Origin of the sequence: Phenylobacterium sp. CCH9-H3, from assembly GCF_001557235.1 — a bacterium.
Lineage (GTDB): Bacteria > Pseudomonadota > Alphaproteobacteria > Caulobacterales > Caulobacteraceae > Phenylobacterium.
In genome coordinates this window covers 1-52,975 of the sequence record NZ_LSJI01000283.1, presented here as the reverse complement: position 1 = coordinate 52,975, position 52,975 = coordinate 1, and the positions used below count along the sequence as shown (strand labels likewise).

Below are 52,975 nucleotides of genomic sequence, written 5' to 3'. Positions count from 1 at the left end.
GCCTTGTGGCTCGCCAAGTTCAACCGCCACGACGACCGCTGGAACATGGCCCGCGTGGAGCATGCGACGCTCGAGCTCGCGCGCCGCTGCGGCCTGCAGGTGGCCGACTCACAGGTCGTCACCGTGGGTGGCCGCGACGTCCTGATGGTGAAGCGCTTCGACCGGACGCGCGTGCAGGACGGCTACGCCCGCGCCCGCATGGTGAGCGCCTTGACGCTTCTCGAAACCGACGAAACCCCGGATGGGCGGGCCCGCTGGTCATACATCCTCCTGGCTGAGACCCTGCGGCGGATCAGCGAACGCCCCGCGGACGACGCCCGCGAGCTGTTCGGGCGCATGGCGTTCAACGCCCTGATCTCCAACACCGACGACCATCCGCGCAACCACGCGGCGCTCGCGCCGGGCCCCGGCTGGCGGCTGTCGCCGGCCTATGACCTCACGCCGACGCCGGCCTTCGCCGAGGAGCGGCGCGACCTCGCCATGACCTGCGGCGCCCAGGGGCGCTTCGCCAGCGCCGGCAACCTCCTCAGCGAGTGCCGCCGGTTCCTTCTCGACCCGGACGCGGCTGCGGCGCTCGTCGACCAGCTGGAGGCCGCCGTTCAACAGCAGTGGTACGGCGTCGCCCGCAACTGCGGGGTCAGCGAGGCCGACTGCGAGGCCATCCGCCGGGCCTACGTCTATCCGGGGTTCCGCGCCTGAAGTCCGGCGCACTGTCGCCTGTTCTTGTGGCGACGCTGCCCAACGAAGCCATCGCTCCGCGCCAGCCCCGGCAGTGCATGATCAACCCCGACGGCGAGATCAGCCCTCACAAGATGGTTGTCTAGCTCTACACGCACGAAGGCGCGCCGCTGCTCGCTGTGGCGCGCATCTACCAGGGCCAGACGACGAACTTCCGCACACACCGGGTGGCGACTTCGCGCCGGTCTTTGTCCTGTCGCGCGCCGGTGCGGCGACAGCCTTCAGGCAGCCGCCTCGAGCAGATCGAGCACCGAGCAGGATGGCGCCATGGCCGTGTCGCGACCGCGCTCGCCCAGCCGTCGTACAGCGCCCGGCCTATGAACTTTGCGTCGCCGGTGATCAGGACCATACTGTCCGACACGACCCCCCCCGCGTGGCCGCAGGCGTCGCGTCCGCTTGGCGTGGCTGGTAGGGGTCCGGTGCGGCCGAGCCGATGGCGCGGTGATGCCTTAAGGTGTCTTCGGCTGTTCCATGCCCGGCATATTGGAATGATCCATACCGGGCATGTTGGCGTGGTCGGGTTCTGCCTTCGGACGCGCCGTCTCGGCAGCGCGCTTTGCGGACGCGGAGGTCCTGGGAGTGTGCTGGGTGGGCGCCGCCGGCCCCGCGGGGGGCGAAGCTGACGCCGTCGCCGGGCTAGCGGGATCTGAGGCCGTAGCGCTCATGGGCTCTTGCGCCGCGGTGGCCTCGGGGGGCGGCTGCGCCGCCTGCCGCTGGCAGCCGCCGGAACCCGCGATGAGGGTCAGGGCCAAGGCCGCGAGGAGGATCCGACTTATCATCACTCTTCTCCTTGGTTCCCCCTGAGGCGGCACGCGCCGCCTCCGGGGGATGCGGGGCGCCTCTGTGCCCAGAAGCGCCCGATGAACGTCGAGCGGCAATCAGCTGGGGAAGATCCACCAGGATCCGAAGTCGTTGATGCCGGCGACGAAGCCGGGCTCGTCCACGAACATGAAGTCGCTCTGACGCAGGTCGGCCTTGAACACCCCGCGCAGCAGGACCCCGCCCTCCGCCTCGGCATCGCGGTCGGTGTTCCACGAGACGAAGGCGCCCTCGCTCCGATCCACCACCGTGACCTGGTCCGGTCTGATGTCACGCAGCGCCAGATGGTCGAAGGCGCCTTGCGCCTCCCCCCTCACCTCCATGTCGAGGATCACGTCAAAGCCGCTACGCGGATCGACGATGAATGCGTCGGCGCCCGTGCCCCCTGTGATCGTGTCATTCCCCATGCCGCCCTCGATCATGTCGTGGCCGGCGCCGGCATCCAGCGAGTCGTTCCCGCCCATGCCCATGAGCTCGTCGGCCATGGCGGCTCCGAGCAGGGTGTCCGCGCCGTCGCCGCCGTCGAGCCGGTCGCGGCCATCCCCGCCGTCGAGCCGGTCGTCGCCGGCGTCCCCTTGCAGCACGTCGTCGCCGCCCGCGCCTGTGAGCGTATCGCGTCCGTCACGGCCGAACATGTTGTCCCAGGTGGCTCCGCCCACGAGGTTGTCACCGTCGAGCGTGCCAACCACCACTTGATAGGCCTCATCGCCCTGGAAGCCGAAGCGGACAGTCCCGTCGCGCAACTCGTCGTCAGCCGCCTTGTCGAACTTCTCGCCCTCCATCCGGCGCTCGTCGAGCGTGGGGCCTTCGCGACTCGGCGATGGACGCTCGGCGGTGGGCCCGGCGGGGTCGCGCGTTCCAGGCGGAAGGTCGGGCGCGTCGGCGAACATGAAGTCGTCCTGCGCGAGCTGAGCTTGCCGGACACCCTCCAGAACGACGGATCCACCCTGCCAGCTGATCTTCACGCCGGCGGCCGTGTCCTGGAAGCGAAGGTCCTCCCACCGCAAGCCGCGAAGCGCGAGGTGGTCGAACATGCCGGGCCCGGCCGTGAAGTCGCGGATCACGTCGTCGCCGCTCATCCGGTCCACGGCGAAGGCGTCGGGACCTTGACCGCCCACCAGGGTGTCGTTGCCCATCCCACCCTCAAGGTCGCCATGGCCGGCGCCCTCGTCAAGGTAGTCATCGCCGCCATCGCCGTGTAGCGAGTCCGCCTCCGCGCCGCCGAAGACCCGGTCGCCGGCCGAGCCGCCGTAGAGCCGATCGCTGCCGTCGCCGCCGCTCAAGGTGTCACGGCCCTGGTCCCCGTAGAGCACGTCGTCCTCGCCGTCGCCGGTGAGGAGGTCATCACCGCCAAGTCCCCAGAAGTGGTCGCGGTCCTCGTCGCCGGCGAGGGGCTCTCGCCCCGTGGACCCAACCGCCACCTTGTAGTCGTAAGGTGCATGACCGGCGTCAAAGTCGAAGACTAGGCCGCCCTGCCTAATATACTCGCTGGAGAGCTCCTGGATCGGACGATCCTTCCAATGATGGGTAGGCTTGTGTGACATGGTGACCCCTAGCGAACATTGCAGTCATGGGAATGTTATCGGCCCGCTCCACTTGGAATGTCCGATCAGTGCCGAACTGCTCTGGAAATCTGAGGGTTCCGTCAGAACAACAAAAGATCAGCGCCAACGACTCACTGGCGCCGCGAACGTGTCTGCCCCCGGGCGCCGACCTGCGGGTCGGGGCTTAGGCGCAGCGACCCGCCTCAGGCTGTGCAGAAGCCCGAGCGCTCGAGTTGGGGGTGTGCCGCGGGTGCTGGCGGGTGGACCGCCCAAGCTGCAGCGGAGTGGAGGCCAGGCCCGGGGCGGTTGATGAACCATAGGTTCCAGGAGGCGTTCCGAAGGCAGAGCAGGAGGCAGAGATGGCGGAAGAGCAACACCAAGGCATGAACATGGGGTGGGGCCGCTTCGCTGCGATGATCAGCGTGTCCACCCTCATCATGTTCTTCCTGATGTACCAGCTGGTTTACAGCTGGGACCACGTGCTTTTCAGCCTCACTCGCCTGGTGTCGTCCTTTGTCATGGCCTGCGTGATGACGGCCGTCATGCTCGTCTTCATGTGGAAGATGTACCGGCCGCACGCTGTAAAGATCGCGGTCCTGGCCGGCGCGGTGATCGGCGGCGTTGTCCTCCTTTTGGTCAACCGCAGCCAATCCCTGATCGGCGATGCCGCCTTCATGAAGGCGATGATTCCGCACCACTCGATCGCCATCAACAACGCGCGGAAAGCCGATATTCGCGATCCCCGCGTCCGCTATCTCGCCGATCGCATCATCCGCGACCAGGTCAAAGAGATCACCGAGATGAAGATGCTGCTCGCGGACATCGACAAGGACGGCCGAGAAGGCAACGTTCCGCTTGCCGCGGGGCCCACCGCCCTCAAGCCCGAGGGCGCCCAAGAAGCGAAGGAACTCCTGAGCGGCAAGTTGCTGAGGGACGAGCCACTGTAGGCGTCCCTCAAACCAGCGGCGTTCGCGACGCGCGATCTCAGTGGGCTCCCGCATCTCTTTGACTGTTCGCGCGGATCGCGTCTCTTCGGGGCTTTGGCACAGGCGCCCTGCGACGCTCCCGGCCCTGGGACGGACTCGAGGCGGCAGGGACTGTGCGCTGATCCACGCCAACCGGAAGCACGTCGTGGATCGGGACGCCCCAGGCTGGGGCTACCTCCGCTGGACGGAGGTCGGACGCTGCGCGGTCATCAGCCGCACCACGGCCTGGCGTCTGCAGCGGGCCGGTGACGTTCCGCGGTCCCATGTGATCACCCGGTGGGCTGGGCCATCTTGAGGCGGAGGTGGACACCTGGCGTGTTTCGCGCGGCGCTCGTGCGGCGGCCTGCGTGCGCCGGGGGGCGGCCCGCCGGCGCCCGGGCTGGACTAGCGTGCGAGCGTCCCACCGGCCGCAGCGCCCATCGCCTTGGCCGGCGAGCGCCGACCCGCACGCCACCGACGCGTCGGGCCGGAACGGGTCGCGGGAGCCTCTCCGGGCCCGCAGATGAACTGGACTTGTAGCCCTGAGGAGGGTCGCTGCCGGCTCCGACGCCGCGGCCGCGATGCCGATCCGCCGATGCGAGCCTGGCCAGCTCACCGGATGCTAGACGGCGCTCGAGGGTCAGCAAGGTCCGCCTGTTGTGGGAGGCTCCCGACGAGCGCGCGCTCCGGCTGGTCGGCCTCTGGGCCGGCGCGCCGTGCTGGGCGTCAGCCTTTTCCATGGATCATGGCCGGGCTTGCCGGCGTGTGCTGAGTGCCCATGCGTGGGGGAAACCACCGAGTGGCCCGGTCACTTTCCGTCATCGCCGCACTCGCCGTCGGGTCGACGCTTGCCGGCTCTGCGATAACAGCCGCCGAGCAGCTCGCCGCATGCGAGAGGATGATTGGCATTGGGGGAGGCCGCGCCGCCCGACGACGCCGCAGCCCGCAAGGCCTGGTCCGCGGCCTTGGCAAAGGCTGAACAACCTGCTTGGCAACGACAGCTCGTTCGGCCATGGACAATCGCCTTTCGATTGGGGCTTGAGTCCGTAGTCGCTCCAGATGGCGTCCTCGGCCGCATCGCGCCATGTCTGGACGGCCCCCGTAGGCAAGGTTGACCTGGTGAGTTCCGTGAGGCTGGTCGGCGCGGCCATGTCTTCGACCCGTTGGTGCGGCGCTTAGGTCCGCTGGCCATGATGCCCTCCGTGAAGCTGGGTCCCGACCAAGAGCACGGGCTCTGAGGCCCTCTGGCGCGTTGGGTTTTCCCGCCTCTCGGTTCGACCGGATCACATCACTCCTTCGCCGCCCTTCCTAAGCTTGTCCGGCACAGCGGCGCCTGATCTCTACGCAGCCAGCGGCAGCGGCTCCCGATAGGCCTCGCCGCTGGTCATGATCGCCCCAGATCATCCGGGCGGTCTTGTTGGCCAGCGCCACGACCGCGACCTTCGCGCTCCGGTGCGCCATCGGCTGCACGAGCCAGGGCCGCCTCGCTCGTGTCGCTCGGCGTAGCGGATCACCGCCAGCGCACCCAAGACCAGCAGTTGGCGCAAGTAGCGGTCGCCCTGCTTGGTGATCCCGCCCAGCCGCGCCTTACCACCGCTGGAATTCTGCTTCGGCACGAGCCCGATCCAGGCGGCGAGGTTGCGGCCGGTCTTGAAGGCATGCGGGTCAGGCACGCAGGCGACCATCGCGCTGGCCAGCGCCGGCCCGACGCCGGGCACGCCATCAGCCGACGGCCGACCTCGGTGGCCCGGGCGCTCGCCAGGATCAGTCGATCCGTCTCGAGCGCCTGGCGGTTGACCAGGCCGAGCTGGTCGGTCAGCAGCTTCAGGCAGATCCTGGCGCTCGGCGGTACGCGCTCGTCGGTCTCGTCGCGGAGGATCTCGATCAACTCCTGCAGCCCCATCAGCCCGATCAGGGCCGCCAAGTCAAACTCGGCCATGTGCGCCCAGATCGTGTTGGAGAGCTCGATCCGGTGGCGCATCAGGGTCATCCGCGTGCGGAGGGTCACCAGTTCGCTCTGCTGCTCCGGGCTCTTCACCTCCACGAAGCGCATGCTCGGCCTGGTCACCGCCTCGCAGATCGCTTCGGCATCGGCCGCGTCGTTCTTCTGCCCCTTCAGATACGGCTTCACGTACGAGGGCGGCATCAGCCTCACCTCGTGGCCGAGCTCGGTCAATCGGCGGCCCCAGTGATGCGCCGTGGCGCAGGCCTCGATCCCGACCCGGCAGCGCGGCAGCTTCTCGAAGCACGGGACCAGCTTCGCCCGCGTGAGCTTCCGCTGCACCGCCACGCGCCCTCAGCATCTACGCCGTGGACCCGAAACACCGACTTGGCGATGTCCAATCCCACCGTGACAACCTCTCCCATGGCGCTCCTCCACCTCCTGCCGCGCCTAAGCTGCGGCGGGAGATTGGGAGCCGTCCACGGCATCAGGAGGCGACGGCATGATGAGCAGCGGTCTTGGCCTGGGCCGCATGCTGCGTCCTGCCGATGTCGTTGGCCGCGGCTGGCCTTGGGCGGTTTGAGCTGGATCGCCGGCCAGCACACCTGGACCACGCTCGCGGCGGTGGCCGTGATCCGCGCGGGCTGGGGCTCACCTGGCGGCGGTCACGGAGATGCCGACTCGGCAGAGCCTGCGCCGCGCCATCAAGACTCGGGATCGGCCTGCTCGCGGCCGCCACCTTCCTCGTCCTCCTCGCCCCCATCTGGCAACCGCAAGGTCCAACCCATCATGGACGGCCACCTCTTCAAGCACGGCCGCAGATTGGCCACCCGATACGACAAGACCGTCGACAGCTACCTTGGCTTCATACTCGTCGCGTCCGCCCGCCTGTGGGTCCGGCGCTTCGTCAACAGAACCTAGACTTCTGGCGTCAAGCTAAATGGTGAAATGAACTGGGACATTCCAATAATGTCATAGTTTTCGCTCGGTAATTGCGAGGTGTTAAATCAGGAATTAACCATACCACTATTATCTCAACCCGACGCGGAGGCGACGGATGAGCAAAATAGCTGGAGATGGCGCGAGCGGCATCGCACTGTCGGCGCTCAGGGCCCAACAGGCCCGGATGCGCATCATCGCGGAGAACATGGCGAACTCCAGCTCCACCGCGGCAACGCCCGGGGGCGAGCCCTATCGGCGACAGGCCTCGGTGTTTGAAGTCGCCAGAATGGCCGATGGCGGGACAGGCGTTCGGATGAGGGGCGTGAAGCCGGACCCGTCACCCTTCAGCAAGGATTATGACCCCGGACATCCCGCCGCCGACGCGGCGGGCTACGTCCTGAAGCCGAATGTCAATGGGCTTATCGAAGCGCTCGATATGAAACAGGCGATGCGGGCCTATGAGGCTAATCTGAACGTCCTCGAGACCCAGGACGCCATGGAAAAAAGCACGCTGTCGCTGTTGCAGAAATAGGCCAGCGGGGGTTCATCCGATCAAAATGACCACGGCCAAGCCGAGCCCGAGCACCACGACCTAGCCATCCTGTTCACGCAGATGGTTGTGGATCGCCGTCGCCGCGATGGCGGCCTCGCCGACCGCGACGCTGATCTGATCCAACCCTCGGACCACATCGCCGGCGGCGTAGAGCCCAGGAATGGAAGTCTGCTGGTGGGCGTCGACCGCGACACACCCCGCAACGTCGAGGCTGACGCCCAAGCTCGCCAGCAACTGAGTCTGGGGTTCGACGCCGAGGGCGCCGTAGGCGATGGCGTAGGGTTGCAGGTCCTCGCCGGCCGGCCCGGCCGCGTGGATGAGGCCGCCCGCAAACCGCAACGAACCTGGCTTGAACGGGGTGACCATCACCCGCTCGGCGAGGAGGCGCGCGCGCATCGGGGGAGACAGCGCCTGGCCGTCGGTGAGGAGGCTGACCGACGCGCTGTACGCGCTCACGAACAAGGCTTCGCGGGCTGCGTGATCCCCGTCGCCGATGACTGCGACGCGCGCATCTCGAGCTTCGAAGCCATCACAGATGGGACAGAACCTGAGGGCGCCTTGCTCAATCGCCTGCTCCGCGCCAAGGAGCGATGGCCAGCGGTCGACGACGCCGGTGGCGAACAGCACCTGTCGCGCTGTAGCCACTTGATCATGCATCACCACGCGCCACGCGGGGCCGCGCTTTTCGAGGGCTAGCGCGGCCCCGCCCCGGGTGGGTGACCCGTAGTGTCGGATCTGCTGATGGAGCCTGGTGAGGAGACGTTTGCCGCTCACGCCTTCCGGGAAGCCTGGATAGTTGTGGCTCAATGGTATTAGCGCAGCGCGGCTCGACCCCTTGTCGGCGATCAGCACCGACCTCCGAAACCGCGACAGGTAGAGCGCCGCGACCAAGCCTGCAGGGCCGCCCCCAATAATGGCGCAGTCGAATGAGTCGGTCATGCAAACACCTGGGCAGGACGAATACGCTTCCGTAGAGCAGGCCCTGCAACTGATATACGCGCCTGATGGGGCACTTCCCCCACCCGATGGGATCGAGGGAATATCGCCACGATCCAAACGTCGCCTCAAGCGATCCGAGTAGGACCTCAACGCCACTTCGGCGTTGAGCAACAGGGCGCGCGTCTTGGATATCTCAGGCGCGCTCGCCCATGATTACGGGATGAGCCGAGTGGGCAGCGAAATGGCGAGGGGGCGACCTTCCCTTCCTCGGACCTACCCTACCATACGGTTCGTGGACCCCTCCGAGGGAGGGCCGCCCGCCTGGCGGGGCGCCGCTTGGCGCGGCGCAACGTCGGTCACCACTATGAGGCCGCCGCCGCCATTCATCTCTGCGTTGTTGTTCTTCATATGGTGCGGGATTGGCAGCGGATCAGACACTTGCTCGGGCGCCATGCGGTGGAGACGACGTCATACCGCTGCCTGGGCCTACGGCGGCCCGCTTTGTGGGGAGCGCTTCATGTCAGCTCGGGCGCCACGGTCGGCCGAGAGAACTGCGTAGCGCCTACTGCGCCCGCGACGAAAGGTGCAGCTGGACGATGCGCCAGGTTCCGCCGACCCGCTTGAGCACGACGGAGCTCACGCAGCGGCGCTGGATTTCACCCACCCGACCCTTGGCGCGGATCGCGTAGTCGTACTCTTCGCGCGCCCAGGCCACATCGCCGACCACCTGTACGTCGACCTTCCGGTTCTGGATCTGAAAGCTGTCAAACGCGGCAAGCTCCGGCCCCAGATGATGGGCGACATAGTCCCCGATAAGGCCCTCGTAGCGCCCGCTCTCCAGGACGGCGGCGTCGGTGGCGAATAGCGCGGCCAGTCTTTCCACGTCGCGGCGTGCCAAACTTTCGGTGAAGCGATCCACCACAGCTCGCGCCTCCCCCGCGGCGGTGTCGGCTGAGGGCTGCGCCACCGCCGGGGAGGCGATCGCCAGAGCCGTGAGGGCGGTGAGTTCATGGAGTTTCATGGATGATCCCTGCGAAGCGAAGCCCCCTCCGCCGGCGGCGGAGGGGGAGGGGCCTAGAACCGGCGCACGAGCTGCACGCCATACTGCCGCGGCTCTCCATAGACGGCGAGGGGCAGGGCCGGGTTCGAGACTCCCGTCGCGTCGGTCCCGACGGTCTTGTAGGTCGCGTAGCGCTCATCGGTCAGATTGCGGCCGAACACCGCCGCTTCCCACCGGTCGCCGGCCGAAGCGAACGTCGCGCGTGCGTTGACCAGGGTGTAAGGCGCGCCGGAGAACTGCGGGAGGTTGTTCGGCTTGAAGTACACGCGATCACGCCAGGCGACGTCGCCGCGCAGCGTCAGACTATGCCCGTCGGCAAACTCCCAGCGGTACTGCGCCGCCCCAGTGAGGTTCCAACGTGGCGCGTTCGGCAGAGTCTTGCCCGCCAAGCTCACGCCGTTGTCGAAGAAGCGGTCGTACTCGGCGTCAAGATAGGCTGCTGCGGCGTTCAGATCGAGGCCGTGGACGGGCCTCACCGTGACCTCAAGTTCGCCGCCCTTGAGGGTCGCCTTGCCCGCGTTGGTGGTGGTGGCCACGCCGTTGATGTACTCGACCACCTGGAGGTCGGTGTAGTCGTAGTAGAAGACGCTGAGGTTGGCCCGCACGCGGCGGTCCCAGAACATCGACTTCAGTCCGCCTTCGTAGCTCCAGATGGACTCTGGGCGGAACGGCTTTCCGTCGCCCAGCTGGAACCCGCCGGACTTGAAGCCCCGCGTTACCGATGCGTAGGCCATCACGTCCTCGCCGAGGTCGTACTGGACCCCGACTTTTGGCGTCCAGGCGCGCCACGATTGCTTGGCCGTCTCGCCGCCCACGTCGACGCCGCCAGACCGCACGCGATAGGCGAAGTCCTTCTCCTCGTAGCTGTAGCGGAGGCCGCCGGTGAGCCGTAGCCGGTCGGTCACGCGGTAGGTCGCCTGCCCATAGGCCGCCAGTGCATTCGTGACGTTGTTCTCGGGAAGGCTGAGCGCGCGGGCGGGTTCCAGGATTTGCAGCTGGTCGCGGGCCTTCTCGCGCAGATAGAAGGCGCCGGCGATCCACTCCAGCCGGTCCGGGTCGTTGTTGCTGACCTGCAGCTCCTGACTGAACGAGCGCGAGCGCTCGTAGAAGGTGATGTTGCGCAGGAACAGGTCCGTCGCGTCGACGTCGAGCACTTGGTCGACGGTGCTCCCCCGGTAGGCCGTGATCGACTTGAGCGTCACGGGCGCAGTCACGTAGGTCGCCGTGGCTGACACGCCGCCGTTTTCCACGTTGTTGCGCGGTCGCGTGTCGAGGATCAGCTCGTCGTCGCCGCGCGGGATCGTCGCGCCGGCCCGAGCGAGGTCCGCCGGATAGCTTTCGCGTACCGAAGGGTAGCCGGTTTCGCGATCGCGGCCGTAGTCGGCGCGCAGCATCAGGTCGAAGTTCTCGGCCACGTCGATCGCCAGCGCGCCGCGGACGGCGAACCGATCAATGTCCTGGTACTTCTCCCCCGTCTTCGGGTTCGAATAGATTCCGTCCCGATCATTCTTGAGCAGCGTAAGGCGACCGCGAACGCGCTCGCCCAACGGGCCGGAAACCGTTCCCGAGAAGGTCCGCCGGTCGTAGTTGCCGATTGTGGCGCTGAGGGTTCCCTCGAGTTGGTCGGTCGGTGCGCGGGACGTGATGTTCAGAGTGCCGCCCGCGGAGTTGCGGCCGAAGAGGACGCCCTGCGGTCCGCGGAGCAATTCGATGCGCTCGACATCGAAGATGTCCTGGTAGCTGGTCGTCGGCCGCGGGATGTAGACGCCGTCGTAGTGGACAGTCGAACTTGGGTCTGTGGCGACGCCGAAGGCGGAGGTGCCGATGCCGCGGATATTCACGATCGCCATGGAGTCGTTGGTGATCGTCACGCCGGGCGTGAAGACCTGCAGATCCTCGATCGTGGAGACCCCAAGCGCGCGGAGCGTTTCCCCGGTCACGGCCGTGACGGCCACCGGCGTATCCTGAAGATTCGCCGCCCGCTTCTCGGCGGTGACGACCACTTCCTCCAGCGCAGCGGCCGGTGATGACTGAGCGAAGGCCGCGCCCGGGACGAGTCCGAGCGCGGTGGCGAGTGCGAGCGCCGAGGCGCCCTGAAGGCGTTGAAAGTCCGGTTGCATGAAGCCCCCTTGTGTCTAAGGGGGAATACGCCGAGCGTTGCCGTACCCCTCGAAATGCGCCCGCGTTGAATTCTCGATCCGCGCGGCGGGGCCTGTCCAGACTCATCGCGACCCGACGCGATGTTGGACGAGGAGCACCGCCCGCAGGTGTTGGCCGGAGGTCAGCGGTAAGGGCCGCTTTCTCGGCCTCGATCTCGGCCCGACGCGTTGAGCGAAAACAGCCGCGCTCACGCTGGGGGATCGGCCTTTTCCCCTCGCCGCGCGACTCAACGCCGTCCAACCCGCCCAGAGGGCGACCAAGACCAGGGATCGCAGCGCGCGCATCTCGGGTCTCCGGACTCGCGCGAGGGTGCACGCAGGACGTCAGACGGCACGATCGGCCATGGCACTCTATCCGCGGGGTCTAGGAGCTAAGGTCGGTGCGAATGATCTTGATCAAAGCGGCGGCCGCGCTGGGCCGGCAAGCTGAACATCAGAACCGGGGACACTCCATGAACGGCTACATCATCTGCCTGGAGACCCCGGCGCCCCGCGCCGCGGACGCCCATTGACCTGGCCGCTCCCACGCGGCGGATAGCCCATAGCGACGCGGCTCGCGGTGGGCATGCGCACTCGGATGGACCAGCGCGGCGCTGCGTGGCGCCTGATCGGGCTGTGCGCTGCGGCGGCCTCGGCTGGCCTGGCCCTCGGCGCGCTTGAGCTTCTGGCGGCGTCGACACTACACATGTTTCGGCCGCCAGGGATCACCCTGACGGCGGCCCAGGCGGGCGCGGCGGATCTCGCCAGTTTCGCCCTGGGAAGCCTGCTCGGCAGCCTCCTGGCCGGACGGCTACGGCCTCACCGCCGCTGGCTCGCAGCGGGTCTGGGGTTGCTGGCTCTACTGGCGACCGGGTTCGCCATCTTTGATCACGTCCTCGTCTTCGTCTGGCTTGCGCGCTTGATCCTGGGAGGCCTCGTCGGACTCCTGCTCACGGGCACATTGAGCTCGGCCGCTGCCTCCACTGCTTTCAATGGCTCGGCGCGAGCGCTCAGCATCGTGGCGGGCGTCTGGATATCAGCCGCCTTTGCCGGACCGCTCCTCGGGCTTGGGCTCAACCAGATCCTTGGCGCGCCCTTCACCCTCGTGGTTGTCGCCGGCCTGCCGTCTCTGGGCTTCGCAGATGTCGGACTCCCGCGATCATCGCCCCGCCAGGAGACCGCCCCGGCGAAGCTCCCGACCCGCGGTATGGATCTCCAATCCACCGGTCCCTTTGGCCTGCTCGCCGTCGCCGGAGGCGGTATCGGCATGGCGCTGGTAGGCTTGGCGGCGGACGCGCGTCTCCACGGCCCGGCCGGCACGACGTCACTGGTGATGGGGTGCGCGGCGGTGGCCGCGCTGGTTTCAGCCATGCTGCAGATCGGACGCGCCGCCGCGCCACGCTGGATCATCGCCGGGTTCTTGACCGCCGCGGTGGGGTTCCTGCTGCTGCAGGGCGCGCTGAGCCAGGTGGTGGTCGCCGCGGCGGCGGTCCTGCTCGGCGCCGGGCTCGGGGGGGTGGCGCCTGGTCTCCTGGGCGTGGTGGCGCGCGGCCCGGCCGATTGGCCATGGCGTCGCGCGGTCGCCGCCCTCTCGCTGGGTCAGCTGTCGGCCGCGCTTGTCGCCGCCCTGCTCTGGGCCACGCCTCTACCCGCCGGGTCGCCCTATGTGCTGCTGGCCACGATGCTGGCGATGGCGGGGTTCGCCAGTGGCGGTCTTGTTCCCGACACGACCTTGCGACCAAGCTGAGGTGAGTTGGACCTTGGCGGCAGCGTCGCGCCGCCGGCGCCCCGCTCAATCCGCTGTAAGGCAATGGGGTGAGCGGCGTCTACTCATCCACAGCCTAAAGGTGGGAACCGTTCGTCCCTGGGAGCCAGAACGACGGACGCCCAGCTTCAGGATCTGATCCTTGCAGGCGGAGACCGCCAGCGATCTGCAAGGCTCGCCCACTGGCGCAATGGAGACGACATCATGAGCTGCTGCGGCCCCAAGACCTCCGCGCCCGCCGACAAGGCGCGCGATATCCCCAAGACGAGCGAAACCTCGAAGGCCGAGGGCTCCGCCTGCTGCGGCGGGCGCGCCCACAAGGCCGACGCCGCGACGCCCTCTGCCGGCAAGGACGCGCCCGCCGGCGCGGCGCACCAACACTGAGCTTCAGCGCCGCCGGCTGGCCCACCCCTAGCCAGGGCCGGCGGCGTCTGGAAGGGCTGTCGAAGCGCGCGTGTCGGCTCCCCACCGACACGACGCGCCGGCAAATGAGGATTCCGAAGCATGCTGCTGTCCAAAACGGTTCACCTGATGAGCATCATCACCGGCATCGCCGGCGCGGGAGCGCTTGTCGGCGCCTGGATCGCGGGAGAAGGCGGGACCTTTCTCGGGCTCTTCCAAGCCCACCTGTTCAACGACGCCATCGTCCTGGAACTGATTACCATCGCCATGGCTGTCTGCACGCTCGTGCGCCTTCAGCTCGAGAAGGCCCGGCCGGGGTCCTCGCCCATACTTTAGCCGCCAACCTGCACCTTTTTCGCTCGGCTCAGTTGAGCCATCGCCGTCGATCAGGCGGGGACTATCCGGACATTCATTCCCCCACATGTCGTTCAGTCGCAGAGACGCCGCCCATGTTGCGTTCAGCACGCTTCGACAAAGCCCGCGTCGCCTGAGAACGGCCCGCGCCCGGGCCACCTGATGACAGCCCGCTCCTCTTCAGCAAAGCTGGGCGCTAGGGCGCTCCTGGCCCTGCTCCTGGCCGCCTTCGCCGTCGGCGTCGGCTACGGCGTAGTTCTTCCCTTCCTTCCCTTCCTTCTGGAGAGGCTGGGGCAGTCCTCAAGCGGCGGCGCCATTCAGCGCACGACGGGGCTGCTCACCGGCGCCTATACGATCGGTCCCGTTATCTTCGCGCCGCTGTGGGGGGCGCTCTCTGATAGAATGGGCCGCCGGCCGGTCCTGCTGATCGGGCTCCTCGGCTTCACCGTCACGCTGGGCCTGAGCGCCGCCGCCGCCTCCCTGACGACACTATACGCTGCGCGTCTGCTCAACGGCGCCTTCGCCGCCGCGGTGATCCCAATCATCCTGGCCATCATCGCCGACTGCTCGCCCGATGACGGCTGGCGCGCACAGCGCTTCGGCTGGGTCGGTATCGCCTCGATCAGCGGGCTCCTGGCCGGGCCGATGATCGGCGGTCTGTCGGGCCTGCTCATCAGCGTGAAGGGCGCCACGGGCTTAGCCGCGCCGCTGTTGGTGGCAACCGGCTTGTCCGCCTTAGCGACCGCCTCCATCGGCCTGTTGCGGGCCGCCGCTCCGCCAAGATCCGCCCCGCGGACGGCGGCCCGGCCGGCGCAGGCGCGGCAAGCCTCGATGATCGGGCTGCTGGTGCTGACCGGCGTGAGCGCGGCGGCGATCGGCAGCTTCCATGTCGGCCTGGCCCTGCAGGGACGAAGCCTGTCGATGGGGGCTCGCGCCATTAGCCTGATGTTCGCCGAATGCAGCCTGGTGATGCTCGTCGCGCAGGCCCTGGTGTTTTCCCCATGGGTGCGAGCCAGTGTGACACGGATGCTCCTGGTCCCGACCTTCATCCTCTTGGCTGGGAGCTTTGTTCTTCTGTCGGGGATGGCGGGCTTTGTCCCGCTGCGGGCGACGGTGGATCTGTTCTCGGCCAGCGCCGGGGTCTTGGCGCCCATCCTGCTCTTTTGGATCTCCAGGGCGGCGGGCGAGGCCCAGGGCGTGAAACTGGGCTGGCAAAGCGCAGTGGCCAGTCTTGGTCAGACGATCGGGTCTGTCGCGACAGGGCTCTTCCTGGCCTCCTCGCTCTGGACCGGGTCGGTGTTCATGATCATGGCGGCGGTGTTGGCGCTGGCGGGTATCGCCGCCCTGCCCGTTGCCCGGGCGCTCAAGGCCCTTGGTCTGGCGACCGTTTCTGGCTCGGCTGCGCGCCCCGTCCGCGAGACCGAGTAGCGCGTCCCGCGTGCGCTCGGCGGAAGACGATAGCCGAAAGGCCGATAGCCGCGGCTCCGGACGGCGACGGGTAGGGGGACCCAAGGCTTACCGCTGCATGGCGACCTCTATCGGCGCCGCTGTTTCCGCCAGCGCGGGCCGTCGGACGACGGAAGATCATCACCGCCGATAAAGCGACATCACGGCGCCGGCGAAACAGAACACCGAGATGTAGGCGTAGGTGAAGAACCGGTAGGTGACGGCGAAGACGCCGCTGACGAAAGTCCGAAGATCTTGACGTCCCGGTCCCGCGCCAGCAGCAGCGGCGCGATGATGATGGCGAGGTAGATCGCGTAGTTCCCAAATCCGACCGGTGACAATGTCCAGGAGTTCAACGCCCTCTTAGCGGATCGGCCTAGCTGTCGATCCGCACACTGGACGCTGCACCGCCGGCTGCCGGTGGGGGACGGCAGCCGGCGGTCTTGGCGCGGGCGAGGGCAGGCTCGGGATCGGCCGCGACAAGTGATATTGGCCGACACGCCTCTCGCCAGTCTGTGGCGCGGGTGAATTCCAGTTCACCTGCGCGCGGAGAGCGCGCCAGCAAGGGCGCTATTTGGGCATCTTCATGCCCGACATGTCCGACATCGAATGTTGTTCCGGCTGGCCCTTCATCGGCGGCGCATGCTGAGAACTTGTTGTCGCTTCCGAGCCGACGTCATGAGGTGTGGCGTCGGCATGCGCGCTCGCTTCGGTAGGAGCTGTCGCGTCCGCGGGTCCCGGTGTGGCGACTATCGGCCGGGCCTCTGTCGGCGGGGGCGCGGTTTCCTTCTGCCCGCATGCAGCCAGAAGCAAGCCCGTTGCGCCGATAGCGCAAGCGACGCGCTTGGTTCGAATGTTCATGGATCTCTCCCGCTGATTGCGTCGTTCGACTCCTGATTTCCTGCAACGCCGCGAGGGCGGACGTTGCGTCAGAAGGGCGTCAGTTCCGTGATCAGTTGGCTCTCGAGCCTGAAGCGGACTTTGTCGCCCACCACGGCGCCGTCCAGAACAGCGCGCCTGCTCACGGCGAATGGCATCGTCCCTGCGGGCCAGTTGAGCGGCTCGATGGCGTCGTAGGAGATTGTGATCCTGCCGGCCGCCGCATCGATGGCCCGGACCCAGCCGACGCCGCGAATCTCATTCATCTTCATCGTTCGGGCCGTGGGGGGCGCGACCGCCTGCGGACGTGGCGCGGGGCGGGCTGCAGGCCGTGGGGTCGACCGTCCATCTCCGCCACCTGGGTGCGCGTTCGCGACCGAGGCGGCGCCAAGGCAGAGGATCAGCGAGAGGACGTACTTCATGGCTTGTCGGCTTCCGGTCCAGACAACGGACCCTCAAGGCTTGAGGCGGTCGGCCGCGATTTGGCCGTCGACAACAATACGCGCCGCGCAGCGGCCACCCCTCACCGAGCCGCGAATGTTGCTGCGGATCTCGTCGGACTCGCGTCCGTCTTCATCCAAGCTGCGGCCGATCCGTAGCCTGTAGAAGGGTGCACGACGGCCTTTCCGTCATCGCTGACGGGATTTGCCCCTGTCCGACCGCCGCGACGCCGGCAACATGCGCATATGCCATCTCGCCGCCCGGTCAGCGTGGAACACCACCAACGCCACATGCACCAGGCGATGGCGAGATAGCCCACGCCAGGTGCGGCGAACTTCACCGCCAAGCCGCAATGGCGACCAGCGGCAGTGCCACGGTCCATCCGATCTGAGGGTGCAGATGGACGAGGCGATGCGTCTCCGGGTGCAGCGCAACGCGGCTCATCTCCCAATAGGCCACCGCCACGGTCAGTGCGCCGGCGAGGACCGCGACGGCGAGCGTCCGCCCGCCAATGGCGTTCAGGCCCGCGAGACCGGTCAGGGCGGTGGTGTCGCTTAGAATGAAGCCGACGCTGGGTGCGATCGAAGATGCACGATGGTGGGATGTAGCGGAGATATGGATTTCCCCTAGCTCGCCGGAGTGGGGCTTATGAGCGGCGGCAACCGGTCAGCATTTGATGCACGAGCGACCCGGGAGGTCATGCGCTTTGGGCGTTGGCTGCTCCTGACGGCCGCAGCTGAAGCGCCGGCGTCAGGCCGAGACCGGAAGCTCCCAGGGTTCCACTCCAGCGCTGCGGTTCCGGATCGGCCGAGGTCCCGACGCCGCGCCCGGCTGGGCTCCGAGCCGGTCAGACAAACGCTGCCGTGCGGGCGTCGGCCATCTCGCGGACTCGCCCGATCGTGGCCGCGCCCTCCGCAGCGACCTGCGGAGTCACAAGGTCGGCGGCGGCCTGGCGAACGTCGCGGGCGACCTCGCCCATCAGCGCCTCGGCACGACCGACGGGGATATCGATCGTCCTGGCGAGTTGCACAAAGTCCCGCGGGGTCAGCCGGTCATCCTTGCCGTTGAGCTTCAGCGCCATCCGGTCGCCGGCAAGCCCCGGGAAGACCCGGGTCGTCACCGAGTCGTAGAGCGGCGCGAACCGGACCGAGTCGAACCGGCGAGACCCGGGCTCGGCCACCTTGAGCAAGGCGAGGTTCTTCAGGTGCATGTCGCCGTCCGCCATGAGCCATGCGAACAGTGCGCGCTTCAGGACGATCTCCAGATCGCCACGAGGATCTGTCGATAGAGGCCGTAGCCCACGCGCGACACGCTCGATCGTGCCTTCGTATTTCGCCTCCGTCGGGAGATCGAGGACGGAGCAGAAGTCCTCGAGCGCGAGGCGGCGCTTGTCGTCGGCCCCTCGGCGGATGTCAAATCGTTCGACGATCAAGGCTGGCGGCATGCCATCGGGCATGGCCGTCAGGGCCACGGCAGGCACCTCGAAGCCGACCGCGCGACCCACCTCCAGGCAGAACCATTCGACAATCGGAAGGTGTTCGAAACCGGCGGTTCCGGCCGGTTTCAGGATGTGGGTGAACGGCGCATCGACCGCGGGGGTTAGGCGACCCTCCGGCGTCAGCGACATGGGCGCCTTGATCTGGATGCCGGACAGGCGCGGTGTCTCGGCCTTGGCGAAGATCTCGGCCAGACGCTGCTGGAAGGAGTCCTCAAGCTCGCCGCGTTGCGGGCCGTCGTAGCGCCCCGTGAAGGCGCCGGCCGCCGTGAACTGGCTGAGCTCGGCGCCGAGCACATCGCCCGGCAAGGCGGCCAGGTCCTTGGGGTCCGTGGCGATGGCGATGTTGGACATGTAGCGCCTGCCCTGCTTGAGGGCCTCGCGGGCGTCCCGCGACTTGAGCACCTGGGCGAGCCAGCCTTCCGGAAGCAGCGATTCCACAAAGGGCGGCAGCTTGCCCGGCGTGGTCTCACGCACCAAGGCGGGCGCCTGGCTCTTCACGGGCTTCCATCGCCACTCATAGCCGTCGTGGCCAAGCCGGCCGAGCGGCTCGCCGTGCCAGGCGAGGGTGAAGTCTAGCGCCGCCTTGTTGGTGGGGGCCGCGACGCGACCCGCCCGGTTGAGCAGGTAACGTTCGGCGGCTTCGGCTTCGCGATGCCAGCCGTTCTCGCGCGCCAGCGCCCACAAGGCGTCCGCCGCAGCGCGGGGCTCGCCGTATTCGTCGGTGAGCCGTTCCGCCATCTCGCCGCGCATGGTTTCCGTGACGGCGCTGGCGTGTTCGCTGCGCAGCCGGAACGCCTCCAGGAAACGTTGCCGTGGCGACGAGGCGTTGAGACGGAGTTCGCCGAGGTCGTCGCCGATGATCACCGGCACCGTGGACGCGTGCGGGGGCGCCGCGTTCTGGACGATCTCAAGGCCGCGGATGCGGGTCCGCTGATTGCGGCGGCCGCTGATGAACAGCCGGCCGTCGGGCGTCGGCGCCAGCAGGACCGCGCTCGCCGAGGACAGGTAGGCGGTCGGATAGAGGTAGTGCGCGATGCGCGCGGCGTGGGCGACTACTGCAGCGTCGATATCGTCGGCGGCGTCGGCATAGATGCCGCGGATGAGCGAGATCAGCTCGCCGGATTGCCCCAAGGCATGGGCCCGGTGCCTGTCGAGGGTGTCGCCGACAAAATGGAGCGCCATGAACTTTCTCGCATCTGAAGTGCGGGAAAGTTGGGCTTGAGGTCGGCGATGTCAATAACTTTCGCGCATTTCACATGCGAGAAAGTTGGTATCACGTCCTCCGCTGCGAGGTCCCGCCTACCGGGTTCTGATTGGCGTGGTAATCCGGGGTGGCTGGGCGCTCTGGCCTTTCTCCATTTGGCTGAGCAGTTCGCGCAGCCGAGGCTCCAGCGTCGCGACCGCGGGATTGCTGCGAACCCACATGTCAGCCGCATCGAGCGCGCGCTGAGCGGTAACCGACCACCCCTCGGCGCGCTTGAGCTCGGAGATCACCGCTTGCGCCCGTCGTCGGGGCTCCGGGGCCGCCGCAAAGGTTCGCACGAGCTTGCGCGCGTCAGCGAGGGCCTGCTGTCGGCTGGCGGACATTCGGAGGTTCTACCTGGCGGATGACGCGGCTGCGGAACCGCTTGCTCAGGGCTTAGCGTCACGGGCTCGGATGACACAAGCGTTGCCGACCTGCCGCCCCGCTGCAACAGATGGCAAGATCACGCCACACGAGAGGGGCGCATGCGGAAGTACGATCCGCTGGAAGGTCATCTGCGGCGCCAGAAAGCGGCGACGTATGACATGAGCTTTCGCGACATCGAGCGTGTCTTGGGCGAGCTGCTGCCCAAGAGCGCCCAGCGTCCGGAATGGTGGTCCAACGAACAGAATCCCGCAATCCGCCACGTCCAGTGCAAGGCTTGGCTACGGGCCGGCTACCGGGCTGTCCCCTACGCCAACGGCGAACGGGTCCGATTTGAGCGGTGTGAGCCCGCCACCCGTTCCGCAACCACCTAGCTTGGGCGCGGAGACGGCGAAGCCTCTGTCGCCGCCATCGCATGACTACGGGTTCCGGTCAGCGCCATTGGGCCGAGCGATCACCGGCAACGCCAGCGAGGCTTCATAGCTCCCCGTCCGAGCGCCTTCGAAGTCGTATTCATAGAGCGTCACCGGACCCAGCGAGGGGCGGCGCTGTCCCAGGAAGAACGTGAAGGCGTTGGGCGCGGCCACGAAAATGTGGAGGCGCCCGCCCACGACGCGGCGCGCCTTGGCTTCCGCGACGACCGCCTCCGCCAACTGTGATGCGTGCGCCCCGCACCGCACGGAGAGGCCCCCCGCGCCGGTCGTGAGCCCGCACGCGAGCAGTCCCGCCACATTGGGCAAGCCACTGGCGAACGCGTTCACAGCCGGCGCGATGTCGTGCGTCAGGCCGATGGCCACGAGGACATCCCGACCCTGAGGGTCGATGGGGTTCCACGTAAACGCGAAGGTGGGCCACGTCGGGTCGGTTGTTGCGTCGTCGGCCGACCAGATCCGGCGTTGAAGCGTGCGTTGCTCGAGCTCTACGCGCCGGCCCGATTTCACGTCGAGGACCGAGCCGGCGGCAAAGGCCAGCGTCGCGTGGGCGTCGACAGCCAGTCGCAGCTGCGGCTCACGTTTGGCGGCCGAGGTGAGGAAAGCTTCCAGTTGCGAAAAGATCGTGGCGGACCAGTCGTGGGGGTCCTGAATGAAGCGGGCGTCAAAGCGCGGGACCAGGTTGAGCACCTCGTCGCAACGCTCCTCGAGCCGATCGAAGGGGTGCTCGAACGATTTGACCCCGTAGGTCTTCGGCGCATCGAGGGCGGGCCCCAGCAAGCCTTCCTTGGCGCAGGCGGCTCTGAAGCTGTCGCGACCGAATTCCAGCCGGCCCTGGCTCAGCCACTGAAACACCACATCGTCGTAGATGAAGGCGCTCTCGTTCTGCGCCACGGGCCGGAGACCCACGAGCCGAAACACGGGATCGAGGCCTTCGCGCAGTGAATCCAAGGAGTCCGCCACCTGGCCGAACGCGAGCGTGCCGGCGAGCTTGCGCAACTCGTCGTCGTCGATCTGCAGGTGGTCCTGCCAGAGCTTGCGGACCCGCCCGGACGCGCTACGGCCGGTCTTGCCTTCAAAGAGCTTCGGGACGACCAAGGCATAGGAACGGTTGGCGACCATGCCACGCAAGGGGTCGCGATAGTCGACGCCCCAGTTGCTGGTCAGCTGGAAACGGACACCGCGCCCGTTCGGCGCGTAGGCGGTCTGGGCCTGCCGGGCCCTCTGCAGCAGCGATCGGGACTTGGCGTTGATGAACTCGGGGTCGACGAGTTGGCTATAGCCGTAGGCCCCCGGCGCCACGTGCCACTTGCACTGGAGATGGACCCGATCGAGCGGCGCGCCGAAGGTGTCGAGGGGACCATGGCCAGGCTCGAATTCCTCCCAGATGTCGTCGAACCCGCCCGGTCCGGACTCGAAGCCGACCTTGCGGACCCGGCTGCGTGGATCGAGCAACCGCGCCGCCCGCCCCCAGAAGAGCCGGGCCTGGAAGGCGTCTCCATCGCGCCGGGCGACAATGGCCTGCGCCATGGCTCAGGTCCCGCGGCGATCTTGGAAGGGCGGCGTCGGCGTCATGCCCTCCAGCAGCTGCAGCGCCCGGGCAGGTGTGATCGCCTTGTCGGGATAGGCGTCCAGCGCCAGGGTGGGCAACAAGCGCTGGGTAAGATCGGAGAAGGTGAAGCCGTAGGTGCGGTCGCGCGCCGCACCGGTCAGCTGGACGATCCGGTCGATATCGCCGCGGCTGAAACCGACCTCGGTCAGGGGGCCGTCAAGCACCGCGCGGCGCTGCACGTCGTTGGGACGCCGGAACTCAAAAACGTCGGCGGCGCGCCGGCGGACCGCCGGATCGATGGCGCTCAGGCGGTTTGTGCAGAGGATCACCGCGGCCGGCAGGCGTTTCTCGGCGAGGCGATCGACACCCCGGATGAAGGCGTTCACGCCGGCCCGGTCCTCGTGGTGCATCTGGCCGTCTTCGCGGCTCTGGGTCAGGGCGTCGGCTTCGTCGACCAGGAGGATGACGCCACCGCCGGCGCGCGCGCCGGCGGCGCGGCGAAGGCGTTGCGCTGCTTCCAGGGTGGCGTCGAAGGCCGCGGACACCAGCTTGGTCATCTCGCCGACCTTGCCGCTCCCGCGGTTGGCCAGGCTGAGGGGAAACAGGGTCACCGCGATATTCTCCTGGCGGGCCACCGCATCGCCGATGGTTTCGGAGAGCTCCGTCTTCCCGGTGCCGACGTCGCCGGCCAGGATGACCAGGGGCGGACGCCGCTCGAGGTAGTCGAGCAGGATGGCGGCCTTGGGGTGATGACGGCTGGCCCAGGTGCGTGGCCCCTCCGGATTGACAAGGATCGCCAGCAGCTTGGTCAGTCGCGACTTGGCCTCATCCAGCCCCACCAGCCTGTTCAGCCGGCGGGCGGCTTCGAGGTCCGGGAACTCGAGCCGGCGGTCGAACAGGTCATTTATCTGCGGTTGGTCGAACGCCATGGTCAGTTCTGCCTTACGCTGCTGCGGCCGAGGCCGCGGCCTCCGGCGGAATAGGTCAAGTCCTCGGCCCACCAGCCCGCCTCGAGCGGCGGCGTCGACCCCGACACGCGACTGAAGCCGGCCTGCTCCTCGATGGCCTGTCGGTCCTTCTCGGACAGCAGGCTGTAGTTGCTATTATCATTCCGAAAGGAGGTGAAGGTGGCGCCCGCGACGTCGAGGTTGGGCTTAACGCGCCCCGGATCGTCATCGACGTCGAGCAGGCCGCCGGCCAGAGCCTTGTACCGAACCGCGGCCGCCGTCCACTTGCCGTCACGCTTGAAGCCGTAGACGACCTCGCTCACCACATCGCGCCGGAGCAGCTCGACAAGCTCGCGCTCGTAGCGGCCGATCCAGAGGTCAGAGGGCGCGCCATAGAACCGCTGGAAGCGCTTCAGATCGGCGGCCACCTTCGATGCCAGGCGCTTGGCGTGGGTGAGCGTGAAGCTCTCCGTCGCGCTTTCGGTGTAGCTCATGCTCATGATGGGCCTCAGGGATTGAAGCTGGGTCCGAGAACCTTCTGCCAAAGGCGGACAGTTTCGGATTTGGTGGTGGCGTAGAGGGCGGCGTCGATGGCGTCGCCGGCGAGGAGGGCCGCGTCGACGAGCTTGTCCCGGTTCACGGCGGTGTAGAGCCGCGAGACATTGTTCTCGCAGTTGACAGGATCCCAGACCCGCATCGGCGCGGGGGTCGTCACGCAGGTCTTGGGGTCGTAGTAGTCGGCGAACGCAATAGTGGTCCTGAACGCGTCGGTGGCGATGAAGGTGAAGAAGCTTGACAGCGCCTCGGGGTAGTCGTTTAGGGCGACGCCTTGGTCGGCCAGATGGGCCAGGATCAGCTCGATCATGAACGACTTGAAGCGGAAGTCCGGATCCTCCGCCTTCAGCCGCCCGGCCCAGAATTTCACCAGCCGGACCATCTGGGCGAAATGCTTGTCGTTGGCGGCCTTGCGCTTGCGGATGAATTCGAGGTGGAGCGGCACGCTGGTCATCAGCGTCGAGCCGTCATCCTGGGAGACCAGATCGCCGCGCCACTGCGGGTCCCCAGCATAGAGGATCGGCACGATATCGACCTCGTTTCCCGTGGTGATGAAGTTCACGGAGACCGAGTAGGTCTTGCGCTTAATCTGCTCGGGCTTGAGATTCGGGAAAGCCTTCTCCAAGCGCGTCGCCAGCCAGTCCACCAGCTCGCTGACCTTGTGCGGCGCCGAGGCCGACGACACGTAGCAGGCAACGTCGATGTCGCTGATCGACTTCAGCGCCGTCCCCTTCGCCAGGCTGCCGGACAGCATCATCTTGCGCAGCTCGAAGTCCGGATGCTCGGCCAGGTAGGTTTCCAGCCGCTCGCGTAGCCGGTTCGCCTGGGCCCGCAGATCGGTCGCGTCCTCCCGCTTCAAATTCACGCGCTCGTCGGCAAACCGGAGAATGTCGCCGTGGCCGACATGTTCTTTCGTCATTGGGCAGGCGCTCCAGGGGCAGGTTCAACCTGCGCTTGGAAGCCATATAGTAGCTAAAAATTAGCCATACAAGGGGTGTGGCGATAGCTAAATCACTTGACAAACATGGAGCTGATTCGTATCTCAGGGCCTCTGCGATGGAGGATGCGATGACGGCGAAGCGGACGATGACGCTGAACCTCACCGACGCCGAGATGCGCGCTCTGGACGACCTGTCGGTGCGAAAAGACCTGACGAAGACGGCAGTGCTTCGCCAAGCGCTGCGTCTCTATCAAACCATCGAGGCCCGGCTGGATCGCGGCGACAAGCTCCTGTTTGAGAACGACGCCACCAAGGAAAAGGCCGAGCTGATGTTGGTCTGATGGTCGATATTTCGACCATCTACCTGTTCGACACGGCGGCCGGCGCCGCCGTTGAGGCGGAGCTGCGCGACGCGATCGAGGCGAAGCAGCTGGCGGACTGGCGGGTGCATTGGCAGCCCGCGCTGACGGCGGTTCTGCAGGAGTTGCATCGTCGGGGCGTCCCTCCCGCGCAGTGGCCGCAAAGCTGGCATTGGGACTGGCCGGCCAAGGCCGCCCAGGTGCAGGGTCTGATCGCATTCAGAGGTTGCTGCATCGTCTGCGAGGACCTCACGCAGGGGTTGATGCGCGTGGACCTGACCAAATCGGCGCGTGAGCCCACCCAGGCGGGCAAGGCGCTGGTCTACATCGACTACCTGGAAGTGGCGCCCTGGAACCGTCCGGACATCGGCCAGGCGCCGCGGTTCAAGGGCGTCGGCATGGCGCTGATGACGGCGGCTGTCGAGATCAGCCTGGCCGAGGGATTCAAGGGCCGCATCGGCCTCCACTCCCTTCCCCAAGCTGACGCGTTCTATCGGGACCGCTGTGGAATGACCGACCTTGGGCCGGACCCCAGCGCCCAGAATCTACGATACTTCGAGATGACCGTGGCCCAAGCGACGGCCTTCCTCGATGAGGAGCAAAAGCCATGAAGATCGAACGGAGCAAGGAATGGTGGCTCGGCCGCGCCCGTCGCGAAGGCGACGGCTTCATCGGCGCGGGCATGATGGCGTTTGATCCGGCGCCGGAAGAGCGCACCCCGGCGAGTGGAACGGATGAGGGACGGATCGCCTTCGGGAAGTTCGTCAATTTGATGAGACGCCGCCAAGGTTTCTCGATGGAGAAGCTCGCGGAGGAGGCCGATCTCGACGCGAGCGAACTGCTCGTGATCGAGGAGAGCGCCGCCTATGTGCCGGACCCGCGCACCGTCTATCGCTTGGCGCAAACCTTCAAAGTCCCGCAACAGCGACTTATGCAGCTCGCCGGCCTGACCATCGCCAATGACGCCGGACTGCGCCGGGAAGCTGTGCGATTCGCCGCCCGCTCGGAATCGGTGCAAAAATTGACGCCCGAGGAAAGCTCGGCGCTGGAAGCCTTTGTGGCCATTCTCAGTGAGCTGGAACCCAGACCCGGTAAGTGAAGAACCTCTACCTGAAGGCTCGGACCGTCGCCGATATCGACGACCAGATCTCGAAGGTTCTCCGGGGTCTGGGAAATCCCGAACCGCCGGTGGACCTCCGCTTCGTGCGCGAACTGCTGAAACTCGATCGCGGCTTCTACAGCACGAGCGACGACGGCTTGCTGCGCGAGACGTTCAGCCGAATGAAGGTCGCGGGCCTCCAGGTTCTGAAGCGTCCGACGCTGCTGAAGGAAGCCGTCCAGTCCCTAAGCCTGAAGGCGCTCTATCTGCCGGATCAAAAGCGGATCCTGCTCGATAAGGACCTACCGATCTTGAAGCATCGTTGGAACGAAGCTCACGAGATCGGCCACGACATCATACCGTGGCACGTGGGCATGATGTTTGGCGACAACGAGCAGACCCTGACGCCAGCTTGCCACGAGATCATGGAGGCCGAAGCCAACTACGCCGCCGGCCAACTCCTGTTCCTGGGGCGTCGGTTCGTCGAGGAGGCGGCGGATCTGACGCCGTCCCTGTCCGAGGTGCTCGCGCTTGGCAAGCGCTTTGGAAATACGATGACGTCGACGTTGTGGCGGTTCGCCGAGCAGGCGCATCAAAACCGTCCCATGGTGGCGCTCGTGACCGGGCACCCCCATCCGGCCAAGCGCAAAGCCGACTTCAATCCCGCTGAGCCTTGTCGCTACTGCGTCCAGTCGCCGACCTTCATGGAGCGGTTCAGCGGCACCTCGGAGATCACGCTCTTCGGGGCCGTCGCCGGCTATTGCGGGGCGCAGCGTGGGGGCGCCCTTGGAGCGGCCGAAGTGGTTTTGACGGACGCCAACGGCAATGGCCACGTCTTCAAGTTCGAGACGTTCTTTAATGGCCATGAGGCACTAAGTCTCGGAATTTGGCTGCATCCGGAAAAGACGATTGTGAGCGCCTTCCGCTGAAGCGGAACTCTTCTGCCTCCCTGATTCCCGAAACCGAGGGTCCTGAACCAACGCGCGCCGTCAGCGGTGGCCCGTGCCGTCACGGCCACCGACGAGCGGGGCGACTGGGGTGCCTTAACTGTCTCGGCCTTCGCACCGGGCCATGCTGCGAAACCACCGCCGGAGCGCCGAATCTAAAGATTGGCGGCTTGGGCGCCTGGACACCTTCGGATGCGCTGTCAACGCGGGTCACCTACGGGCGTAAAGCAGCCCCCAATGATCCCGGCACTACCCAATCGGGTGGCCACCTTGGCGTTGGGGGCGATGGCCTCGGCCGCAGGGGCGGCACAAGCCCAAGTTCGGGGAGGATCTATGAGCTAAGATCAGGCTTTGGCGTCTCGACCGTCGCCCGGTGGGGGAGATCGAGGACAGCCGCCGCCATCGTCCAGGCGGCGCGGCCCGAGCCCCGCGCCTGCCGGCGGCTGCCCCGCCGTAAGCCGGCGCGTCTTGTCCACGGCCGCGATCGCGGTGAACATGCGGGGCGGACCTCGGGGGAGCAGAGCCATTGTCAGACGCATTGGTGCGCGAGCTTCTGGGACGCTGGCGCAGCGACGCCGGCGCGGGCTACCAGACCTGGTTCCTGTGGGAGGAGCGGCTCAAGAACTTCCGTTCCATCCGCCGGGGCGTGCAGCAGGTGGCCGCCGAGATCGCGGAGGGCCGCTTCGGCGTAGCCTACCGAGGCTCGTCGCTGGAGACCGTCGTGCACTCGATCGCCGAGCAGCGGCAGATCTTCAAGGGGGCCGACCACGCCTTCCTGTGGAAGCCGAAGCTGCGGATCCCCGATATCTACGAGGACCCTGCGAACCAGAGGGCCTTCGGCCAGCTGCTGGATGCCTGCGCCTGCTGCGACACCGAGGAGCGGATGCTGGCGGAGATTCATCGCATCGACGCCCTGAAGATCAAGGGCCTGGGGCCCGCGGTCGCCAACATCCTCTACTTCCTGCATCCGACCATCACCCCGCCCTTCAACACCGCTATCGTCCGTGGCTACAACGCCCTCACCGGCGCCAATGTGAAGCTCGGGCGCTGGGACCAGTACCTGGCCATGCGGCAGGGAATGCTGGCGTTCAACGCACGCCATCGCGATCTCCTGTCCAACGACCTCGGCGCGGTGGCCGCCTTCTGTTTCGACATCGGCATGGGGCTCTATGCGCCGCCGCCGCCCCCCGACGACGCCGCGGCCCGCGAGGCCTGGTCCGCGGCCCTGGCGCAGGCCCGCGCCCGCGCCCGACCCGCGCCCTGCGAGGCGGAGGACCGCACGCATACCGAGGTCCAGGGCTGGCTGCGCGACCTCGGTCGCGCCCTGGGCTACGACGTGTGGGTGGCGCTCAACGACCGCGGACGGCCGTACGGCGAGGGGCGCCTGGGCGACGGCTGTCTGGGCGCGCTCTGCGCCGAGGCCGCAGGCCAGGCCGGGGCCGACGCCGTCCGGCTGATCGACATCCTCTGGCTGAACCGCGAGGGCAGGATCGTCGCGGCTTTCGAGGTGGAGCACACGACGTCGATCTACTCAGGCGTCGTGCGGATGCTCGACCTGGCGCTGGGCGGGGGCGGGGAGAGCCTGCACAGCCTGTTCCTGGTCGCGCCCGACAAGCGTGAGGCGGACGTCCGGGCCCAACTCGCCCGGCCGGCGTTCAGTCGGGTCGGGGACCTGAGCGTGCGCTACCTGCCGTACGGCGAGTTGGAGCGCCATCGCGACGCCATCGCGCGCTTCGGAGCCGGGGTGCAGGCGCTCGAGAAGATCTCGCACCGGCTGACGTAGCCCACGTCGGGCGCGCGACGCCTCCGCGGCGCGGCCGACAAACCGGTGAGGGATGTCCCGGCGCGGCGCGTACACCCTTCAGGAGCTCTCCCGCTCCCGCCCCAATCCCCCCGGTCGAGCGGCGAGGAAGGGCGGTCCGCGAAGGACCGCCCTTCAGCTCCCGGCGCGGCCAGGGGGCGGCTGGGCATGCGGCGATGGGCGGCGCGCTCACGGATGCCGGCCACACGGGTCGCGGCTCAACCGACCCGCACGAGACTCTCGCTGAGGAAGGCGTAGTCCGGGAGGTCCAGGTTGCGGGGCGCAGGACCTTTGCGGATGCGCCCGGCGGTGTCGTAGTGGGATCCGTGGCAGGGGCAGAACCATCCGCCATAGTCGCCGCCGCCGAAGGTGGGGACGCAGCCCAGATGGGTGCAGACCCCGATCAGGATCAGCCACTGCGGCTTGCCCGGTTTGTGTCGGCTGGCGTCTGTCGCCGGGTCGCGCAGCGGCGTGTCGTCGTCCGCGACCGCCGCCGCGATCTCCTGGGCGGTCCGATGCCGGATGAACAGCGGCCTGCCGCGCCACTTCACCACGATCTGCTGACCGGGCGCCACCTTGGCGTAGTCCACCTCGATGGAGGCCAGGGCGAGCGTGTCCGCCGAAGGGTTCATCTGGTCGATCAGCGGCCACGCCAATCCGCCCGCTGCGCCCACGGCGGCGGTCGTGGTGGCGATGTGAATGAACTCCCGACGCGTGGCCGGACGCGCGGCGGGCGTCGCGGAGCTTCGGTCCAAGGCAGTCATGGGCGCCTCCTGGCGGCCCCCGCACGATGACGGTCATAGGGAGTACGCGCCGGATGGCGCCTTTCCCTCGCCCCTGCGCGTCGGAAAGCCGGTTGCGCCGGCGCGTCCGCTCGCCGGTCTCCATCGACCCGCGGTGACGCGGGGCGTCGTCCGGGCGGTCACATCGCCGCGATGCGCGCGGCGATGTGGTCCATGAACGTCTTCATGAGCGCCGCCATGGCGGGCAGGAACACCAGGATGGCCACGAAGATGGCCACGATCTTCGGGGCATAGACCAGGGTCTGCTCCTGGATCTGCGTGAGCGCCTGGATGAGGCCGATGACGACGCCGACGATCAGGCCCACCAGCAGCGCCGGCGCGGAGACCGCCACGGTGAGCCAGATCGCCTCACGGCCGATTTCGAGCACCTCCGCGCCGTCCATCAGGAGCGAGGCCCCCGCGGACTTCCGTGCGTGTCCCGATGCCCATCCGAAATCCACACCCGGCCGTCGACGTCGGGCCCGCGGACCGGCAAGGCGGCCCACACGGCCCAGACAACGAGGCCACCCGCAAGCAGGAGGGCCGTCAGGCGGAAGAGCAGCCGCCCGATCCAGCGGCGTGGTGGTGGGACGGTCTGTCGCATGGGTCGATCCGGTGGGGCGCCTCCGCTGGCCGGCCCCTGGAGGGGTTACGCGCGCGGGCGCTACGATCCCTCGGCGTGTCGCGCGCCGGGCGGGCTCTGTCCGCGCGCGCCGAACTGTTGGGATCCATCGGCGCCCCGTTGTCGCGCCCGGGCGCCTGGAGTGAACGACGCCCGCGCCGCGCGCCCTCGCATGACCGGTGGGGCTGTAAGGCCGCCGCCGTTGCGGCGTGTTACCTGCAGGGCGACGAGGCGCGCATGGCGACGACCGAAATCCTGGGCCGGCTGTTGGTGTCGCTGGCGGTAGGCCTCCTGATCGGGCTCGAGCGGGGCTGGCGCAGCCGCAGGGCCCGGGACGGCGGCCGGGCGGCTGGACTGAGGACCCTGGGCCTGGCCGGACTGCTGGGCGGCGTCCTGGCGGCGCTCGGCGGGTCCTCCGGAGTAGTGCTGGTGGCCGTCGGGCTCCTGTCGCTGGCGCTGGTGCTGATCGCTTTCCAGGTCCTTGAGGCGCGCGCGACGCGTAACGCCAGCGCCACAGGGGTCGTGGCCGGGCTCCTGGCCTTCGCCTTCGGCGCATTGGCGGTGGCGGGTGACCCGATGCTGGCCGTCGCGGGGGGCGTCGCGACAACGCTGATCCTGGCGTTCAAGCAGCCCCTGCACGCGGGGGTTCGTGCGCTGACCTGGCCCGAGCTGCGGGCCCTGCTGGTGCTGCTGGTGATGACCGGCCTGGTCCTGCCCGTGCTTCCCGACCGGACGCTGGACCCCTGGGACGCCCTGAACCCCCGCCGCGTCTGGCTGCTCGCCGTGCTGATCGCCGGAGTCTCCTTCGTGGGGTATTTCGCCATGCGGCTGGGCGGCCGGCGCGGAGGGTTGATGGTCGCCGGCGTGGCGGGGGGGCTGGCGTCGTCGACGGCCGTGACGCTGAGCTTCGCGCGGCTCGCGCGGCAGGACCCGTCGCTGTGCGCCTGGCTAGCGGCCGGCACGCTGTTCGCGAACGCCATGATGTCCCTGCGCGTGCTCGTGCTCTCGGCGGTGGTCGATCGCAGTTTCGCCCTGACGCTCCTGGCGCCGATGCTGGCCTTCGCGGCGGTCTCCGCGCTCGCGGGGACGCTGCTGTTCCTGCGGGGGCCGCGCGGACCGCAGGAGGGGCCAGCTCCCCGGGTGGGCAACCCCGTGGAGCTCGGCGCCGCCCTGAAGTTCGCGGCGCTGGTAGCGGGGGTGATGCTACTCGCCAAGATCGCCGCCCAGGAGATCGGGCGCGCGGGCGTCTATGCCTTGGCGGCCGTCTCCGGCCTTGCCGACGTGGACGCCCTCACCCTGTCCCTGGCGGAGGGCGCGTCATCCGGCCTGAGCGCGCAGACCGCCACTCTGGCCGTCCTGATCGGGGTCGCCGCCAACACCCTCGCGAAATCGGCGATCGCAGGCGTCGCGGGGACCATCCGCCACGCCGTGCTGGTAGCCGTTCCGAGCCTGGCGGCGCTGGCGGCGTCGGTGGGCGCCCACCTGGTCGCGCCCTGAGCCCGCTGGCGCCGCGCCGCCCGGCTGTTAGGATCTGTGCCGTTCAAGCTGAAGGTGCCGGGTAGCTGTGTTGGACACAACGTCACGTCCGGCGGCGCGGGCGTGGAAAGGCGACACTAGCGTTCGGAGCCGCGTCCTCATCCACCACATGAAGATCGCGCGATGCGGGCGCCCGTCCACTGAGGCGTACGGATGGGTCCCTGCCTATAGGCAGCGGTCGGTATCGTGAGTGGCGCGGAGCTCCGTCAACCGCCCGTCTTTCGTGCCGCGCCAGAATACGGAAACCAGCATCTTGCAGGCCGCCGGCCCGTAGGTGGCACGGGCTTCGCCATAGGTGGGCTGTTCCGGCGCGCCTGATCCCGTCGTGCGTTTCACCTTCAGCCCCTGCGAGGTCAGGTAGTCAGCAAGCCCCGCCTCAGGAGTCCCAATGGGAAATCTGGTCCGAATCCGCTCCTGCAGTAGCTTAGCCCGCGCCTCGTGGCCGCCCGCGCTGGCTATACCCGCGAACAAGGCGGTCTTCGGAGGGGTGGTGTCGCCGATCACACAGCTCCCTAGCAGGGCGGCAAGAAGGGTGGCGGCGAAGGACATAGGAAACCTCATATGATCTCTGACTGCAAAGGGGACGCGTCAAAGCAAGATGAAGTCGGATGGCTGGAACGTGGATACGTTGAGAACTCTCACCCAGAGCACAGGATATTCGCCATCCATGTCGCTATCGAACCAGAATGACCCCGCACCGTCGAACTGAAGTCGATCATATGTAATGCCGCCAAATTCACGCAAGTCGATCTTGTCGACGCCCGGCGTGAAGTCGGTGATCGTATCGATGTCATAGTACCATGACTGGTACCATTGATAATATCCGGAATCGACTTGACTTTGCCAAGCTTGGTATCCGCCTCCGAACACGAAGGCGTCCGCCCCGTCTCCTCCGCTGAGCTGGTCCGTCCCCAAGCCGCCGCGGATGAGATCATTCCCAGCGCCTCCGGACAGGCTATCGGCGCCGCTGCCGCCGATCAGGTCGTCGCTGCCGTCCTGTCCGGCTAGGGTATCGTTGCCCTCCTCCCCGAAGAGCACATCGTTGCCCAGATCTCCTGAAACGAGGTCGTTGCCCCAGCCACCCTTTATGACGTCGTCGCCCTGTCCGCCGTAGCCGACGTCGTTGCCGCCCCCGAGTTCGATCTGATCTGCCCCGATCCTGCCGTGGACCCAGTCCTCGCCGAGATCGCCGCTCAGTGCGTCATCGAGCGAGCTGCCGTTGACCGTGTCGTTCCCGCCGTCGGCGCTCACCTGCACGGGCGCCGCCGCGGAAACAGAGATGGCGTCATTGCCGTCTCCGCCGGTGGCCGCGCCGCCAACCAGTATGATCCGGTCGTCACCGCTTCCGCCGTGCAAAGCGTCAGTTCTTGAGCCGCCCCGAAGCTCGTCGTTGCCGCCGCGGCCTCTCGGCGATCACCGCCAGGACCGGGCGTGCCTCGGCCGGTAGATCGGACGCCGGATCGGCCACCAGGTCGATCAGCTTGGCGACGTGACCCGCACCTCGCCGCACGACATAGTCGAACTCGCCCAGATGGCCGCGCAGGGCGTTGATCAGCTGGGTGCGCTGACGGACCAGCAGATCCCGCGTGCGGAAGACCACGGCCGCGCCCTACGCCTCGGCGCTCCTGGCGCCCACGAACCGCGTCGTTGGCCGCTGAGCGGCCTCGCAGATCGCCTCCGCGTCGGCCATGTCGTTCTTCTGCCGCTTCACAAAGGGCTTCACGTACACGCCGGCGGAATCAGCTGGGTCTCATGACCAAGGGCGGCGATCTCGCGGGCCCAGTAGTGCGCGCTCGCGCAGGCTTGCATCGCCACAACGCACGTCGGCTGGCTGGCGAAGAACGCCAGAACCTGGTCTCGTCGAAGCTTCTTCCGGAAAGCCACCGCGCCTGACGCATCCGCGCCGTGCGCCTGAAAGACACTCTTCGCCAGATCGAGCCCGATCGTAGTAATCTCGCCCACGGACGCCTCCTTCGTAGTGGTGCTCAACACCTCCACTCCGGCACTTCGATGCCGTCAGGGGGCGTCCATCCCATCGCTTTCGGCCAGCGGCACGAGATTCTGGCGCCTGGCACGCGCCAGCCGTTCGCCTCGGCTCTGGAGGACATGAGCGCCGTTCTTGGTTCGTCCCTGAGAGCTCACATCTAGCGCACAAGCCTTGAGGTGAGCCCTGTAAGCGGCGCGTCCCGGCGGCGTCTCTATCCAAACGCGACGCTTGTCGGCCCAAGGCCGCAAACTGACGGGAGACCGATGTGACCGCCCACCTTCGACGCCTGGCGCGCCTGGCCGTGCTTCTGCTGATCCCGGTTGCGCTGGCGGGATGCGGCATCAACACCATCCCCACCAAGCAGGAGAAGGCGCGCGCCGCCTGGGCCGATGTGCAGAACCAGTACCAGCGCCGTGCTGACCTGGTTCCCAACCTGGTGGCCACGGTCAAGGGCTATGCGGGCCAGGAGAGCCGTGTGCTGATCGCCGTCACCCAGGCCCGCGCCAATGCGCTGCAGGTGCGCTCCGGCGCCGAGGTCACCACCGACCCTGCGGCCTTTCAGCGCTACGCCACGGCGCAGAACACGCTCTCCCTCGCCCTGGCGCCGCTGCGCGTGCTGCAGGAAGCCTATCCGGATCTGAAGTCCAACCAGAACTTCCTGGTGCTCCAGAGCCAGCTCGAGGGGACGGAAAACCGGATCAGCGTGGCTCGGCGAGACTACAATGAGGCGGTTCGCGACTACAACACCAGCCTGCGGACCTTCCCCACGATCATCTGGGCGAAGACCGCCTACGCCTCGAGCGAGCCGATGCTGCTGTTCCGGGCGCCAGGCACCTCGCAGTCCGCGCCGACGGTCGATTTCACCCCGACCGCGGCCCCTGACGCGACGCCGGTCGCGCCCACGCAATGAGACGTGAGGGTCGCCTGCGCGTCGCGGCGATCCTGTCGCTGATCGCCACGTTCCTCGTCCTCGGGGCTGCTTTGGCCGCGCCCACGTTTCCCAGCCTCACAGGACGGGTGGTCGACGGCGCGGCCATCCTGTCGCCCCAGACCCGGGCCGTGTTGACCGCCAAACTGGAGGCGCTCGAGGCCAGGACCTCGCGACAGCTGGTGGTCGTCACCATCCCTTCCCTGCAGGGCGAGGAGATCGAGACCTACGGCTACCAGTTGGGCCGCGCTTGGGGGATCGGCGAGCGGGGCCGCAACACCGGGGCGCTGCTGATCGTCGCGCCGCGCGAGCGGCGCGTGCGCGTCGAGGTCGGCTATGGGTTGGAAGGGGTGCTCACCGACGCCCTCTCCACGGTCATCCTGCAGGAACGGGTGCTGCCCAGGTTCCGGGCCGGCGACTTCGAAGGCGGCGTCGTTGCGGGCGCCGATGCGCTCATCGAACAGCTGTCCCTGCCGGATGACCAGGCCCGGGCCAGGGTGGCGGCCAGCGCCCAGCCGCCAACGAGCTCCGACGGCTCGGGTCCGATACTCGTCCTGGTCCTGCTCGGCCTCTGGGTCGTGGCGGGCGTGGTGGGCATGTTTACGGGCCGGCCGGGCCACCGCATGGATATGTGGCTGCTGCCGCTGCTCCTGCTCATGAGCGCCGGTCATGGCGGACGTGGTCACGGTCGCGGCGGCGGCGGCTTCCGCGGCGGCGGCGGATCGTTCGGAGGCGGCGGCGCCTCGGGAGGCTGGTAGGATGCTGCTTAAGTCAACGGATCACGACCGCATCGCCCGCGCGGTCGCCGCGGCCGAGGCGACCACGCGAGGCGAGATCGTTTGCGTGGTGACCGACCAGGCGGCGCCCTATGCGGAAGTCCCGCTGGCCTGGGCAGCCATGGGGGCGCTCGTGCTGCCCCTGCTGGTGCTGGCGCTCGCCAGCGCGGCGCAGGGCCTGGAGCTGGCGATCGGCCCGGTGTCTGCGGCGTACGAGATCCTGCGGGCCCCTGTGCTGGCGACCCCCGTGGGCTACGCCCTGCTGCAGGCCGGGCTGTTCCTCGGCGTCTTCGCGCTGGCGTCCGTCCCGTCCCTCCGGCGCCGGCTGATCCCGTTGTCCCTCAAGCGGGCGCGGGTGCGCGACCGCGCCCTGGAGCAGTTCCACGCCGCGGGCCTGGGCCACACCCGCGAGCGGACCGGGGTGCTGATCTTTGTCTCCCTCTACGAGCAGCGCGCCGAGGTGATTGCCGATCCTGGGGTCAGTGCACAGGTGGAGGACGCCGCCTGGGCGATGGTCGTCGCCGACCTGGTGGCGGGCGTTCGGGCGGGACGCGCGGCCGACGGCTTCGTGGCGGCGATCGAACGGTGCGGGCGGCTCCTCGCGGAGCCTTTCCCGGCGGGTCCCGACAATCCGAACGAGCGGCCCGACGCGCTCGTCGAGGCTCCCAGCGCCTAGCGCTTGGGATCCGGGCGTCGCGCAAGTCGCAGTGGAGCGCAGCCTGGGCCTTGACCGTGCGCAAGGCGCCACGGCGGCCCCGCGTGTAAGGACTCGCCAGCGGCGGCGTCTTGGTCTCGCCTGGGCCAGCGCGCCAGGAAAACCATCATAAGGACCGCGTATGCTTAGTTTGACCAGCCTCGGGGGGGCCGGCACCGTCACCGGCTCGAAGCACCTGCTCCAGTCGCAGGGGCGCTCGCTCCTGGTGGATTGCGGCCTCTTCCAGGGCCAGAAGGCGCTGCGCGAGCAGAACTGGGCGCCGTTCCCGGTCGATGCGGCCAAGCTTGGCGGGGTGGTGCTCACCCACGCCCACCTCGACCACTCCGGATATATCCCGAAGCTGGTCAAGGAAGGCTTCCGGGAACGGATCGTTTCCACCCACGCGACGATGGAGCTCTGCGACATTCTGCTGAGGGACAGCGGGCACATCCAGGAGAGCGACGCGGACCGGGCGAACCGCTACGGCTATTCCAAGCACAAGCCGGCCCTGCCTCTCTACGGCGTGCGCGACGCCGAGCGGGCCCTGGAGTTCTTCTCTCCGGCCGAGGTCCACAAGCCGTTGCAACTGCCGGGCGGGGCCAGGCTCGTGCTGCGCCGGGCCGGCCACATTCTCGGGGCCGCCACGGCCGAGCTCGAGTGGGCCGGCCGCAAGGTGGTCTTCTCCGGCGATCTTGGCCGCTACGACGATGAGATGATGCGCGACCCTGAACCCGTCCCGGAGGCGGATTACCTGCTCGTCGAGTCCACCTATGGCAACCGCCGCCATGAGCAGACCGATTCCACGGAGGCGCTGGGCAAGGCCATCGAGCGCACCATCCAGCGGGGCGGGACCGTGGTGATCCCGGCGTTCGCGGTCGGTCGCGCCCAGGCGCTGCTCTACCACATCTGGAAGCTCAAGCAGGCGGGCCGCATCGGGCTCGTGCCGGTATACCTCGACAGCCCCATGGCGATCGATGCGAGCGAGATGCTCTGCAGCCACCTGGACGACCACCGGCTGACCCCCGAGGTCTGCCGCGCAGCCTGCGCGGTGGCCACCTACACTCGCGACGTAGAGGCGTCCAAGGAGATCACCCGCAACACCATGCCCAAGGTGATCATCGCGGCCAGCGGCATGGCCACCGGTGGCCGCGTCCTGCACCATTTGAAGGCCTACGGCCCCGACCGGCGCAACCTGATCCTGTTCTCCGGCTTCCAGGCGGCGGGCACGCGCGGCTCGGCCCTGCTGGGCGGCGCAAAGGAGGTGAAGATCCACGGCCAATGGATCCCGATCCATGCGGAGGTCAGAAACCTGCCGATGCTGTCGGCGCACGCCGACGCCGAGGAGATCCTGCGCTGGCTCGGCGGGTTCAAGCGGCCCCCGAAGCGGACCTTCATCGTCCACGGCGAACCCGATGCGTCGGAGACCTTGCGCACCCGCATCGAAGGGGAGCTTGGCTGGCCGTGCACCGTTTCGGCGCCCATGCAGAGGTACGAGCTGTGACCGCGACCGGGGGCGAGGCGCCGCGCCTCGTGGCGCGACGCCTGGGCCTGGTGACGCAGCACGAGGCGGTGGTGCTGATGCGTACCGACTGCCACGTGTGCCGCGCGGAGGGGCTGACCGCCCACACCCAGGTGGCGATCTCCGCCAACGGCCGGGAAGTCTACGCCACGCTCTATCAGGTGGACGACGACTGGCTCGGCCACGACGAGGCCGGGCTCTCGGAGTCGGTGTGGACGCGCCTGGGCGCAGCGGACGGCGCGCCGGTCACGGTGCGCCACGCGCCCGCGCTGGAGTCGCTCTCCAGCGTGCGCCGCCGCATCTACGGCCAGCGGCTCTCGCCCGGCGACCTGCACGGGATCGTGGGCGACATCGCCGCCGGCCGCTACACCGACATCCATCTGGCGGCCTTCCTCACCGCCTCGTCCGCCCTGCCGCTCGACCTGCCAGAGACGGTGGCCTTGACCCGCGCCATGATCGACGCCGGCGAACGGCTCAGCTGGCCCGGTCCGGTGGTGATGGACAAGCATTCGGTAGGCGGGCTGCCGGGCAACCGCACCACCCCCCTGGTCGTGGCCATCGTGGCCGCCTGCGGGCTCACTATGCCCAAGACGTCCTCGCGGGCGATCACCTCGCCGGCCGGCACCGCCGACACCATGGAGACCCTGGCGCCGGTGGACCTCGACCTGGCGGCCATCCGCCGCGTGGTGGCGCTGGAGGGCGGCTGCATCGCCTGGGGCGGCGCGGTGCGGCTGAGCCCCGCGGACGACATCTTCATCCGCGTGGAGCGCGTGCTCGACGTGGACACCGAGGGGCAGCTGGTGGCCTCCGTGCTCTCCAAGAAGATCGCCGCGGGGTCCACCCACGTGGTGCTCGACATCCCCGTGGGACCCACCGCCAAGGTGCGCACCGAGGCGGCGGCCCGCGAGCTTTCGGACACGCTGTCGAAGGTGGCCGCCGAATTCGGGCTCGCCACACGGTGCGTGCTCTCCGACGGGACCCAGCCGGTGGGCCGCGGGGTGGGACCCGCCCTCGAGGCCCTGGACGTTCTGGCGGTGCTGCAGAACGCGCCCGATGCGCCGCCCGACCTGCGCCGCCACGCCTGTGTGCTCGCGGGCGAGGCGCTGGAGTTCGGCGGGGCCGCGGCGGCCGGCGAGGGGCTCGCGCTCGCCGAGGCCACGCTCGCGGACGGCCGGGCCTGGCGCAAGTTCCAGGCCATCTGCGAGGCGCAGGGCGGCATGCGGACGCCGCCGGTCGCGGGCCACACCCATCCGCTGACCGCCCAGCACGGCGGTCGCGTCATTCACATCAACAACCGCAAGATCGCCCGCCTCGCCAAGCTCGCGGGCGCCCCCGACGTGAAGGCCGCCGGCGTCCGCCTGATGGCGCGGCTCGGCGACGAGGTGGCGGCCGGCCAGCCTTGGGTGATGGTCCATGCGGGCTCACCCGGCGAGCTGGCCTACGCCCTCGACTACGCGCGCCAGAACCCGGATCTGATGAAGGTCGAGGCATGAGCCGCCGAGTCGTTCTCGCCATGCCGGGCAACGCGGGCTTCGCCGGCCGGCTGGCCCAGGCGCTGCAGGTGGAGACGCTGCCGATGGAGACGCGGCGGTTCCCGGACGGCGAGACCTACCTTCGCCTGGAGGGCGACCCTGCGGGGGCCGAGGTTCTGGTCGTCTGCACCCTCGCCGATCCGGACCCGCAGTTCCTGCGGCTAATCTATGCGGCGCGCACGGCGCGGGAACTGGGCGCGACCAGGCTCACGCTCGTGGCGCCCTACCTAGCCTACATGCGGCAGGACAAGCGTTTCCAATCGGGGGAGGCCGTGACCTCGAACCATTTCGCGGCGCTGCTGTCGGGCGAGTTCGACCGCCTGCTGACCGCCGATCCTCATCTGCACCGTCGCAAGACCATGTCGGAGATCTACACGGTTCCCACCGACGTCCTGCACGCCGCGCCGGCCCTGGCGAGGTGGATTGCCGCCGAGGTCGCCCGGCCGCTGATCATCGGGCCGGATGCGGAGAGCGAGCAGTGGGTTTCGGAAGTGGCGGCCGGGGCCGGGGCGCCGGCCGTCGTGTTGCGCAAGGAGCGGCGCGGCGACCGCGACGTGCGGATCAGCCTGCCGGACCTCTCCGCCTGGCGTGACCGCACCCCCGTGCTGGTGGACGACATCGTCTCGTCGGGCCGCACCATGCTGCAGGCCGCCGACGGCCTCGCCCACGCGGGCCTGCCTCCGCCGGTGTGCCTGGCGGTCCATCCCTTGTTCGCCGATGACGCGTTTGCGCGCCTCTCGGCGGCCGCGGCGCGGGTCGTCTCCACGGACAGCGTGCCGCATGAGAGCAACGCGATCGGTTTGGCGGGACTGTTCGCCGAGGCGCTTCGCGCCTAGGGCGCCCGGGTCGGAGCCCCGCGGGGGTCGGAGGGTCGGCGCGGCGTCGCCGCCAGGACCAAGGCCAGGAGGGCGGCCGCCCACAGCGCCGCCGGGACCCCCGCCGCCGCGGAGGCGCCCGCCCCGAGGGCGCCCGCCAGCTGCCCGCCGCTTAAGGCAGCGTATTGCAGGCCAAGGCCGGCCCCCTGCGGGCCCGGGAGGCGCGAGGTGAGGTAGCTCGCCAGAACCGTCAGGGCCGCCGCGGCGGAGGCGACGCCGGTGACCGCCAGGGCGAGGAGCCAGAAGCCTTGGGCGAAGGGGGACAGCGCCAGGGCGACGGCCAGGCCCAGGAGCAGCGGGCGCACGAGGCGGACACCGCGGGCGGCCGCGTCGCGTCCCGAGAAGATTCCCACCTGGGTGAGGAACATCACTCCGCCACAGAAACTCAGGAGCAGGGCCATGGCGGTGCGGCCGTCCGGGCCCGCGCCCAGGGGGACGGCGGCGGCGATCTCCTGCGCCACGACCGCGCCGCCGGCTACCGCCGAGACCCCGAGCAGCCAGGCGCGCGCGCCGAGCTGCGAGCGCAGCGCGGCCTGGGCTCCCGCGCCGCGCCGCGCCCGCGGCAGGATCGCCGTCAGCAGGGCGCCTGCAGCAGCGGCCGCGGCCGGGGCGGCGTAGGGGGCGAGCGGGCCGAGGCGCGCGGCGGCTTCCCCGATCAGCGGCCCGGCCAGGTAGCCGGCGAGCACCGAGGCGTTCAGCCAGGCGAAGCGTCGGGCCCGCGCGTCGCCCGCGGGCCAACGGTCCGCCAGGTAGGCCAGGGCCGCCGGGGCGACGGCGGCAGAGAAGGCGCCGTCGAGCCCACGAGCCAGATAGAGCTGCCAGAGCTCGAGCGAGAGGCCCGTCGCCAAGAACGACAGGGCGAAACCGAGGCCGCCGAGCGCCAGGATCCGCCGCCGCCCGAACCGGTCGGAGAGCCGGCCCCAAAGAGGCGCCGCCACGAGGGCGGCGCCGAAGAAGGCGGCGGTGACGCCGCCCAGGTGCTGCGCGCGCCAGGCCTCGCCGCCGGCGCCCGGAAGCGCGCTCAGGAGGGCCGGCAGGCGCGGCAGGGCGATCCCGTAGCCGGTGGCCACCGAAAAGGCGGTCAGCATCAGGACCGGGATCGTCCACCCGGCCGCCGGCCGGGCCGTGGGCAGAGGGCTCAAGCCGGCTGTTCCACGGGTGGAGCCGCCGGTGTGCGGCGGCCGCGATGCGGCCGAGCCTCGCCCAGCCGCAGCCGCTTGAGCAGCAGGGCGTTGACCGCCACCAGCACCGAGCTGCCCGACATGGCGATGGCGGCCACCTCGGGGCTCAGGGTGAAGGGGTAGAGCACGCCCGCCGCAAGCGGGAAGGCCACCACGTTGTAGCCGACGGCCCACCAGAGGTTCTGGTGCATCTTGCGAAGGGTGGCGCGCGACAGCTCCACGGCCTTCACCACATCGAGCGTGTCGCTGCGCATCAGCACCACGTCGGCGCTTTCGATGGCCACGTCGGTGCCGGCGCCGATGGCGAAGCCAACGTCCGCCTGGGTGAGCGCGGGGGCGTCGTTGACGCCGTCGCCTACCATGCCGACCTTGTTGCCCTGGGCCTGCAGCTCCTTGACCTTGGCCGCCTTCTCGCCCGGCAGGACCTCCGCCAGCACGATGTCGATGCCGAGCTCGCGGCCGATGCGCTGAGCGGTGCCCAGGTTGTCGCCGGTGATCATCGCCACCTTCACGCCCAGGTCCTGCAGCCGCTCGATCGTGGCCCGCGCCGTGGGCCGCGGCGCATCGGCCACCGCGATCAGCCCGATGACGCGTCCGTCCTGGGCGATGTGGGCGACGGTGCGGCCGGCGCCCTGCAGGCGCTCCGACTCGGCCGCCAGCGCGCCGAGCTCGATCCCGTGGTCCTGCATCAGCATGCGGTTGCCGGAGAAGGTTTCGCGGCCATCGACAACGGCCCGCACGCCCTTGCCCTCAAAGGCCGTGAAACCTATCGCCTGGGGTAGGGACATCCCCTTGGCGTGCTCGGCGACCGCCACGGCGATGTGGTGTTCCGAGCCCTGTTCGATGGCGGCCGCAACGGCGACCACCGCCGCCTCGTCGACGCCGGGGGCGGGGACCACCTGCACCACCTTGGGCTGGCCCATGGTGAGCGTGCCGGTCTTGTCGAAGATGATGACGTCGAGCTTCACGGCCTCCTCGAGCGCCGCGGCGTCCTTGATCAGGATGCCGTGGGCCGCCCCGAGGCCCGTGCCCACCATGATGGCCATGGGCGTGGCGAGGCCGAGCGCGTCCGGACAGGCGATGACGAAGACGGTGATGGTGAGGGTGAGCGCGAAAAGCAGGGTCTGGCCGATGATCCAGAACCACACCGCGAAGGTGAGCAGGCCGATCACGATCGCCGCGAGCACCAGCCACTGGGAGGCGCGGTCGGCCAGCAGCTGCGCCGGCGCCTTGGAGTTCTGCGCCTCCTGGACGAGCTTGACGATCTGGGCGAGCGCGGTGTCGGAACCGACCTTGGTGGCGCGGTAGCGGAAGGCGCCGGTCTTGTTCATCGATCCGCCGACCACCTCGTCGCCGACCGTCTTGGAGACCGGCAGGGACTCGCCCGTCAGCATCGACTCGTCGATCTCCGAGGCGCCGTCCTCAATGAGCCCGTCCACCGGGATCTTGCCGCCGGGACGGACCACGACGCGGTCGCCCACCTGCACCTGCGAGGTGGGGACCTCCACCTCCACGCCGTCGCGGAGCACCTTGGCGGTGGGCGGGGCCAGGTCCATGAGCCGCCGGATCGCCTCCGAGGCGCCGGCGCGGGCGCGCATCTCCAGCCAGTGGCCGAGCAGGATGAAGACGAGCAGCAGGGCGGAGGCCTCGTAGAAGTTCTCCGCCTCGAACAGGAAGGTGGTCCCGACGCTGAACAGGTAGCCGGTGCCGACGCTCAGCAGCACCAGCACGGCCATGTTGAACACGCCGCGCCGCAGCGCGCGCACCGCGGCGATGAAGAACGGCCAACTGGGCCACAGGATCGCGCCGCTGGCCAGCACGAACAGCACCAGGTCGAGGTCCCAGCCGAACGGGGGGTCGACGCGCAGCACGTCCATCCCCATGGGAGCGAGGAAGAAGATCGGGATGGTGAAGGCGAGCGCCACCACGAAGCGGTTGCGCATGTCGCGGGCCATCGACTGCATGTCCATGCCCGGCCCGTGGCCCATCTCCGCCATGCTGTCGTCACCGTGGTCGGCGTGAGCCTTGACGGCTGGGCCGCCCGCCGCCGCTGCGGCGGCCTCGTGGCCCGCATGTGCGCCGTGGTCGCGCCGGGACGCCCCCTGCGCCGGCGCGTGCGGGTGGTCCGGTGGGACGGTGTCCTCGCCGGGGACGCAGACGTGGCGCGGAACCACCTCGCCGCGACAGTGGAAGCCGCAGGCCCGGACCGCTTCACGCAGGGTCTCCACGCTGGTGCGGGTCTCGTCGAAGGTGATGGTGGCGGAGGCGGAGGCGAAGTTCGCCGTGACCGCCGTGACGCCGGCCAGGCCGCGTAGCTTGCGCTCCACCACCAAGGGATCGAGCGGCGTGCGGAAGCTGGTGACGTCGACCGTGGTGGTTTGCAAGATGGGCACTCTCGGACTGGCGGTTAGGGAGCCGGACGCTCGGCGGGGCTGGCGCCCCGCAGGCGCGGGACGAAGGCCGGTGTGGAACGCATGTAGGCGCGGTAGGCTTCGCCGAACTCGGCGATCGTGGCCCGCTCCTCGGCCAGAGCCAGGCGCCAGTACATGACCACCAGGACCGGGAACATGAGCAGGGTGAGAAGGGTCGGCCACTGCAGCAGGAAGCCGAACATCACCAGAACGAAGCCGTCGTACTGCGGGTGGCGGACCTTGGCGTAGAGCCCCGTGGTCGCCAGCCGCCCCTCCTTCTGGGCGCGGTAGAGCACCGGCCAGGCCGCGGAGATCAGCCAGAACCCGCCGCCGATGAAGACGAAGCTCAACAGGTGGAAGGGCCCAAAGTGGGGGTTGGCCTTCCAGCCGAACATCGTCTCGAGCAGGTGGCCGGCGTCATGCGACATCCAGTTCACGCCGGGGAAGCGGGTCTGCAGCCAGCCGGCGAACAGGTAGAGGGTGAGCGGGAAGCCGTACATCTCGGTGAAGAGGGCGACCACGAAGGCGCTGAAGCCTCCGAAAGCCCGCCAATCCAGCTTGGTCTTGGGCTTGAAGAAGCTGAAGGCGAAGAAGACGAACAGGACGGAATTCAGGATCACCAGCGACCAGAGGCCGTAGGCTTGCATCGGCTCGTTCATGGCGGCCCCCTAGTGCCGGTGGGGCGGGTTTCCCCCGCCGGAGACATTGGACTCGTCCTGGTCGTGGCCGCCGTGACCGCCGTGCATGCTCATGTGCAGCAGGGGGCAGAGCAGGAGGAGCAGGAACGGCAGCCAGCCCAGGACGTGCAGCCGGTGCTCCGTGAACAGGAGCCCGACCAGCGTCAGCGCGAAGGCGCCGATCACCAGCTTGCCGGCCGTTCCGGTCCAGGCCTTTGGCTTGTCAGGCATTAGGATGTGGCTCCTGTCGCGTTGGTGGCGTGACCGCCGGCGGATGACCCCGCGGCCCCGAGTGAGATCCTCTACTGCGGTCGCTCGTAGGCGAAGACGGCCTTGGCCGGGTCGTTCAGCTGGCCCGGCCGTGCGATGTGGAAGGTGAGCCGGTAGCGCCCCGGCTGCGGCAAGACGACGTAGCCGCCGTAGGTGCTCGTGCCGGCGATCGTCATGGGGTCCAGCCGCATGGAGCCGTGCCCGGGATGGCCGGGCCCTTGGATGTTGAGCATGACTTCGGCGTCGTCCACCCGCGCGCCGGTCTTGGCGTCGAACGCGGCGAGGGTGACATGGTAGGCGTGCTTCGGGGGCGGTGGCGCAGGCGTGGCCGAGGGGGCGGCCAGGCCGATCGCCCTGTGCGCGGCCGGATGGGCCTGCGCCGCCGTCGCTCTCTCGATCACGCCGTATTCGACCTTGAGCCCGTCCACGACCTGCGAGGCGCCCTCCACCGGCCGGGGCTGGCAGGCCGCCAGCGCCAGGGCGCCCGCGGCCAGCATCAGCGTTCGGCGGGGCAGGTGCGGGTGGCGAGCGTCGCGCATGACAGTCGGGTCTCCGGAGCGGCCGAAGGGTTCGCTCTTGGCGGGGATGACGCGCCGCCGGAGGCGACATTACACCGGCGTGCTCGAAGCGTGCGTGCCAAGGCCGGTCCGTGGGCGGGGCCGGCGCCGAAAGCTGGCGATCGCGGGATCGCGCCGCGTCCGGGGTCGGAACCGCCGGAAGGTGTGCGTTAATCCTGGCGGGGGGATCCTGGCGCGGGCGCGACGACGCCCCGACGAAGGTCCCCGCCTCCGCGACGGGGTCAGGATCGCGGTACGGCGACCGCCGTCGCCTCCTCCTCATGGTCAGCATCATCCTCACGGTCAGCATCATCGCCGCGGACTCGGGCTGCGCCGAAGTGTGGGCGTTTGATGCGGCATGGCCCCGCCCACCGGCGGGCCCCGATGCGTGGGAGTTGCGCCGGGGCGGCGCATGCCGCCTTGCGGCCCTAGCTCTGCGGACGCGGGCTCAGGATTCCGGCCAGCGCCGCGCCCGGCAGCAGGGTGACGAGGGCGGCGGCCCAGTCCTGGGCCTCGCGCTCGTCCTCGCAGATGGCGACTTCGAAGGCCGGCTCCTCGCCAAGACGGGTCAGGCAGATGATGTAGCTGTGCATGGCGTGGCCTTTCGGGGCGGCGAGGGGTGGGTGGTGGCCTGGCCTAGCGGGGGCTCAGGCGGCGATGTTGCGAAGCCTGGCCTTGGCCCAGCAGTCGGCGAGGGGGCAGGCGTGGCAGTTCTCGTCCATGGCGGCGCGCAGGGCGGCGCGGGCGCGGTGGAGGCGGACGGCGGCGTTGTTGGCGGTGAGGCCGAATTCGACGGCCACCGCCTTCAGCGGGATCTCGTCGAAGTAGGTGCGCGCCAGGAGGTCGCGGTAGTCGGGCTTGAGGTCGCCGAGCGCGGCCTTGAGGCAGTCCGTGGGCGCCTGCAGCTCGACCTCCGCCTCGGGGTCGGCGAGGGGCTGGGGAAGGGGCTCGGCGGCCAGGGCCTCGGCGGTGCGGCGCTGGACCGCCGCGCGGCGGTAGCGGTCGACCACGAGGCGGCGGAGCGAGACGCCCATCCAGGCCTCGGGCCGTTCGGCGGCGGCAAGGCTCGCGGCGTGCTGGAGGAAGCGGATGGAGGCGTCCTGCCAGGCGTCCTCGGCGTCCTCGGCGGTGGGCAGGCGGCTGCGGAGGTAGCGGAGCTGTCGGGGGCGCTCGGCGGCGAGACGCCGGGCGAGGCCCTCGACGTCCCGACAAGTATCTGCGCCCTCCGGCGAAGATTCCAATGACTGTAAGGTTTGATTGAAACCCTCGTCCTTCAGTTGTTCGGCGGCGGCGCGAAGCATTCGACTGTCCCTCGATTGGTTCGGCAAGACCTTCGATTCGAAATTCGCGATGCTGTTTGATACCGATCAAATGACTTTGGCCTCTTTGAAATAAAAGAAATCCTGAGGGCTTACGCCGTAAGCTGCGTATTCCGACCCTGACCGATGCTGGCGCGCCGGGCGTAATGCCTTCCGCCCGCGCGCGTCCTAGGATTGGCGCCGTCGGCCCAGCGCTTCAGCGTGTTGGATTTGTCTGGAGAATTTCCGTTGAAGGTGCGGGCGAGAAACGTGACCGTGTTGGTGGCCCTGGCCCTGCTCCTGATCGCAGGCGGCTCCGCTGTCGCGTTCTGGCGGCTGAAGCCCGCGCCGCAGCCGCCGCAGGTGATCTACGGCAGCGGGCGGATCGAGGTGGACGAAGTGCGGGTGGGGTTCGAGCTGCCCGGGCGTGTGCTCTCCAACACCGCCGTCGAGGGGGCCCCGGTCGCCGCGGGCGCGATCCTGGCGCGGATCGATCCAGCCGACCTCGAACTCCAGGCCGAACGCGCCGCCGCCCAGCAGGCTGCGGCCCTGCAGACCACCGCCCAGGTGGAGAGCCAGATCGGCCTGGCCCAGCACCACGCCGGCACTGCTCGCTCGGAGCTGCAGCGCTACGAGACGCTCAGCCGCGCCGGCTACGCCCCCGCCCAGCGGCTCGACACCGTGCGCAACGCCTACCAGGCCGCGATCGACCAGGTGGGGCTGCTGAAGGCGCGTCGGTCGGAAGCCGCCGCACAGGCCCGGGCCGCCGCCAAGGCCCAGGAGCTCAGCCAGTCGCAGATCGCCAAGAGCACCATCACCAGCCCGATCGGAGGCGCGGTGCTCGAGCGCCTCGCCGAGCCCGGCGAGGTGGTCGCGGCCGGCCAGCCCGTGGCGGTCCTCGCCAACCTGCAGCGGGTCAAACTCAAGGTCTACGTCGGTGAGCGGGACCTCGGCAAGGTGCGTCTCGGCGCGCCCGCGCGGCTGCAGGTGGACTCCTTCCCGGGACGGCAGTTCCCGGCCCGCGTGGCCCGGGTCGACGCCCAGGCCCAGTTCACGCCCCGCGACATCCACATGGAGGACGAGCGGAGCCGCACCGTCTACGGGGTCACCCTTGAGGCCGACAATCCGCAGGGTGTCCTGAAGCCGGGCATGCCGACGGACGCCTGGATCCTGTGGGACGCCACCGCCGGCTGGCCCGCCAGGCTGTCGGTTCCGGAGTAGTGACGGTGTCCCCCGAACCGATGATCGAAGCGGCGGGCCTGGGGCGCCGCTACGGCGCCCGCGCCGTGGTGGAGGGGATCGATCTGCAGGTGTGGCCGGGCGAGGTGGTGGGGGTGGTCGGCCCCGACGGCGCCGGCAAGACGACCTTGCTGCAGATGCTGGCCGCGATCCTGCGGCCGAGCACCGGGCGCTGCCGCGTGCTGGGGGAGGACGTCGACGGCGGCGCGGCGCGCATCCAGGCGCGGATCGGCTACATGTCGCAAGGCTTCTCCCTGTACGACCGGCTGACCGTGGCCGAGAATCTCGCCTTCGCGGCGGACATCCGCGATGTGCCGCGCGCGGCGTTCCAGAGCCGTCGCGAGGGCCTCCTGGCCATGGCGGGGCTTCAGCGCTTCGAGGGGCGGCGGGAGGGCGCGCTTTCCGGGGGCATGCGCAAGAAGCTGGCGCTGTGCGCCAACCTCATCCACGAACCGCCCCTGCTGATCCTCGACGAGCCGAGCCTTGGGGTGGATCCGCTCTCCCGCCGCGAGCTCTGGCGCATCCTGGACCGGGCCAAGGCTGACGGCCGCTCCATCGTGTTCGCCACCTCCTACATGGACGAGGCCGACGCCAGCGATCGGGTGCTGCTGCTTTCGGAGGGCCGGCCGCTCGCACTCGGGACACCGCAGGAGCTGCGCGCCTCGGCGCGCGGGCGGGTCTACCGGATCAAGGGCGCAAGGCCGGGCGCCCTCGAAGGCGCGCTGCAGGCGCAGCCGGACGTGATCAGCTTCCAGCGGCGGGCCGGGGACGAGCTGCGGGTGCAGCTGCGGACCGCCGCGCCGCCGGTCCTTCCGGACGGCCTGGCCGCCACGCCCGCCGAACCGACCATGGAGGACGTCTTCACCGTCGCGTCGGCACCGGCGGAGCGCCGCGCCCCGGAACCGCAGGCGCGGACCGGGCCGCCGCCGGATGCCCCGCGGGAGACCGTCATCGAGGCCGTGCGGGCCACGCGACGGTTCGGCGACTTCACGGCGGTCGACGACGTGACGCTCAGCGTCAGGTCCGGCGAGGTCCTGGGCCTGCTGGGTCCGAACGGCGCCGGGAAGACCACACTCATCCGCATCCTTTGCGGCCTGCTGGCGCCGTCGGGCGGCGCGGCGAAGGTGGCGGGCTTCGACGTGGCGCGGCAGAGCGAGGCGGTGCGGGCGCGCATCGGCTACATGTCGCAGCGCTTCTCGCTCTACCCGGACCTCACCGCCCGCGAGAACCTGCGCTTCTTCGCCCGCGCCTACGGTGTGCCGCGCCGCGAACTCGCCGCGCGGATCGCCGCGGTGGCCGCCCGCGCAGGCCTCGAGGGCGACGGCCACGAGACGGTGGCGGCGCTGTCCGGCGCCGTGCGCCAGCGGCTGGCGCTCGCCTGCGCCATCGTCCACCGGCCGCAGGTGCTGTTCCTAGACGAACCCACCTCCGGCGTGGACCCGCTCTCGCGCTTCCGCTTCTGGCGGTTGATCGCCGCCCTGGCCGCGGACGGCGTCGCGGTCGTGGTGACCACCCACTACCTGGAGGAGGCCACCTTCTGCGACCGGCTGGGCCTGATGATGGACGGACGGATGATCGCGCTCGGTCCCCTGGCCGAGCTGACGCAGCAGCTCGGCCTGGAGACGGCGACCGTCGAGGACGTCTTCCTGGGGTTCATCGCCCGCGAGCGGGCGAATGCGAGGGCGGCATGAACCTGCGCCGGCTGCTCGCCTTCTCGCGCAAGGAGGTCCTGGAAATCTCGCGTGACCGGTTCACCGTCGGCATCGCGCTGTTCATGCCGGTGATGATGCTGTTCCTGTTCGTCTACGGCATCTCGCTGGACGTCGAGAACGCTCCCCTCGTCATCGTCGACCAGGACAAATCTGCGGCCAGCCGGGAGCTCCAGGCCCGCTTCCTCAACTCCGGGTACTTCAGTCTCAAGGCGGCCCCGGACGATGCGCGCGCCGCCGAGCACGCGCTGATGCGCGGGGAGACCCGCGCGGCGCTGTTCATCCCCGAGGGATTCGGCCGGAACCTCGCCAAGGGCCGGGCCGCCCCCGTTCAGTTCATTGTCGACGGCACCTATGCGAGCACGGCCGCGATCCTCTCCGCCTACGGCCGCGCCATCCTCTACGCCTTCCCCGGCGAGCTGCGCCTGCCCGTCCGGCCGGAGGTGCGCGTCTGGTACAATCCCCAGCTGCGCAGCCGCAACTTCATCGTGCCCGGCCTGTTCGCCGTCATCCTGATGGCCTTCCCGCCGCTGCTCACCGCCCTTGCGGTCTCCCGCGAGAAGGAGCTCGGCACCATCGCCCAGATCTACGCCTCGCCCCTGACCAAGGGCGAGTTCATCGCCGGCAAGCTGCTGCCCTACGCCGGCATCGCCTTCCTCGAGTTGCTGATCGTGATCGGCGGGGGACTGTTGTGGTTCGACGTGCCGGTGCGCGGCAGCCTGGGGCTTCTGGTGGCGGTGGGGCTGCTCTACGTGGTCTGCACCGTCTCCATCGGCCTGCTCATCTCCACCCTGGTGCGGACCCAGCTGGCCGCCATGCTCACCGCCCTGATCGTGACGCTGATGCCCGCCTTCCTGTTCTCGGGCTTCGTCTATCCGATCTTCACCATGCCGCGGACGTTCCAGCTCTATTCGGCGGCGCTGCCGACGCCCTACTTCCTCGAGGTGTCGCGCGGCATCGTCCTGCGCGGCGCCGGGCTCGAGGAGCTCTGGGGCAATGTGGCGGTCCTGGCGGCCTACACCGCCGCGGTCTTCGCGCTCGCGGCCTGGCGCTTCCGCAAGAGGATCGACTGATGTGGGGCCGCCTCGCAGGACTGCTGTCGAAGGAGTTCACGCACTTCCTGCGCGATCCCGTGATGCTGTTCGTGGTGGTGTTCCTCTACACGGCCGAACTCGTCATGTGCACCCTGGCCCTCGGCTTCGACGTGCAGAACCTGAAGCTGGGGGTGATCGACCACGACCGGTCCGAGGCGAGCCGCGCCCTGGTGCGCGAACTCACGTCCGGGGACAACTTCGTGCTGATCGACCAGTTCACCGCCATGGGCCAGGCCCAGGGCCGGCTGCAACGGGGCGCGCTCGACGTCGTGGTGGAGGTCCCCCCGAACTTCGCCGCCCGCGTGGCCGCCGGACGCCAGGTCGCCATCGGCGTGGTGGTGGACGGGTCGAACGGCAACGTCGCCGCCCGCGCCCGGGCCTATGTGATCGAACAGTCGGCGCGTTTCGCTCAGAGCCGCGCGCCGCCCGGCCGGGCGATTCCGCCGGGGGTGCAGCCGGAGGTCCGCGTCTGGTACAATCCGGACCTCACCAACACCCGCTTCATGGCGCTCTCGATGATGGCGCAGGCCGGCCTCATGCTCGGTGTCGTGCTGCCGGCGGCGGCCATGGTGCGCGAGAAACAGGGCGGCACCATCGAACAGCTTCGGGTGACCCCCACCCGAGCGCACGAGCTCTTCATCGCCAAGGTGACGCCGACCATCGTCATCTGCACGGGAGCGGTCTTCCCCGCCCTGCTGATCATGACCCTGATGGGCGTCCCGATGCGGGGCGATGTGATGACCCTTCTGGCGCTCACCGTGGTCTTCCTGCTGAGCGCCGTGTCGCTCGGGGTCTTCGTTGGCACGATCACCGACACCCTGCAGCAGGCGATGCTGCTCAGCTTCTTCGGCCTGTTCCCACTGATGTTCCTATCGGGGACCATCGCGCCGATCGAGACCATGCCCGGCTGGCTGCAGACCGCGTCCCTGGCGAGCCCGCAGCGGCACTATGTGGAGATCGTCTCGGGCCTCTTCCTGAAGGGCGCGGGGCTCGCCGAGCTCTGGAAGCAGACCCTGGCTCTGATCGGGATCAGCGGGGCGATGTTCTCCGGCGGCTGGCTGCTCTTCCGACGACAGTGGTGAGGCCGATGGGGCGGACAGCGGAAAGGCGGGCAAGGCCATGAAGATCGTCGTCTTCGAAGCGGAGGAGTGGGAGCGCCAAGCGTGCCTGGCGCTGGCGCCCGCCCATGAGGTGGTGTGCGTGAAGGAGCCGCTGCGGCTCGATGCTGCGGAAGCCCACGGCGACGCCGAGGGGATCAGCCCCTTCGTCAACTCAGACCTGAGCGGCGCCGTGCTGGCCCGTTTCCCGCGCCTGAAGCTGATCGCCACGCGTTCCACGGGTTTCGACCACATCGACGTGGCCTACTGCCGCGGGAACGGGATCACGGTGTGCAACGTGCCCGACTACGGCGACCAGACGGTCGCCGAGCACGCCTTCGCGCTGCTGCTCTCGCTCACCCGCCATATCGCCGAAGCCAGCGACCGGGTCCGGCGAGGGGACTTTTCGCAGAGTGGACTGCGCGGCTTCGAGCTCGCCGGCAAGACCCTGGGCGTGGTGGGGGCGGGACGCATCGGTCGCCGCGCGATCCGCATCGCGCGCGGGTTCGACATGCAGGTGACGGCCTACGACAAGGCTCCCGACGCGCAGGCGGCGCAGGCGCTGGGCTTCCACTACGCGCCCTTGGCGACGGTGCTCTCGACGGCGGATGTGGTCACCCTGCACGTCCCCGGTGGCCCGGAGAGCCTCAACCTCATCTCCGACGCCGAGTTCCAGCTGATGAAGCCGGGCGCAGTGCTCGTGAACACCTCCCGCGGCGGCGTCGTCGACGCCCAGGCGCTCGTGCGGGCGCTTGATTCCGGCCGGCTCGCCGGCGCCGCCCTCGACGTCATCGCCGAGGAGCGGGCGATGCGGGAGGAGGCCGAGATCTTCCGCGACCGCCTCATCCGCCCCGCCGAGAGTCTGCAGGCGTTGTTGGCCGACCATGCGCTCCTGCACATGCGCAACGTGCTGGTGACCCCGCACATCGCCTACAACACCCTCGAGGCCGTCGGCCGCATCATCGAGACCACGCTCGCCAACATCCGCGCCTTCGCCAAGGGAGCGCCGCAGAACGTGATCGCCTGAGGGCGGTGTAATCGAGCCCAGGCGGCCCGCGTCTCTCGCCAGGTATCATCGGGAGCGCGCAGCCATGGTCAATGCGTCAGGACCCCGCCGCCGGCCCGGCTTCCTCGGGCCGCCGCCGGCCGCCGCCTGCGGGGCGCTCATCCTCGTGCTGGCGCTCGCCGCGCTCATCGCTCCCTTCGCCCCGCCAGCCGCCGCCGGCGCGATCCTGGGGGCGGTCCTGATCGGCTCGGGTGTCGCCGGCGCCGCGGCGCTCGCAGGACTGCGCACCCCCGGCCTGGGCTGGCGGATCGCCTGGGTCGGCGCCGCCACCGTCGCCGGCCTCGCCGTGCTCTTCCACCACTGGACCGGCATCGGCTCGCTTGAGGGGATTCTGGCGGCCGCCCTCCTGCTCCTCACCTTGCCCTTGGTCGCAACGGCCTTCCGTCGCCGCGGCCACGGTTTCCGGGCCTGGCCGCTGCTGACGGCCCTGGCGGGGGTCGGC

At 69.0% G+C, this 52,975-nt stretch carries 50 protein-coding genes and 2 pseudogenes; 27 read left to right on the top strand and 25 right to left on the bottom strand.

Annotation, left to right across the window (positions count from 1 at the left end; genetic code table 11):
* Positions 1 to 699, top strand: a 699-nt coding sequence (locus tag AX721_RS25445; RefSeq protein WP_197422715.1) for a HipA domain-containing protein, incomplete at its 5' end; no start/stop codon positions are given.
* A gap of 917 nt (positions 700 to 1,616) precedes the next feature.
* On the opposite strand, the gene AX721_RS25435 is transcribed toward AX721_RS25445, so the two are convergent.
* Positions 1,617 to 3,101, bottom strand: coding sequence for a calcium-binding protein (locus AX721_RS25435; RefSeq protein ID WP_068878760.1), 1,485 nt, complete (start codon positions 3,099 to 3,101; stop codon positions 1,617 to 1,619).
* Positions 3,102 to 3,460: 359 nt separating this feature from the next.
* Here AX721_RS25435 and AX721_RS25430 point away from each other — a divergent pair, with 359 nt between their 5' ends.
* Positions 3,461 to 4,048, top strand: coding sequence for a DUF305 domain-containing protein (locus AX721_RS25430; RefSeq protein WP_068878759.1), 588 nt, complete (start codon positions 3,461 to 3,463; stop codon positions 4,046 to 4,048).
* A 1,358-nt stretch (positions 4,049 to 5,406) separates the two neighbouring features.
* Here the strand turns inward: AX721_RS25430 and AX721_RS25425 are convergent.
* A pseudogene (locus tag AX721_RS25425) lies at positions 5,407 to 6,433 on the bottom strand (IS110 family transposase).
* Between the two features lie 632 nt (positions 6,434 to 7,065).
* On the opposite strand from AX721_RS25425, the gene flgC reads away from it, so the two are divergent.
* Entirely contained in the window at positions 7,066 to 7,482 is a 417-nt protein-coding gene (flgC, locus tag AX721_RS25415) for a flagellar basal body rod protein FlgC (RefSeq protein WP_068878758.1), read from the top strand.
* Positions 7,483 to 7,542: 60 nt separating this feature from the next.
* Here flgC and AX721_RS25410 read toward each other — a convergent pair whose 3' ends face one another.
* From AX721_RS25410 to AX721_RS25400, 3 genes are all read right to left on the bottom strand, one after another.
* Positions 7,543 to 8,442: an NAD(P)/FAD-dependent oxidoreductase gene (locus tag AX721_RS25410; protein ID WP_068878757.1), complete on the bottom strand. Its 900-nt coding sequence runs from the start codon at positions 8,440 to 8,442 to the stop codon at positions 7,543 to 7,545.
* Positions 8,443 to 9,004: 562 nt separating this feature from the next.
* The gene (locus tag AX721_RS25405; RefSeq protein WP_068878756.1) at positions 9,005 to 9,463 is read right to left on the bottom strand and encodes a nuclear transport factor 2 family protein; all 459 of its coding nucleotides are present in this window, start codon (positions 9,461 to 9,463) and stop codon (positions 9,005 to 9,007) included.
* A 53-nt stretch (positions 9,464 to 9,516) separates the two neighbouring features.
* On the bottom strand, positions 9,517 to 11,622 hold the full coding sequence (locus AX721_RS25400; protein ID WP_068878755.1) for a TonB-dependent receptor: 2,106 nt from the start codon (positions 11,620 to 11,622) through the stop codon (positions 9,517 to 9,519).
* A gap of 425 nt (positions 11,623 to 12,047) precedes the next feature.
* On the opposite strand from AX721_RS25400, the gene AX721_RS28650 reads away from it, so the two are divergent.
* The 5 genes from AX721_RS28650 (at position 12,048) to AX721_RS25380 (ending at position 15,589) form a co-directional block, all read left to right on the top strand.
* Positions 12,048 to 12,173: a hypothetical protein gene (locus AX721_RS28650; RefSeq protein ID WP_255355296.1), complete on the top strand. Its 126-nt coding sequence runs from the start codon at positions 12,048 to 12,050 to the stop codon at positions 12,171 to 12,173.
* A 65-nt stretch (positions 12,174 to 12,238) separates the two neighbouring features.
* Positions 12,239 to 13,387 (top strand): MFS transporter, encoded by a 1,149-nt coding sequence (locus AX721_RS25395; protein ID WP_156467378.1) that lies wholly within the window; start codon positions 12,239 to 12,241, stop codon positions 13,385 to 13,387.
* Between the two features lie 222 nt (positions 13,388 to 13,609).
* The gene (locus AX721_RS25390) at positions 13,610 to 13,789 is read left to right on the top strand and encodes a hypothetical protein (protein WP_068878753.1); all 180 of its coding nucleotides are present in this window, start codon (positions 13,610 to 13,612) and stop codon (positions 13,787 to 13,789) included.
* A 120-nt stretch (positions 13,790 to 13,909) separates the two neighbouring features.
* Positions 13,910 to 14,143, top strand: coding sequence for a hypothetical protein (locus AX721_RS25385; protein WP_068878752.1), 234 nt, complete (start codon positions 13,910 to 13,912; stop codon positions 14,141 to 14,143).
* A 180-nt stretch (positions 14,144 to 14,323) separates the two neighbouring features.
* Positions 14,324 to 15,589 (top strand): MFS transporter, encoded by a 1,266-nt coding sequence (locus AX721_RS25380; protein ID WP_068878751.1) that lies wholly within the window; start codon positions 14,324 to 14,326, stop codon positions 15,587 to 15,589.
* A 588-nt stretch (positions 15,590 to 16,177) separates the two neighbouring features.
* Here AX721_RS25380 and AX721_RS27645 read toward each other — a convergent pair.
* The 4 genes from AX721_RS27645 to AX721_RS25365 all read right to left on the bottom strand — a co-directional run bounded on the left by AX721_RS27645 (position 16,178) and on the right by AX721_RS25365 (position 20,012).
* Positions 16,178 to 16,468 carry a hypothetical protein gene (locus AX721_RS27645; protein ID WP_156467377.1) on the bottom strand — a complete coding sequence of 97 codons (291 nt, stop codon included), beginning with the start codon at positions 16,466 to 16,468 and terminating at the stop codon, positions 16,178 to 16,180.
* Positions 16,469 to 16,536: 68 nt separating this feature from the next.
* Entirely contained in the window at positions 16,537 to 16,908 is a 372-nt protein-coding gene (locus AX721_RS27100; RefSeq protein ID WP_082765263.1) for a copper-binding protein, read from the bottom strand.
* Between the two features lie 866 nt (positions 16,909 to 17,774).
* Positions 17,775 to 19,607: a HipA domain-containing protein gene (locus tag AX721_RS25370; protein ID WP_068878749.1), complete on the bottom strand. Its 1,833-nt coding sequence runs from the start codon at positions 19,605 to 19,607 to the stop codon at positions 17,775 to 17,777.
* 117 nt (positions 19,608 to 19,724) lie between these two features.
* On the bottom strand, positions 19,725 to 20,012 hold the full coding sequence (locus AX721_RS25365) for a hypothetical protein (protein ID WP_068878748.1): 288 nt from the start codon (positions 20,010 to 20,012) through the stop codon (positions 19,725 to 19,727).
* Positions 20,013 to 20,153: 141 nt separating this feature from the next.
* Between AX721_RS25365 and AX721_RS25360 the strand changes: the two genes are divergently transcribed.
* A complete protein-coding gene (locus AX721_RS25360) occupies positions 20,154 to 20,426 on the top strand; it encodes a hypothetical protein (RefSeq protein ID WP_068878747.1) in 273 nt (90 codons plus the stop codon).
* Between the two features lie 45 nt (positions 20,427 to 20,471).
* On the opposite strand, the gene AX721_RS25355 is transcribed toward AX721_RS25360, so the two are convergent.
* The 4 genes from AX721_RS25355 to AX721_RS25340 are packed head-to-tail and all read right to left on the bottom strand — an operon-like array spanning position 20,472 to position 24,456.
* Positions 20,472 to 22,013: an SAVED domain-containing protein gene (locus tag AX721_RS25355; RefSeq protein WP_068878746.1), complete on the bottom strand. Its 1,542-nt coding sequence runs from the start codon at positions 22,011 to 22,013 to the stop codon at positions 20,472 to 20,474.
* 3 nt (positions 22,014 to 22,016) lie between these two features.
* Complete coding sequence (locus AX721_RS25350; RefSeq protein WP_068878745.1) at positions 22,017 to 22,964, bottom strand: AAA family ATPase; 948 nt, start codon at positions 22,962 to 22,964, stop codon at positions 22,017 to 22,019.
* Between the two features lie 2 nt (positions 22,965 to 22,966).
* The gene (locus tag AX721_RS25345; RefSeq protein WP_068878744.1) at positions 22,967 to 23,482 is read right to left on the bottom strand and encodes a hypothetical protein; all 516 of its coding nucleotides are present in this window, start codon (positions 23,480 to 23,482) and stop codon (positions 22,967 to 22,969) included.
* A gap of 8 nt (positions 23,483 to 23,490) precedes the next feature.
* Entirely contained in the window at positions 23,491 to 24,456 is a 966-nt protein-coding gene (locus AX721_RS25340) for a CBASS oligonucleotide cyclase (protein ID WP_068878743.1), read from the bottom strand.
* Between the two features lie 149 nt (positions 24,457 to 24,605).
* Here AX721_RS25340 and AX721_RS25335 point away from each other — a divergent pair, with 149 nt between their 5' ends.
* The 5 genes from AX721_RS25335 (at position 24,606) to AX721_RS25315 (ending at position 28,665) form a co-directional block, all read left to right on the top strand.
* The gene (locus AX721_RS25335) at positions 24,606 to 24,818 is read left to right on the top strand and encodes a transcriptional regulator (protein ID WP_068878763.1); all 213 of its coding nucleotides are present in this window, start codon (positions 24,606 to 24,608) and stop codon (positions 24,816 to 24,818) included.
* On the top strand, positions 24,818 to 25,447 hold the full coding sequence (locus tag AX721_RS25330; protein WP_197422714.1) for a hypothetical protein: 630 nt from the start codon (positions 24,818 to 24,820) through the stop codon (positions 25,445 to 25,447). Before AX721_RS25335 ends, AX721_RS25330 begins: the two co-directional genes overlap by 1 nt.
* The gene (locus AX721_RS25325; protein ID WP_068878741.1) at positions 25,444 to 25,935 is read left to right on the top strand and encodes a helix-turn-helix transcriptional regulator; all 492 of its coding nucleotides are present in this window, start codon (positions 25,444 to 25,446) and stop codon (positions 25,933 to 25,935) included. Before AX721_RS25330 ends, AX721_RS25325 begins: the two co-directional genes overlap by 4 nt.
* Positions 25,932 to 26,864, top strand: a complete 933-nt coding sequence (locus tag AX721_RS25320) for an ImmA/IrrE family metallo-endopeptidase (protein ID WP_068878740.1) — start codon at positions 25,932 to 25,934, stop codon at positions 26,862 to 26,864. The genes AX721_RS25325 and AX721_RS25320 overlap by 4 nt, the downstream gene beginning before the upstream one ends.
* A 544-nt stretch (positions 26,865 to 27,408) precedes the next feature.
* Positions 27,409 to 28,665, top strand: a complete 1,257-nt coding sequence (locus tag AX721_RS25315) for a type II restriction endonuclease (RefSeq protein WP_068878739.1) — start codon at positions 27,409 to 27,411, stop codon at positions 28,663 to 28,665.
* 236 nt (positions 28,666 to 28,901) lie between these two features.
* Here AX721_RS25315 and petA read toward each other — a convergent pair whose 3' ends face one another.
* Both petA and fliQ read right to left on the bottom strand, forming a co-directional pair.
* Positions 28,902 to 29,447: a ubiquinol-cytochrome c reductase iron-sulfur subunit gene (petA, locus tag AX721_RS25310; RefSeq protein WP_068878738.1), complete on the bottom strand. Its 546-nt coding sequence runs from the start codon at positions 29,445 to 29,447 to the stop codon at positions 28,902 to 28,904.
* Between the two features lie 158 nt (positions 29,448 to 29,605).
* The gene (gene fliQ / locus AX721_RS25305; RefSeq protein ID WP_068878737.1) at positions 29,606 to 29,869 is read right to left on the bottom strand and encodes a flagellar biosynthesis protein FliQ; all 264 of its coding nucleotides are present in this window, start codon (positions 29,867 to 29,869) and stop codon (positions 29,606 to 29,608) included.
* Between the two features lie 455 nt (positions 29,870 to 30,324).
* On the opposite strand from fliQ, the gene AX721_RS25300 reads away from it, so the two are divergent.
* Positions 30,325 to 31,584 carry an MgtC/SapB family protein gene (locus AX721_RS25300; protein ID WP_068878736.1) on the top strand — a complete coding sequence of 420 codons (1,260 nt, stop codon included), beginning with the start codon at positions 30,325 to 30,327 and terminating at the stop codon, positions 31,582 to 31,584.
* A gap of 204 nt (positions 31,585 to 31,788) precedes the next feature.
* Here AX721_RS25300 and AX721_RS25295 read toward each other — a convergent pair whose 3' ends face one another.
* From AX721_RS25295 to AX721_RS27095, 3 genes and pseudogenes are all read right to left on the bottom strand, one after another.
* Positions 31,789 to 32,172 carry a hypothetical protein gene (locus tag AX721_RS25295; protein WP_068878735.1) on the bottom strand — a complete coding sequence of 128 codons (384 nt, stop codon included), beginning with the start codon at positions 32,170 to 32,172 and terminating at the stop codon, positions 31,789 to 31,791.
* A 39-nt stretch (positions 32,173 to 32,211) separates the two neighbouring features.
* Complete coding sequence (locus tag AX721_RS25290; protein ID WP_068878734.1) at positions 32,212 to 32,979, bottom strand: calcium-binding protein; 768 nt, start codon at positions 32,977 to 32,979, stop codon at positions 32,212 to 32,214.
* A 55-nt stretch (positions 32,980 to 33,034) separates the two neighbouring features.
* Positions 33,035 to 33,585, bottom strand: a pseudogene (locus AX721_RS27095) (IS110 family transposase); the annotation flags it as partial.
* Between the two features lie 290 nt (positions 33,586 to 33,875).
* Between AX721_RS27095 and AX721_RS25275 the strand changes: the two are divergent.
* The 6 genes from AX721_RS25275 to AX721_RS25250 all read left to right on the top strand — a co-directional run bounded on the left by AX721_RS25275 (position 33,876) and on the right by AX721_RS25250 (position 39,895).
* Positions 33,876 to 34,520: a LemA family protein gene (locus AX721_RS25275; RefSeq protein ID WP_068878732.1), complete on the top strand. Its 645-nt coding sequence runs from the start codon at positions 33,876 to 33,878 to the stop codon at positions 34,518 to 34,520.
* Positions 34,517 to 35,296 carry a YgcG family protein gene (locus AX721_RS25270; RefSeq protein ID WP_068878731.1) on the top strand — a complete coding sequence of 260 codons (780 nt, stop codon included), beginning with the start codon at positions 34,517 to 34,519 and terminating at the stop codon, positions 35,294 to 35,296. Before AX721_RS25275 ends, AX721_RS25270 begins: the two co-directional genes overlap by 4 nt.
* A 1-nt stretch (position 35,297) precedes the next feature.
* Positions 35,298 to 35,990, top strand: a complete 693-nt coding sequence (locus tag AX721_RS25265; RefSeq protein WP_068878730.1) for a TPM domain-containing protein — start codon at positions 35,298 to 35,300, stop codon at positions 35,988 to 35,990.
* A 160-nt stretch (positions 35,991 to 36,150) separates the two neighbouring features.
* A complete protein-coding gene (locus AX721_RS25260) occupies positions 36,151 to 37,509 on the top strand; it encodes an MBL fold metallo-hydrolase RNA specificity domain-containing protein (protein WP_068878729.1) in 1,359 nt (452 codons plus the stop codon).
* Entirely contained in the window at positions 37,506 to 39,020 is a 1,515-nt protein-coding gene (locus AX721_RS25255; protein ID WP_068878728.1) for a thymidine phosphorylase family protein, read from the top strand. Before AX721_RS25260 ends, AX721_RS25255 begins: the two co-directional genes overlap by 4 nt.
* The gene (locus tag AX721_RS25250) at positions 39,017 to 39,895 is read left to right on the top strand and encodes a ribose-phosphate pyrophosphokinase (protein ID WP_068878727.1); all 879 of its coding nucleotides are present in this window, start codon (positions 39,017 to 39,019) and stop codon (positions 39,893 to 39,895) included. Before AX721_RS25255 ends, AX721_RS25250 begins: the two co-directional genes overlap by 4 nt.
* On the opposite strand, the gene AX721_RS25245 is transcribed toward AX721_RS25250, so the two are convergent.
* The 7 genes from AX721_RS25245 to AX721_RS25220 form a co-directional block, all read right to left on the bottom strand.
* Complete coding sequence (locus tag AX721_RS25245) at positions 39,892 to 41,076, bottom strand: MFS transporter (RefSeq protein WP_068878726.1); 1,185 nt, start codon at positions 41,074 to 41,076, stop codon at positions 39,892 to 39,894. The genes AX721_RS25250 and AX721_RS25245 overlap by 4 nt on opposite strands.
* On the bottom strand, positions 41,073 to 43,508 hold the full coding sequence (locus AX721_RS25240) for a heavy metal translocating P-type ATPase (RefSeq protein WP_369808042.1): 2,436 nt from the start codon (positions 43,506 to 43,508) through the stop codon (positions 41,073 to 41,075). The genes AX721_RS25245 and AX721_RS25240 overlap by 4 nt, the downstream gene beginning before the upstream one ends.
* A gap of 14 nt (positions 43,509 to 43,522) precedes the next feature.
* Positions 43,523 to 44,185: an isoprenylcysteine carboxylmethyltransferase family protein gene (locus AX721_RS25235; protein ID WP_068878724.1), complete on the bottom strand. Its 663-nt coding sequence runs from the start codon at positions 44,183 to 44,185 to the stop codon at positions 43,523 to 43,525.
* A gap of 9 nt (positions 44,186 to 44,194) precedes the next feature.
* Positions 44,195 to 44,434 (bottom strand): DUF2933 domain-containing protein, encoded by a 240-nt coding sequence (locus tag AX721_RS25230; RefSeq protein WP_068878723.1) that lies wholly within the window; start codon positions 44,432 to 44,434, stop codon positions 44,195 to 44,197.
* Between the two features lie 71 nt (positions 44,435 to 44,505).
* A complete protein-coding gene (locus AX721_RS25225) occupies positions 44,506 to 45,012 on the bottom strand; it encodes a hypothetical protein (RefSeq protein WP_068878722.1) in 507 nt (168 codons plus the stop codon).
* A gap of 446 nt (positions 45,013 to 45,458) precedes the next feature.
* On the bottom strand, positions 45,459 to 45,623 hold the full coding sequence (locus AX721_RS27640) for a hypothetical protein (protein ID WP_156467376.1): 165 nt from the start codon (positions 45,621 to 45,623) through the stop codon (positions 45,459 to 45,461).
* 54 nt (positions 45,624 to 45,677) lie between these two features.
* On the bottom strand, positions 45,678 to 46,331 hold the full coding sequence (locus tag AX721_RS25220) for an RNA polymerase sigma factor (protein ID WP_068878721.1): 654 nt from the start codon (positions 46,329 to 46,331) through the stop codon (positions 45,678 to 45,680).
* A 267-nt stretch (positions 46,332 to 46,598) separates the two neighbouring features.
* Here AX721_RS25220 and AX721_RS25215 point away from each other — a divergent pair, with 267 nt between their 5' ends.
* The 6 genes from AX721_RS25215 to AX721_RS25190 all read left to right on the top strand — a co-directional run.
* Positions 46,599 to 47,549 carry an HlyD family secretion protein gene (locus AX721_RS25215; RefSeq protein WP_231733149.1) on the top strand — a complete coding sequence of 317 codons (951 nt, stop codon included), beginning with the start codon at positions 46,599 to 46,601 and terminating at the stop codon, positions 47,547 to 47,549.
* Between the two features lie 5 nt (positions 47,550 to 47,554).
* The gene (locus tag AX721_RS25210; RefSeq protein WP_082769890.1) at positions 47,555 to 49,258 is read left to right on the top strand and encodes an ATP-binding cassette domain-containing protein; all 1,704 of its coding nucleotides are present in this window, start codon (positions 47,555 to 47,557) and stop codon (positions 49,256 to 49,258) included.
* Positions 49,255 to 50,349 (top strand): ABC transporter permease, encoded by a 1,095-nt coding sequence (locus tag AX721_RS25205; protein ID WP_068878718.1) that lies wholly within the window; start codon positions 49,255 to 49,257, stop codon positions 50,347 to 50,349. Before AX721_RS25210 ends, AX721_RS25205 begins: the two co-directional genes overlap by 4 nt.
* Complete coding sequence (locus AX721_RS25200; protein WP_068878717.1) at positions 50,349 to 51,452, top strand: ABC transporter permease; 1,104 nt, start codon at positions 50,349 to 50,351, stop codon at positions 51,450 to 51,452. The genes AX721_RS25205 and AX721_RS25200 overlap by 1 nt, the downstream gene beginning before the upstream one ends.
* Positions 51,453 to 51,489: 37 nt before the next feature.
* Complete coding sequence (locus AX721_RS25195; protein ID WP_068878716.1) at positions 51,490 to 52,494, top strand: hydroxyacid dehydrogenase; 1,005 nt, start codon at positions 51,490 to 51,492, stop codon at positions 52,492 to 52,494.
* 64 nt (positions 52,495 to 52,558) lie between these two features.
* The coding region (locus AX721_RS25190) for a hypothetical protein (RefSeq protein ID WP_082765266.1) at positions 52,559 to 52,975 on the top strand (417 nt) is incomplete at its 3' end.

Coding starts and splice junctions, on each gene's coding strand:
- AX721_RS25380 (WP_068878751.1), top strand. CDS start 14,324: ATGACAGCCCGCTCCTCTTCAGCAAAGCTGGGCGCTAGGGCGCTCCTG.
- AX721_RS25335 (WP_068878763.1), top strand. CDS start 24,606: ATGACGGCGAAGCGGACGATGACGCTGAACCTCACCGACGCCGAGATG.
- AX721_RS25355 (WP_068878746.1), bottom strand. CDS start 22,013: ATGGCGCAGGCCATTGTCGCCCGGCGCGATGGAGACGCCTTCCAGGCC.
- AX721_RS25225 (WP_068878722.1), bottom strand. CDS start 45,012: ATGCGCGACGCTCGCCACCCGCACCTGCCCCGCCGAACGCTGATGCTG.
- AX721_RS25325 (WP_068878741.1), top strand. CDS start 25,444: ATGAAGATCGAACGGAGCAAGGAATGGTGGCTCGGCCGCGCCCGTCGC.
- fliQ (WP_068878737.1), bottom strand. CDS start 29,869: ATGGACGGCGCGGAGGTGCTCGAAATCGGCCGTGAGGCGATCTGGCTC.
- AX721_RS25195 (WP_068878716.1), top strand. CDS start 51,490: ATGAAGATCGTCGTCTTCGAAGCGGAGGAGTGGGAGCGCCAAGCGTGC.
- AX721_RS25250 (WP_068878727.1), top strand. CDS start 39,017: ATGAGCCGCCGAGTCGTTCTCGCCATGCCGGGCAACGCGGGCTTCGCC.
- AX721_RS25260 (WP_068878729.1), top strand. CDS start 36,151: ATGCTTAGTTTGACCAGCCTCGGGGGGGCCGGCACCGTCACCGGCTCG.
- AX721_RS25200 (WP_068878717.1), top strand. CDS start 50,349: ATGTGGGGCCGCCTCGCAGGACTGCTGTCGAAGGAGTTCACGCACTTC.
- AX721_RS25400 (WP_068878755.1), bottom strand. CDS start 11,622: ATGCAACCGGACTTTCAACGCCTTCAGGGCGCCTCGGCGCTCGCACTC.
- AX721_RS25270 (WP_068878731.1), top strand. CDS start 34,517: ATGAGACGTGAGGGTCGCCTGCGCGTCGCGGCGATCCTGTCGCTGATC.
- AX721_RS25220 (WP_068878721.1), bottom strand. CDS start 46,331: ATGCTTCGCGCCGCCGCCGAACAACTGAAGGACGAGGGTTTCAATCAA.
- AX721_RS28650 (WP_255355296.1), top strand. CDS start 12,048: ATGATCTTGATCAAAGCGGCGGCCGCGCTGGGCCGGCAAGCTGAACAT.
- AX721_RS25395 (WP_156467378.1), top strand. CDS start 12,239: ATGGACCAGCGCGGCGCTGCGTGGCGCCTGATCGGGCTGTGCGCTGCG.
- AX721_RS25295 (WP_068878735.1), bottom strand. CDS start 32,172: ATGTCCTTCGCCGCCACCCTTCTTGCCGCCCTGCTAGGGAGCTGTGTG.
- AX721_RS25390 (WP_068878753.1), top strand. CDS start 13,610: ATGAGCTGCTGCGGCCCCAAGACCTCCGCGCCCGCCGACAAGGCGCGC.
- petA (WP_068878738.1), bottom strand. CDS start 29,447: ATGACTGCCTTGGACCGAAGCTCCGCGACGCCCGCCGCGCGTCCGGCC.
- AX721_RS25265 (WP_068878730.1), top strand. CDS start 35,298: ATGCTGCTTAAGTCAACGGATCACGACCGCATCGCCCGCGCGGTCGCC.
- AX721_RS25235 (WP_068878724.1), bottom strand. CDS start 44,185: ATGAACGAGCCGATGCAAGCCTACGGCCTCTGGTCGCTGGTGATCCTG.
- AX721_RS25300 (WP_068878736.1), top strand. CDS start 30,325: ATGGCGACGACCGAAATCCTGGGCCGGCTGTTGGTGTCGCTGGCGGTA.
- AX721_RS25345 (WP_068878744.1), bottom strand. CDS start 23,482: ATGAGCATGAGCTACACCGAAAGCGCGACGGAGAGCTTCACGCTCACC.
- AX721_RS27640 (WP_156467376.1), bottom strand. CDS start 45,623: ATGCACAGCTACATCATCTGCCTGACCCGTCTTGGCGAGGAGCCGGCC.
- AX721_RS27645 (WP_156467377.1), bottom strand. CDS start 16,468: ATGAACATTCGAACCAAGCGCGTCGCTTGCGCTATCGGCGCAACGGGC.
- AX721_RS25435 (WP_068878760.1), bottom strand. CDS start 3,101: ATGTCACACAAGCCTACCCATCATTGGAAGGATCGTCCGATCCAGGAG.
- AX721_RS25365 (WP_068878748.1), bottom strand. CDS start 20,012: ATGTCCGCCAGCCGACAGCAGGCCCTCGCTGACGCGCGCAAGCTCGTG.
- AX721_RS25370 (WP_068878749.1), bottom strand. CDS start 19,607: ATGGCGCTCCATTTTGTCGGCGACACCCTCGACAGGCACCGGGCCCAT.
- AX721_RS25205 (WP_068878718.1), top strand. CDS start 49,255: ATGAACCTGCGCCGGCTGCTCGCCTTCTCGCGCAAGGAGGTCCTGGAA.
- AX721_RS25410 (WP_068878757.1), bottom strand. CDS start 8,442: ATGACCGACTCATTCGACTGCGCCATTATTGGGGGCGGCCCTGCAGGC.
- AX721_RS25330 (WP_197422714.1), top strand. CDS start 24,818: ATGGTCGATATTTCGACCATCTACCTGTTCGACACGGCGGCCGGCGCC.
- AX721_RS25350 (WP_068878745.1), bottom strand. CDS start 22,964: ATGGCGTTCGACCAACCGCAGATAAATGACCTGTTCGACCGCCGGCTC.
- AX721_RS25405 (WP_068878756.1), bottom strand. CDS start 9,463: ATGAAACTCCATGAACTCACCGCCCTCACGGCTCTGGCGATCGCCTCC.
- AX721_RS25360 (WP_068878747.1), top strand. CDS start 20,154: ATGCGGAAGTACGATCCGCTGGAAGGTCATCTGCGGCGCCAGAAAGCG.
- AX721_RS25385 (WP_068878752.1), top strand. CDS start 13,910: ATGCTGCTGTCCAAAACGGTTCACCTGATGAGCATCATCACCGGCATC.
- AX721_RS25340 (WP_068878743.1), bottom strand. CDS start 24,456: ATGACGAAAGAACATGTCGGCCACGGCGACATTCTCCGGTTTGCCGAC.
- flgC (WP_068878758.1), top strand. CDS start 7,066: ATGAGCAAAATAGCTGGAGATGGCGCGAGCGGCATCGCACTGTCGGCG.
- AX721_RS27100 (WP_082765263.1), bottom strand. CDS start 16,908: ATGAAGTACGTCCTCTCGCTGATCCTCTGCCTTGGCGCCGCCTCGGTC.
- AX721_RS25230 (WP_068878723.1), bottom strand. CDS start 44,434: ATGCCTGACAAGCCAAAGGCCTGGACCGGAACGGCCGGCAAGCTGGTG.
- AX721_RS25430 (WP_068878759.1), top strand. CDS start 3,461: ATGGCGGAAGAGCAACACCAAGGCATGAACATGGGGTGGGGCCGCTTC.